Here is a 57,247-nt window from a genome sequence, read left to right on the forward strand (position 1 = left end):
CACAGCTCCTGTAGTAAGCAATGTAGTGGTAACTAATACCGATACTAATACCCCAGCTGATGGCACACCTGATGAGACCAAGGTTAAATTTAAAGTAGATGATCCTACAGCTACCGTAACTGTCACTGGCCCACACGGTGAGACAGCCACAGTGACTGGACCTGATGCTAATGGAGATTACACAGCTACCTTTACTACTCCATTAAGTAAAGATGACACCGTAACGATTAAAGCTACTGATAAAGCAGGTAACGAGGGCCATGGTCAAGGAGTAGTTCCAGATACTACCTACACCGATACCACAGCTCCTGTAGTAACGACCGAGGTCGCGGAGGCCATGGAAGGGGATGCAAACAATAAATACCTAGTCTATAACGTCGAGCTTGATAGTGCTAAAAGCACATTTGGCTTGGACGTAGGCGTCACGGGCGGTACTCCTGGAAGCGACTATAATAGAGTGCCTCAGTACTCATTGGACGGAGGGCGCACTTGGAAGGATGCGGTCAATGGCAAGATCGAAGCTAACGGCCTAGCTACGCCGATCAAGAACATAAAAGTGAGGGTAGAGGTCGTAGATGACGACGGACGCATCCCGGGCAATCAAAACGAAGGCACCAAGACCGGCAACATCGGTGCGGAATTTGGCTCGCCGGATTATGGAATTTACAAAGAGAACATAACCCTTAAAGTATCGTCTAAAAACGGTAAAAGCAGTGAAGCTACTGGACGTATCATAGATAACGACGATATACTTACGGCAAATGCGTTCCTTGATGGTAAACATATCAATACTAAAGACGGAGAGGACACTATAACAATAAATAAGGGTGCTCAAAATTCTACTATAGACGCAGGCTCTGGCGATGATAAGATAATCATCAATAACGGGGCAAGCGGGACAACCATCAAGCAAACCAATATCGAGGCAGCTGAAGGCGACGATCAGATAGACATAAACGCAGGCGTTAAAGTCGAAAATTCTACTATCAACACCTCCGTTGGCTCAGATGTTACAAACATAAACGGCGCTACGATAACAAATAGCGAGATAAACCTTGGTAACAACACAGCCGATCAAAGAGATGTCGTAAATGTAAATTCCGGCAGCACGCTTACGAATACAAATATAAAAGGAACTCAGGCGCTTGGCGATGATGAGATAAATTTAAATGCAGGCTCCGTCTCAAAGGATTTGATGGTTGATACGGGTGCAGGTAATGACACTGTCAATATGAGCGGTAAAGTGATCGTTGATGCTAAGCAAACTCAAATAGCTACCGGCTTAGGTAACGATACCGTAAATATCGATGGTGAGCTTATAGGAAACAAGAGCCGCTTCGAACAAGTTGGGATATACACCGGTGAAGGTAATGATACCGTTAATATCAAAACTGGTGCAAATTTAAACTTTGTCAATATAGTGACCGGTGTGGGCGACGATAATGTAAATGTTATCGGAGATAGTAACGACATAAGCAAAACTAAACTAGAAAACGTCAATGTCAATCTTGAAACAGGTACGGATACCGTAAATGTCAAAAACGCTATACTTAAAAATGTTGCCATAGATACAAATGATAATTCTGTAGATGGCAAGACTGTCGTTAATATAGATAATTCCAGTCTGGATCAAACTAAAATTTATTCGGGCGATGATAATGATGTTATAAGCATCAAAAATACTACGATAATTGACGATACGAATGCTAAATTCGGTAGTACTATCAGAGGTGAAGGCGGAGATGATACGGTAAATATCGAAGGATCTACAATAAAGGGAAATAAAGTTGAGGTATATACCGATTATGAAGGCGAATTTGGTAGACAGGGTAATGATGAGCTAAATATCACAAATTCTACTATCAATGGTATAAAACGTATCTCTACAGGTCTAGGCAATGATACTGTAAATATAAAGGGAAGCGTGATTGAAAATATCAGCGATAATGAGAAAAAAATAGACCTAGGCGGTGGTGACGATACGATGACGATCGAAAATTCCACTGTTCGCAATACTGAAATTTACACCGGTGCAGGTAATGATACACTAAATATCATCGGCGATAGTAACGATAAGAGCAAAACTAGAGTCGAAAACGTCAATGTCGAGCTAGGCACTGGTGGAGAGACTATAAATATCAAAAATGCTACCCTAAATAATGTCGGTATGGATACTGATAACGTTGCAGACGGTAAAACCAAGGTCGATGTGGAGAATTCCGACTTGACGGATACGAAATTCTGGACTGGTAACGATAACGATACTATCACCATAAAAGATACCACAATGAAGACGACTACTTATGATCAAACATTCTCTGCGATAAGAGCCGAAGGTGGAGATGATACGGTAAACATCATAAATTCTACTCTAACAGGAAAGACCAGGATAGAGACGGATAGTTATAGGGACTTTGCCAATACCGGTAACGATACCTTAAACATCATAAATTCTACCATCAAAGACGCACACTTGATCTACACCGGACTGGGCGATGACGTCGTCAATATAAAAGGAGATAAAGCTGATAGGAGCGGTACTCTCATCGAGAATGTCAATAAGATAGATATGGAAGGCGGCGACGATAAGATGACGGTAGAAAACGCCACTTTGCGTAATGTCAAAATTTATGCAGGCGCAGGCGATGACATCATAAATTTAAGAAACGCTACGCTAGAGGGAAGTGGCTCTTTCATACAAGCAGGCGCAGGTAACGATATCATCAATATATCAGGCTCTACTATCACTGATGCCAAAGACGGTAGTAACGGCGGCATAAATGCAGGCGAGGGCAATGACACTATCACGCTTGATGGTGGCACTGTTATGACTAACTCGCTCATAAAAGCAGGGGCTGGCAACGATACCATAAGCGTTACGAATTCTAAGGTAAGTGGCTCCGGCATTTGGGCTGATGACGGCGACGATACGATAACTATCGGTAAAGGCGCCGTACTCGATCATACTATAATAGGCGGCGACGGCGGTAAGGACACTATCACGATAGACGGCGGTGCGAAGCTGACTAATTCTGAAATTTGGGGCGGAAGCAGCGACAGAGCGAGTGACACGATAATCATCGGCAAAGCTACTCTTGAAAATGTAACTATCGGCGGTGACGGCGGCGATGATCTCATCAAGATACAAAAGGGTGCAAGCCTAAAAAATACTCAAATTTTTGGCGGAAGCAACGATGCGGGCAATGATACGATAGTCGTGGAAAGCGGAGCGAGGCTTAAAAATGTGACTATAAGCGGTGAAGATGGCAACGATACCGTCAAGATAGGCAAGGGAGTCGATCTTAGCACTACTACGCTTGATGGCGGAAGAGGCAACGATACTCTACAAATAAGCGAGAATATCGACTTCTCTAAAGTGTCTAACTTTGAGAAGCTAAAACTTGGAGAAAATAACGAAAGCGTGAATCTAAGATTAGACATCAAAGATGTCCTAGATATCACCGATAATAAAAATACGATCTTAAAAGTAGAGGGCGACAGTTCGGATCATTTAAGCCTCAAAGGGTTTAAAAACAATATCATATCAAGCCATGATGGATACGACAGATATCAAGGAGTCGATGCTCACGGCAATACTACCTATATCGATATCAAGCATGAGGTCACGGTAGATTTTCAATGATTTAAAGGAGGTCAAGCCTCCTTTGATGATAGAGCTGATTTAGATTTAGAGAGGACCTACTCCTCCCTAAATTTAAGCATAGTAAGAAATTTTATTCGTATCGTCTAAGATAGTGTCAAATAGCTTTTTAGTCGCTATGAGTAGATTTTTATTTGCTTCGTTTTGAGCGAGGAGCTCGTCAAATAGCTTAAGCATATTGTCGTTTATGAAATTTTTGTGATCTATGTTGTTTGGCTGCGGCAGCTGCGAACGGATAGAATTTGCGAGGTTTGCTATGCTCTCGTTCGTGCCTGCTATCTTGTCGCCGTTTTTCACATTTTTCATAAACTCATATATTTGCGGGCGTATCTGCTTTAGCGCTTCGTCCAGCTCGGCCATATCTTTTTCATCCAGCCCGTTGCCTTTGTAGGAGAAGTTGTAGCCGTATTCGTGCCTCAATGTCAGGCTTTGCGCGCTTGCGTTTGGTGACTTGGCGCTTGAATACTCAAGGCTTTTGTTGTCATACATCGAGAAATTTATCTCATCTCCCGAGCTTGTCTTCATAGAAAAGCTCATGTTGTTGTAGCTTCCTTGCGAATAAAAATTTGTTTGCATTTTGCACTCCTTTGCGAACTAAATCGGCAAAAATTTGATTTTATAAAGCGAAATTTTTGTAAAATCAAGCAAAAAGGACGATAATGTGCTGCTTTGGCGTGCGCGTGTTTTTGCTGATGTTTATCACGGCTTTGAGCTTTATATTGAATAGATTTTACCCCGTTTTTCCGGTGATCGGGTATTACTTGGTGTTTGCAAATTTACTTGCCTTTATCATGTTTGGACTATTTTTTAGCGGACTCTTGCCAAGCTTCGTAAAGCCCGGTGCGGTGCATTATTTTTCACTGATCGGCGGGGTCTTGGGTGCATTTTTGTCGATGCTCTTTTTTAGGCGTCTTGGATGGGATAAATTTAACGCCGTAGAGCTTTGCATATTTTTGTTTTGGCTATTTCTAGTAGCGACGGTCCTACTAAATTTTGACGTGATAAGCATGAAATTTAGGGAGATCTTGATATGAACGAGCTTGATGGACGCATAGTGAAATTTATAAAAAAGATGCATCTGCTCTCTCTGTCCGTCATCGGTGAGGACGGGCTGCCTTATCCTGCGAGCTGTTTTTACGCCTTTGACGAGCGAAATTTAGCTCTCATCGTGGCCGGTAGCAGCGATACGTCGCATATCCGCGCGCTAGATCGCTGCTGTGATGTGGCCGGTACTATCGCGCTTGATACCAAAATAGTCGGTAAGATAGAGGGCGTGCAGTTTCGGGCGAAGATGAGCGCGGCAAATGATCGTGAGCGGGATTTGTATTTCAAGCGATTTTTTTATACGCTTGCGATGAAGCCTGAAATTTGGACACTCGAGCTTAGCTGGATAAAATTTACGAGCAATACGCTTGGCTTTGGCAAGAAAATAGTCTGGACGAGGTGATTTTAGATTTGTAAATTTGAAATTTAGTCTTATTCTAACCGGGACTTGTTTGGGTGTGCTAAGGCGAAGTAAAGGGTGAGTCGGTTGAAATTTCAGAATTTCAACCGAAATTTTAGTGTTTTTTAAGACCTTTTGCATGCAGATCAAGCTTTATGGATTCGTTGTCGATTATCCCGATGCCAGCCTTCAATACGTTATTTGTTATCTCGTGAGCCTCTTTTAGGGAGTGCATTTTATAGCTTCCGCATTGATATTCGTTGAGCTCGGGGATGTCGCTTTGGCTTAGAACGTTTATGATGTCTTTCATCGACGCTTCCCATGCGTTTGCGACCTCTTGGCTGCTTGGCTCGCCTATCACGCTCATGTAAAAGCCCGTCCTGCAGCCCATCGGTGATATATCGATGATCTCGACGCCTTCTCGATTCAAATGATCTCTCATAAATCCGGCAAAAAGGTGCTCTAGCGTATGTGTGCCGCGCTCTGGCATCATGGTTTCGTTCGGTTTGCAAAATCTCAAGTCAAATACGCAAATTTTATCTCCCTTTGGTGTATCCATCGTCTTTGCCAGGCGAACCCCGGGAGCGTTCATGATCGTGTGGTCTACGCAAAAACTATCAAGAAGTGGCATGTTTTCTCCTTTTTTAAAATCTCAAAGTCTAACATAAAATTTTGAAATTTCGGGTAAATGCGTTACATCTTTAGTTGGCATATTGCTTCATATAAACGATTTTTTATCTTAAGTTTAATATAATAAAAAAGATAGTAGTATTCAAAATTATGATGTTAAGAAATTTAATGAAATTTAATCTAGTATTTTGTCTTAGTTTTATCTTTTTATTTTTTGGCTGTGCCGCGTCAAAAATATCACCAGAAAGCCTAAACGAACAAAATTTACGCATAATCAATACGCGCACAAAAGCGGCGCTAAACTACGATAAATTTATAAACGAGCTCATAAAATACGACATCGTCTTGATCGGCGAGCTGCACGAAAACAAAGCCCATCAGGCAGCAGAACTAAAAATCATAAATTCTTTGAAAAAATACAAAAAGCTAGATGTAGTTTTTGAGATGATAAGCTCAGACAAACAAGCCAAAATAGACACCGCAAAGGCTACCGGCGTCAGCAAAAATGCTCTTGAAAACGCAATTGGCTGGAGCAAGCGCTGGGATTATGCCTTTTACCAAGATTTGATCGAGAGCGTTTTTTATTCGGACGCAAATTTGATAGGCGGAAATTTAAGCAAAGGTGAAATAGACACTATCTTTAACGGAGCCTACCCGCTAAACGGGCATCTCTCAATAACCGATGAAGTGAGAAATAATATCAAAAAAATCGTAACGACCATGCACGGCAAGGATGAGATCAAAGACGAGAGACTACTTGAAGCGCTGGTGCAGATACAGCAGTATAAGGATAGGCGAATGGCGGATAAGCTGGTGCATAGTAAAAATTTAGCCGTCCTCATCGCGGGTAAATTTCACACGGATAAAAATATCGGCGTGCCGCTTCACATCATGGATTTTGATACGGATAAAAAATTTATAGTCGTGACTCTTGGATATGAGGGCGAGGAGCCAAATCCGCAGGAAGCGGACTTTATCTTGCTATTTAAGGATGAAAAATGAATAAAATTTGTAAATTTAGTATCATCTGCACGGCTCTTTTGAGCTTATCAAACGCCGCTCAAAACGAGAGTGAGGACCTGACGTTTGACACCCTTGAAGTCAGTGCAAAAAGCGTGAGCAACGCCGAAAAGTCCTTTGCTACGCCAGGAGCCGTAAGCTCAAGAGACGATGTCAAAAGCAAAACTCAAAGTATCGACTCTATCGTTAGAGCGATGCCCGGCAGCTACACGCAAGTCGATCAATCCCAAGGCAGCGTCTCGGTAAATATCCGAGGTCTGACAGGGCTTGGTAGGGTAAATACTATGGTCGATGGTGTCACGCAGACTTACTTTGGCACCTCGGCCGATAGCGGCGGGTTTCACGACTTCACGGGGAATTTAGGCACTTCGGCGTTTGGAGCGCTTATAGATCAAAATTTCCTAGTCGGCATCGACATCGAGCGAGGCACGTTTAGCGGCTCAAATACGGGGCTGATGGGAAGTGCAAATTTTAGAACTATCGGTGTTGATGACGTTATCACGGAGGGCAAACCGTTTGGCTTTTTAGGCAGATATAGCTACGGCTCCAATAAGGTCGGACCAAGCTATATGGGCGCTGTCGCGGCAAGGCATAGATTTGAAAACGGCGCTAGCCTTGGCTTTGTCTTTGGATACAGCGGCAAAAAGACCTCGCAAAACTACACCGTCGGAGGCGGCGGTAAAATATCGGACAAGCACCCCGACCTAAACGGCGACGGAGTGCCTGACGTGCCGCCGTCGCTAGACACCGACGATCTCACGCAAAAGCCAAAAAGCTATCTTTTCAAGACCGAATACACTTACGAAGATAGCAGCGCGATACTCTCTTACAGAAATTTAAACAACTATCTTGCCAAACGAAAGATAAATAACGACAGCTATCAGTTAAATTATAGATATGACCCAAATAGCGGCCTAGTCGATGTAAAATTCCTAGCCGCTTACAATAGATCAAAACAAAACTACGACAAAGGCGCGTCCATCTCGTGGGGCACACTCAAAAACGGTATGAAATTTTATAACAAATCATCACAATTTGACCTAAGCGACACAATGAAATTTAACCCCGTCTCAGAGCTTTTCATCACAACAAGCGCGGGCATAAATTTACTCACGAACAAATACATCAGACAAACCGGCGACAGCGACTACAAGAGCCTTACGACAAACTACGCCGTCCCGCCCGGAGAGCAAAAAGTGATAAGTTATTATCTAAACAATGCATTCAACTACGGCATCTTTGAATTTGACACGAATTTCAACCTGCAAAAATGGCAAACCAAAGGACGAAAAGGACAATGCGCTCTATCAAACCCGCTTTGCAGCCAAAAAGAGGCGGGCGAATTTAAAACGGACGATACATATCTCAACGCTTCATTGATGGCTTCGGCAAAACTGCACGATCTTTTTAGCCCGTTCATAAGCTATTCAAGGACATCAAGACCCCTAAACGTCCAAGAGCTTTTCGCCTCGGGAACAGTCTATGAAGACATAAACACCGCGCTAAGACCAGAAAAAACGCAGACTTGGCAAATCGGCTTTAACTCCTATAAGCACGGGCTTTTTGCGGGCGATGACGTGTTCGGGCTAAAAGCGGTCTATTACCGCTTGAAGGTGAAAGATTTTATTTACGACAGGCTGCTTATGTTTGACACTCCGGATACGACGATGTTTTTGGCCAGACTAAATGACGAGGCTAAATTTAGAGGCTTCGAGCTAGAGCTAACCTACGACATCGGATATTTTTACACAAATCTCAGCTACACCCGTCAAAAGACCACTTATCTGCCTTCTGACAGTAGTGCCCTTGACTGGACGAACGGTCCTGCAAGCGGTCAAAGCCAGTTTAGCGAGCTGCCAAAAGACTACGCTACTCTTGATATCGGCACGCGGCTGTTTGGTGAAAAGCTCACCTTTGGAGGCTTGATAAAATACACCGGCAAGGCAAAAAGGATATATCCGAAGGCGGAATTTGCCCCAAATCCGGATAATCAAAATCCGTTATTTAAAAAGCTACAAACGCAAGAACTGCCAAAGATCCCGACCATCATCGACCTATACGCTTCGTATGAGCCGATCAAAAATTTGACGCTTAAATTTGAAGTACAAAATTTGACCGATAAAAACTATATGGACGCGCTTTATACGTATAACTCGTCGTATTCTTCGCAGGTTTTCAATGACGATGTCGTGCTTTTTAACAACTCCGCTCGCGGCAGGACGTTTCTAATGAGCTTTGAGTATAGATACTGATGAAAACGGTACTGGCGATACTTCTGGCGTTTGGTCTTTGTTTCGGATTTGACGAGAATGCGACCTTGGCGGTAAGCAATCTAAGCCAAAACGTCGAGCTTTCTTTTTATTCGCTTTACTCAAACGCCGATATGGTCGTAAAATGTGTGATCTATATCTTGGTATTTTTCTCGGTTCTTACGTGGAGCGTTTTTATTTGCAAATTTATAGAGTATTTTTTGGCTTTTAGGACGCTAAAAGGCGATGAAAATTCGGTGCGAAATTTATCAAATTTAAATGACCTGTCAAAATTTAAAAAGCAAAGCTTTGCAAAAAGGCTGATAAAGGAGATAAATTTAGAAACCTCAGCCTGCGCGTCATACAATGCAAATGTCCAAAACCGCATAAAAGAACGCCTTGAAATAGAAATTTTAAAAATTCTTTCAAGCCTAAAAAGCTATGTTTGGTTACTTGCGTCTATTGGCTCTAGCTCGCCGTTTATCGGGCTGTTTGGCACGGTCTGGGGGATAATGAATAGCTTCATAGGCATAGCAAACGCAAACAACGCCAGCCTAAATATCGTAGCTCCGGGTATCGCAGAAGCGCTTTTCGCCACGGCATTTGGGCTCATGGCTGCGATCCCTGCGGTGCTGTTTTACAACTATTTTATCCAAAAGAATGCAAAATTTTCAAACAAGCTAAACGAGCTTGCAACGACGATCTACATACTATCGGACAGACTAAACGAAGCGAAAAATGCTGATAAAACAAGATGACAAAGCGCTAAGCGAGATAAACGTGACTCCCTTTATCGACGTTATGCTCGTTTTGCTCATCATTTTTATGGCGGTAGTGCCTATCATCACGGCTTCAATCAAAGTCGAGCTGCCAAGAGCGAGCGAGCAAACCCCGCCCGATCAAAAAAAGCTCGTTATCTTAACGATAGATAAACAAAATGCCATCACGATAAACGACACCGGTGCAAATTTATCAAATTTAGCCGAAGTTTTGGATGCAAAGACGGGGCGAAATTTTGACGAGCCTATATATTTTTACGTCGATAAGAGCGTGAGTTATGAAAATTTGATAAACGTCATCAACCAAGTAAAAGCGATAGGCTACGATAAAATCGCTCTAAGCTCGGAAGTAAAACGATGACAAGGCGGCGCTTCCTTCTGCCGTTTGCCTTTTTGCTCTCTTTGTCGGTGCATATTTTTATCGTTTTTTTGTTTATGCAAAGCGCACCAAGCCAAAATAACGGCGGATATATAGGAGAGAGCGGCGAATTTCAGTCGGTGCGGATCGTCTCGTCTTTACCGATCGGAGAGCTCATGGATACGGCGATAAATTCGCAAAAACAAACACAGCTGCAAACACCGCCAGAGCAAGAAACTAGCGAAGGCTCGCTAAGCGATACGGACGTAAAAAGTCAAATAACGGTCAAAAAAAGTAAAGTGTTTTCTAAAAAGCAGACGGTCAAAAGACTGCCGGAAAAAGAAAAAAAGAGTAACGAAAAGCGCGAAACGACTGAGGATCAAACGCAAAAAGATAAAGACACGGGCGACTCGCAGGTTGATTCTGTGTCCGCAAATAGCGTCGCCAGCGCACCCGTGCAAGGTAGCGGGGATAAGCTCTCGTCGCCAAACGACGGAAATAGCCAAAGCACCGGCGCAAGCTGGCAAGGAGCCGTGATGTCGCACCTAAACAAGCACAAAAAATACCCAAACGAAGCGCTGGCAAAAAAGCAAGAAGGCAAAGTGCTGCTTTTAGTAAAGATCGCAGAGGACGGAGCGGTATTAGAGTGCAAAATCAAAAAAGGCTCGGGTGTGGCTTTACTAGATGAGGAAGCGTTAAATTTATTCAAAAGAGCCTCCCCGCTACCAAAGCCGCCTCAAAGCGTGCTAAAAGGCAAACGCGAGATAACTTTCAGCATCCCGATAGACTATAACATCAAGAAATTTTTGGAGAGGGATTTATTAAGAAATGGTGGTTAGAGGCAGAATCGAACTGCCGACACGCAGATTTTCAGTCTGCTGCTCTACCGACTGAGCTATCCAACCATTTAAAAAAGAAATGTGATTATACAATTTTAAATTTTAAAAATTGTTTAAAAGACGCGAAATTTCCGCCAAATTTGCCACAAAAAGCTAAAACGCCAACCAAAATACAAAGTAAATTTATAAATTTCCTACAAATTCCTTAAATTTATCTCCGCGCTGAGCGTAGCTTTTAAATTGATCCAGACTCGCAGCCGCAGGGCTTAGAAGCGCGATTTCGTCTGCGTCGTTTAAATTTATCGCCGTATTTGCCGTGCCCGAAATATCCAAATTTAACTCAGATTTTTTAAAATTTTCATCTATTTTTTTGACCGCGACTTCTAAAAACTCACAAGCCGTCGCTCGCACGCCAAATTTATCGGCTAGTGCCATGAGCTTTGCCGTATTTGAGCCGATTGCGTAAATTTGCACCTTTACGCCGCTTAAAGCCTCGAAAAGCTCGCTCATCTGCACACCCTTATCGTCGCCACCCAAAATCAGGTGCAAAAATTTACCCTCGTATCGATGTATCGCCTGCACCGCCGCGTCGATGTTCGTCGCCTTCGTGTCATTGACCCAGACGCGACCGTAGCGGTCGGTAAATTCTTCAAGCTTATTCGCCTCAATGACAAACTCGTTAAGCGCGCTCACGTCGCATCTATCGAGCAAGATTTTCTGCACAGAGAGAGCCAAAAGCGCGTCTATCAAAAACGGGGTTTTAAATTTTACCTCGCTCGTGCTGACGCCGCAAAATTTAACCAAATCGCTCTCGTCCTTATAGCTGATGACCTTCGCTAGCGTCGGCGTTTTGGCATAAATTTCAGGCAGGATCGCGACGCCGTTTTCGCTCATCATGCCAAGCGGTTTAAGTTTGGCTTGCTCGTAGGCTTTCATGTCGCCATGCCACGTGAGATGATCGGGCGTGATAGGCAAAAGCACGTAAATATCGGGCTTTGCATGCTTTGTATAGTGTAACGTGAAGGAGCTCGTTTCAAGCACCCAGATCTTCGCATGCGCGTCCAGCTCGCCAAGCGCGATGCCGACATTCCCGCCCATCACAGAGTCAAATTTGGCCAGCAGATGCTGCGTCATCTTTGTCGTCGTCGTCTTGCCGTTCGTGCCGCTAATCCACACGCTAAACGGCATCTTATCCGCGAAATAGTCGTATTCGCTTATCAGATTTCGCGCTTTTTTGATAAGCTCGTGATGCGGCGGGATACCAGGGCTTGGGATCTCAAGCTCGCTTTTACTCGCGTCAAATTTACCGACCGGTAAAAGCTCGTTGCCAAACTCGTCGCGTGCGATTTCGCTAAATTTATCGTCGTAAATTTGCCAGCCGCCGGACTTGGCAAGGGCGCGGGTCGTGCCGCCGTAACCAAATAAACTTTTTTTCATAATTCCCCAGTCTTGACAGATTTTAGATAAATTTTTACAAACCACTGCGGTCACGGACTCCGCCCCCTTGTGGCTCGTAAAAATTTATCCAAACTATACCTATTCCTGTCTTGAATATTTTTAAGATTTTAGATTAAAATTTACCGTTTTTTATCTAATCTTTAACGCCGTCAAAGCGATTAAATTTGCTAGTATCGCAATCAGCCAGAACCTCACGATTATCTTATTTTCCACCCAGCCCTTTATTTCAAAATGATGATGAATAGGCGCCATCAAAAAGATACGCTTTTTAAAAATTTTAAAGCTTCCTACCTGCAAAATCACGCTTAACGTCTCCATAACAAAAACAAAACCGATGATGATGAGTAAAATTTCATTTTTCGTCATCACGCCCATGAGTCCGATATATGCGCCCACACTGAGGCTGCCGCTGTCCCCCATGAAAACCTCTGCCGGATGGCAGTTAAACCACAAAAAGCCCATCAGCGAGCCAATCAGTGCGGCTGCGATGATGACGGTCTCGCCTACGCCCACGATCTTTGGCAAAAGTAAATACGTGCTAAACACCGCGTGTCCGCAGATGTAGGCAAACACACCCAAAGTAAGTAGCGAAAATATTGCGGGAACGCTCGCCAGTCCGTCAAGTCCGTCCGTCAAATTTACCGCATTTGACGCAGCGACGATGACAATCGTCCAAAAAATGATCGCGAATACGCCAAGATCGAGTAGGGCAAATTTATAAAACGGCAGGTAAAATTTGCTCCCAAGCTCGCCGTGAAAATATAGCAGCGTCGAGACGGCAAGCCCGATTAGCGCCTGCACCGCGAGCTTTGCTCTGGGACTTAGCCCATCGTGATTTTTGCCGCCTAAAATTTTATTTAGATCGTCTTTAAAGCCAAGCGCGCTAAATCCGACAAGACAAAGTAAGGACGCCACGACGAAAATGTTGTCAAGCCGCGCGCAAAGCAGGGTCGCAAAGACCGCCGCCCCGATGAAAACGAGACCGCCCATCGTCGGGGTTTTCGCCTTTTTTTGATGCGTCTGCGGAGCTAGCTCGTAGATAGGTTGCGCGGCGTTTTTGGCTTTCGCCCACGCGATAAATTTTGGCATGAGATAGACGGTCAAACAAAACGTGATAAAAAACGAAAAGCCCGCACGGACGGTGATATATTGAAAGATATTGAAATTTAACAGTTCATAAATATAATAAAACAACGCTAGCCTTTATTTTAAAAAAACCTAATTTTAGTATAATGCGGTTAAAAAATATCTAAATTTACGAGATTTGCGATGAAACAAAAGACGATATTAGTGATAACTGACGGCATCGGACACAGTGAAAATGCCCAATTCAACGCCTTTGCCGCGGCGAAAAAACCCACATACGAATGGCTTTTTAAAAACGTGCCAAATGCACTCATCAAGACATCAGGGCTTGCGGTCGGTTTGCCTGAGGGGCAGATGGGAAACAGCGAAGTAGGGCATATGTGTATCGGCAGTGGGCGGGTTTTGTATCAAAATTTGGTCAAAATTTCGCTCGGGTTTGAAAACGGCTCGCTGGCAAAGAGCGAAAAGCTTTTAAATCTGTTTAAAAAATGCAAAACTATCCACGTTATCGGGCTTTACAGCGATGGCGGCGTGCATTCGCACCTTAGCCATTTTGATGGCATGTGCGAGCTGGCGAGCGCGAACGGATGCGAAATTTACGCTCACGCGATCACCGACGGACGCGACGTGAGCCCAAAAAGCGGGCTAAATTTCATCAAAGCCTTGCAGGCTAAATTTAAGATCGCGAGCATCAGCGGGCGTTTTTACGCGATGGATCGCGACAAGCGCTGGGAGCGCGTGAAGCTCGCTTACGAGGCGATGATGGGCGAAAATCCGCAAGAGATCGAACCCTTTGAATATGTCATGCAAAGCTACGAACATGATGTGACGGACGAGTTTATCGTGCCTGCTAGCTTTGGCGGCTTTCGCGGCATCGGCGAAAATGACGGCGTGATATTTATAAATTTTAGAAACGACCGAGCGCGTGAAATTTGCGCGGCTTTGGGAGCGAAAAATTTTAGCGAATTCGCTCGCCCTTTTGCGGTGAAAAATTTGCTAACGATGACCGAATACGACGCGAATTTCGCCTTTCCTGTGCTTTTTGAAAACGAGCGACTGCAAAACACTTTGGCGCAAGTCATCGCAAACGCGGGACTAACGCAGCTGCATACCGCCGAGACCGAGAAATACGCGCATGTGACGTTTTTCTTTAACGGCGGTGTCGAGGAGCTAGTGCCAAACGAAACGCGGATCTTGATCCCAAGTCCGAAGGTCAAAACTTACGACGAAAAGCCCGAGATGAGCGCGCCTGCCGTATGCGACGCGGTGATAAAAGGTATGGATGACGGACAGGACTTTATCGTGGTAAATTTTGCAAATGGCGATATGGTCGGGCATACGGGCGATTTTGACGCGGCGGTAAAGGCGGTCGAGGCGGTGGATACGGCGCTGGGGCGGATCGTGGCAAAGGCAAAGGAGCGAAACTACGCGCTCATCATCACGAGCGATCACGGCAACTGCGAGGAAATGCGCGACGCGGAGGGTAAAATCCTCACAAATCACACGACCTACGACGTGCCGTGCTTTATCATGGGCGAGGGCGTGCGAGCGGTGAGAAGCGGCGGGCTGAATAATATCGCCGCGTCGGTGTTGAAGTTGATGGGGTTAGAAAAACCCGCCGAAATGGACGAAGCTTTGTTTTAAAATGCTTTGTCTTTTTAGTGTCTTTAAATGAGCTTGAAATTTTCTCGGTCGATAGGCTACATGCCTTATCTCCGTCGAAAATTTCTTCGCAACATTTAAATCCATCTAAAAATACTTTGCATTTTATAATTTTAAGAAAATACTTCGCTTTGTGATTATTAATTTTTTAATTATTAAAATTTAAATTTACTTTTAAAAGGAAAAACATGAAATTTAGCGGGAAAAATGTGCTCATCACGGGTGCGAGTCGCGGTATCGGAGCCGATACGGCAAGGGTTTTGGCAAAAATGGGCTTAAAGGTGTGGATAAACTACCGCTCAAAGCCCGAGGTCGCAGACGCGCTCAAAAGCGAGATCGAGTCGGCTGGTGGAGTGGCTGCGGTCGTTAAATTTGATGCGACGGATGAGGACGAGTTCATCAAAGGCATAAATTTGATCGTTGATAGCGACGGCGAGCTAAGCTACCTCGTAAATAACGCGGGTATCACGAATGACAAGCTGGCGCTTCGCATGAAGACCGATGAATTTACGGGTGTGATAAATGCAAATTTGACATCAGCGTTCATCGGCTCGCGCGAGGCGCTCAAAGTGATGAGTAAAAAACGCTTCGGCGCGGTCGTGAATATCGCCTCGATCGTGGGCGAGATGGGCAACGCGGGGCAGGTCAATTACGCTGCGAGCAAAGGTGGCATGATAGCGATGACAAAGAGCTTCGCCAAAGAGGCTGCGAGCAGAAACGTGCGCTTTAACGCCGTAACTCCGGGCTTTATTGCGACGGATATGACGGATGCGCTAAGTGACGAGGTGAAAGCCGCATACGAGGCGAACATCCCGCTAAAACGCCTTGGTAAGGGCGAAGAGGTCGCAAATGCAGTGGCGTTTTTGCTCAGCGATCACGCTAGCTACGTCACGGGCGACGTGCTTAAAGTCAATGGCGGACTTTATATGTAGATAAATTTAATTTTGCGTTAATTTATGAGTTTAAAATAAATAAAAGCGTAAATATTATAAAATGACAGACATTTTTTATAAGGAGACCTGAAATGGCAGTTTTTGATGATGTTAGAGATGTTGTTGTTGAGCAACTAAGTGTAGATCCTGAGGCAGTGAAAATGGAGTCGAAGATCATCGAGGATCTTGGTGCTGATTCACTCGACGTAGTCGAGCTTGTGATGGCACTTGAGGAGAAATTCGAAGTCGAAATTCCAGACACTGAGGCCGAGAAGCTCATAAGCATCGCTGACGTTGTAAATTATATAGAAAAGCTTGGCAAATAATTTAAAATTTGCTTTATAGTTTGATTTAAGGAGATGTATTGAAACGAGTCGTTATAACAGGCATTGGCATGGTCAATGCGCTCGGGCTTGATAAAGAGAGCTCTTTTAAGGCTATTTGTGATGGCAAAAGCGGTGTAAAGCATATCACATCGTTTGATGTCAGCGAGTTTCCTGTTCAGATCGCCGCTGAGATAACGGACTTTGATCCAAGTAGCGTTCTTGACGGAAAAGAGGTCAAAAAGGTCGATCGTTTCATACAACTTGGCATAAAAGCATCTAACGAGGCGATGGCCGATGCAAATTTTAAAGAATTTGACGGCTCTAAATTTGGCGTCAGCTCAGCCGCAGGTATCGGTGGTTTGCCAAATATCGAGAAAAATTCGATCACATTTTTTGAAAAAGGTGTCAAGAGAATTTCCCCGTTTTTCATACCTTCTGCTCTCGTAAATATGCTTGGCGGTATCGTGTCGATAAACCACGGCTTAAAAGGACCTAACCTCTCTAGCGTGACCGCATGTGCGGCCAGTACGCACGCTATCTCACAAGCGGCAAAATGTATAATGATAGGCCAGGCGCAAAAGATGCTAGTCGTCGGTGCAGAGTCGACCATTTGCGGTATAGGTATAGGCGGTTTTGCTGCGATGAAGGCGCTTTCTACCAGAAATGACGACCCGCAAAAAGCTTCGCGACCATTTGACGCAGATCGTGACGGTTTTGTCATGGGAGAGGGGGCTGGAGCGCTTGTACTCGAAGAGTACGAGTCGGCAAAGACAAGAGGGGCTAAAATTTACGCTGAAGTCATAGGCTTTGGCGAAAGCGGCGATGCTTATCACATCACATCTCCGACGCTTGAGGGGCCGCTTAGCGCGATGAAGCAAGCGTGGGATATGGCCGGTAATGTCAAGATCGACTACGTAAACGCACACGGCACATCGACGCCAGTAAATGACAAGAACGAAACGGCCGCTTTAAAAACACTTTTTGGTAAAGATTGTCCGCCTGTCAGCTCGACTAAAGGTCAGATCGGACATTGCTTAGGCGGAGCGGGCGCGATCGAGGCTGTGATATCTGTAATGGCCATGAGAGACGGGATCATCCCGCCGACTATAAACTACACTACTCCCGATCCTGACTGTGATCTAGACTACGTTCCAAATACAGCTAGAAAGGCTGAGCTCAAAGTCGTTATGAGCAACTCGTTTGGCTTTGGCGGCACGAACGGCTGTGTGATATTTAAGAAGTTGGACTAAGATGTCAAGCTACTTAGACTTTGAAAAGAGCATCAAACAAATAGACGACGATATAGCAAACGCCAGGATAAAAGGCGATGAGCATGCCGTCGAAATTTTAAATAAAAATTTAGAAAAAGAGGTCGCAAAGGTTTATAAAAACCTAAACGAGTATCAGCGGTTACAGCTGGCGCGCCATCCTGATCGCCCTTACGCGATAGATTATATCAGGTCGTTTTTGATGGATGCGTATGAAATTCACGGAGATAGAGCGTTTCGCGACGACCCGGCCATAGTCTGCTACGTCGGTTACATCGGCGGTAAAAAGGCGATGGTGATAGGCGAGCAAAAGGGTCGAGGAACGAAAAATAAACTTAGGCGAAATTTTGGTATGCCTCATCCTGAGGGCTACCGCAAGGCTTTGAGAGTCGCTAAATTGGCTGAAAAATTTAACCTTCCTATTTTATTTCTTATAGACACCCCGGGCGCATATCCTGGCGTTGGCGCAGAGGAGCGCGGTCAGAGCGAGGCTATCGCACGTAACCTTTTCGAGTTTGCAAATTTAAAAGTCCCTACAATAGCAGTAGTCATCGGCGAGGGTGGAAGCGGCGGAGCGCTAGCCATCGGAGTAGCGGATAAGCTAGCGATGATGAAAAATTCCGTATTTTCAGTGATCTCTCCTGAAGGCTGTGCCGCGATACTTTGGAACGATCCCTCCAAACAAGAGCAAGCTACGAAAGTCATGAAGATCACGGCTGACGATCTTAAAAATCTAAAGCTCATCGACGATGTCATAAAAGAGCCGATAAACGGAGCTCACAGAGACAAAGACGGTGCGGCAAAAGAGCTGGCGAGCTATTTCGTATCAAAGCTCGAGAAGCTTGAAAAGCTTAGCATCGATGAGCTCGTCGCAAAGAGGATCGATAAAATTTTATCCGTCGGCGCATACGAAGAATAAATTAAGATGACCGCGCTAGCGGCGTCTGCTCTTTTAAATTTATAGCCTTTTTACCTTTAGTCGCTATAATTTCTACAAAAAATAACAAAGAGAAACAATGTTTAACGGACTCATACGAGAGATCGCGCAGGTCGCGAACTATTCGCAAAATTTGCTGCGTTTGAAAGCGAGCTACAAGCCAAATTTAGGCGATAGCATCGCGGTAAATGGCGCGTGCCTTAGCGTAGTCGGGCTTCATGATGACGGATTTAGCGTGGAGCTAAGTGCCGAGACAAGGGCTCACATCGCGACGGAAAATCTAAAAGGACGCGTGCACATCGAGCCGGCCATGCGACTAAATGGCAGGCTTGATGGTCATCTCGTGCAAGGGCACATCGACGCTATCGGCGAGGTCGTGCGCATCGTGAAAAACGAAAACGGCGTTGATTTTTTCATAAATTTACCCGCCAGCGTGATGCACCTCATGGCAAACAAGGGCAGCATCGCAGTCGAGGGCGTGAGCCTGACGATAAACGAGGTGCTGGAAAACGGCGTGCGCCTAACGATCATCCCGATCACCTTTCGCGAGAGCCTATTTTGCGAGTTCAAAGTGGGACGCCGCGTCAATGTTGAGAGTGATATGCTCGCCCGCTACGTCGCGCGTCAGCTGGGCTTTAAGCCCGTGACGTGGGAGCAGATCGATCACATCGTGAGCCTTTATTGATGTTAAATTTAGACGTTGCGTTTGAAGACGAGCGCGTGCTGGCAGGCTTTACCACGCGTTTTGGCGGAGTTAGCGTCGGGGCGTATGCGGGGCTAAATTTAGGGGATCACGTGGGTGATCTGCCGCAAAACGTCGCGAAAAATCGTGAAATTTTAGCTTCAAATTTAGGCTTGCCGTTGCAAAATTTAAAATTTATGAAGCAGATCCACTCAAACGAGGTGCGAATTTTGCGCGATTTAAATGATGAGCTGCCGCCTTGCGACGGGCTCGTCACGGATCTAAAAGGCGCCATGCTTTGCGTTTTGGTCGCGGACTGCTCGCCCGTTCTCATTGTAGATAGCGTGCGTGGCGTCGTGGCTGCCGTGCATGCAGGCAGAGCGGGCGTGGTGGGGCAAATCTGCACGAACGCGGTCAAGCTAATGAAAAGCGAATTTGGCTGTCAGAGCCACGATCTGTGCGCATTTGTCGGAGCAAATATAAAAAGGGACTGCTACGAGGTGGGCGAGCTAAATTTAGGCAAATTTGAGCGCTACAAAAACGGCGGCAAATTTGACATGAACGCCGCGCTCAAAGATGAATTTGCCGCGCTTAGCGTGAGGGTTAAATTTAGCGAAATTTGTACGCACTGTGACGAGCGGTATTTTTCATACCGAAGAGACGGCGTGACGGGGCGATTTTGCGGATTTGCGATGCTAAAATGATAAAAAGATCGGTTAAAGGCAGTAAATTTGGCTTATGAAAATTTTAAAAATCAAGACCCTAGAGCTTTGAAAATAGTTCAAAATGCCAGAAAATTTGACGTTGAAATTTTACAAAACGAAGCTATCGTAAAGAGCTTTCTAAACTCTGATAAAATGGAGCTAAACGAGAGCGAGCGCCTAAAGATCGAGGAAATTTTTAAAATTTTAATGAAAATAGAAGAAGATACCCAGCTTAGTAAATAATGTGCAACTTAGTTGCATTTAATAAAATTTACGCTACTATTTTGACTTCCAAATTCAAAATAGGAGAGTGTTATGAAAATTAGTAAGAGCGCTTTTGCATTGATCGTTGGCGGTATTTTGACCTCGGCCGGTGCGCATGACTTTTGGCTAAATGCCGCAAACGACAAGGTTTTAAACATCCAAATAGGCTACGGGCATGAATTCCCGGGCGTAGAGCCTATCTCACAAAAGCGTGTCCAACTTTTCCAGACACCATATCTTTTAAAAAATGGCGAGAAATTCGAAGTCGAACAAAAGGGCGAGAATTTCAACTTCGAGGGCAAAAAGGTAGCCAAGGGCTCGTATATCGTCGTTGGCGAGTATAAGCCTACATTTTGGAGCCAAATGGCTGATGGCAAGTGGCAGATGCAAACGAACAGGAAAAACGGGCAAGGCGTGAAATACTGCGAGCTGGCTAAAATGAGTGCTAAAGCGGTGCTAAACGTCGGAGTAGCCGATGAAAGCGTCGTAAAGCCGATAGGTCAGACGCTAGAGATCGTTCCGCTTAGCAACCCTGCGAATTTCGCCGTAGACGAGTTTTTTGGCATGCAGGTGCTGTTTGAGGGCAAGCCGCTTGCAGGCGTGGATGTGGGCGTCATATCGCCATATCTTGAAAATACGCATGATAACGAGCAGCGCGCATTTTGGGGCAAGACCGATAAAAACGGGCGCATAAACATCAAGCTTTTCAAGGCCGGCGAATATGCGGTGAGCGTGCTTTATAAAACTGCGTATAAAGATAGCGCCGAGTGCGACGAAAACGTCTATGAGAGCACTTTTAAATTTGCTTTGAAGTAAATTTGCGCTAAATTTCGCCTGAAATTTAAAGGAAAAAAATGAGAAAAATCGTGTTTAGTTTGCTGATATTATCGGCCTTTTTGCAGGCTTTGGTCCACGGCTCGCAGGACGTAGGGCTATCGTCACAAACAAAACACGAGCAAACCTCGCCCGATACGAAGCAGCCTCAAACCGAGCATAAACAACAAAACCCACCGGTAAGGATAATTTACAAAGGCGTGAGCAAAACGCCTATTTATCTATGCGAAAGAGGCGATATGCTCGGGTGCTTCAGGGCGGCAGAGATATATTACAGCGGAAGCGGAGTCAAGCGAAACGTTAGGACGGCGGTGATTTATTTCAAGCGCTCTTGCCTAGGCGGATACGGGCCTGCTTGCACGAGTTTGGGCGATCTTTACCGACTAGAAGGTGGCTTTAATTCGCGCAAAAAAGCGATCGGTCTTTATGAGGAAGGGTGTAAAAAGAACGACGGTGCGGCGTGTTTCGTGCTGGGGACTTACTACAAGAGCGGAGATATGGTAAAAAAGAACGAAGTAAAATCCGTAAAATTTCTAAAACGCGCCTGCGAGCTGAAATATGAAAAAGCGTGCGAACGCTAGCCTAAATTTACGCCCTTAAATTTAGTTTAATTTTAGGAAAATTTCAGTATAATCCAAACCTTATTTCACACACACCAGTCCTAAAATTTGGTTGCAAAATTTCAAAATTTTGTTAATGGGTGTGGAGGATAAACCTAAATTTCGGGCAAAGCCCATAAGGAGCAAACTCATGGTCACAATGAGAGATTTACTAGAGTGCGGCGTTCACTTCGGACACCAAACACGCAGATGGAACCCAAAGATGAAAAAATTTATCTTTGGCGAGAGAAAAGGTATCTATATCATAGATCTACAAAAGACGATCCGTTATTTCCGCTATACTTATAACATCGTTCGCGACGCGGCTGCCGAGGGCAAGACTATCCTTTTTGTGGGTACTAAAAAGCAAGCGGTCGAAGCGATCAAAGAGTATGCAGAAAAATGCGGCATGCCATATGTCAATCATCGCTGGCTAGGCGGTATGATGACAAATTTCGGCACTATCCGCCAGTCTATCCGCAAGCTTGAGGTTATCGAGACGATGGAAGAAGACGGCTCTATAAATTTACTGACTAAAAAAGAAGCGCTAATGCTTCGCCGCAAAAAAGAGAAGCTGATCGCTACGCTTGGCGGTATCCGCAATATGAAAAATTTACCTGATATGGTGTTTATCGTCGATACCGTTAAAGAAAAGATCGCCGTTCAAGAGGCAAACCGCCTAAAAATGCCAGTCGTCGCACCGATAGATACAAACTGCGATCCTGACGTGGTAGACTATCCGATCCCTGGTAACGACGATGCTATACGCTCAGTCCAGCTTTTCTGCCAAGAGATGGCCGAGGCGATAAACGAGGGCAAATCACTTCTTGAGCAAGATAGCGACGCAAATGCAGATGAGGCCGAAGTGAGCCAAGAGGAAAAAGATGCGGTCGTTGCAGAGGCGATGAGCGAGGAAGATTTCGCCAGCGAGGATGATGAATAATGGAAATCACTGCACAAATGGTAAAAGAGCTCCGTGAAAGCACTGGGGCTGGTATGATGGACTGCAAAAAGGCTTTGAGCGAGGCTGATGGCGACATGCAAAAGGCCGTAGATATACTTCGCGAAAAGGGTCTTGGTCAGGCTGCGAAAAAGGCGGACCGCTTAGCTAGCGAGGGTCTAGTAAGCGTCGAAGTTTGCGAGCACTGCAAGAGAGCGACTATAAGCGAGATAAATTCCGAAACCGACTTCGTCGCTAGAAATCCGCAGTTTCAAGCGCTCACAAAAGATACTACGGCTCATATCCAAGCAAAAGGTATCACAAGCGTTGAAGAGCTAAACGAAAGCACGCTAAACGGCGTGAAATTTGAAGAATATTTCAAAACTCAGATCGCAACTATCGGTGAAAATTTGGTCGTTCGCAGGTTTGAAACCATAAGCGCCGATGAAAAAGGCGTAGTAAACGGCTACGTGCATTCAAACGGACGCGTGGGCGTGCTCATAGGCGCAGCGTGCCAGAGTGAAGAGGTCGCGCAAAAAGCGGCTGAATTTATCAGAAATCTATGCATGCATGCAGCTGCGATGAAGCCAACCGTGATAAGCTACAAAGATCTTGAGAAGGACTTTGTCGAAAAAGAATTCATCGCGTTAAAAGCAGAGCTGGAAAAGGAAAACGAGGAGCTAAAGCGCCTTGGCAAGCCGCTTCATCATATACCTCGTTTTGCTAGCAGGTCTCAGATCACTCCTGAAATTCTAGCCGGCGTTGAAAATGAGATTAAAGAGGAGCTAAAAGCCGAGGGCAAGCCTGAGAAAATTTGGGATAAGATAATCCCTGGCAAGATCGAGAGATTTTACGCTGACAATACGATCTTGGATCAGCGCTTAACGCTTCTAGGCCAGTTTTACGTCATGGACGATAAAAAAACGATCGAACAGGTGCTTGCTGAAAAGAGCAAAGAGCTTGGTGGCAAGATCGAGATCGTAAAATACGTCCGCTTCGAGCTTGGCGAGGGACTAGAGAAAAAAGTCGATGACTTTGCGGCTGAAGTAGCGGCGCAAATCGGCTAAATGGAAATTTTAAGAGCGTCTAATCTAGGCTTTGCGTATGATTATACGCTCTTTGAAAATGTGAATTTTACACTTGATAGCAGCGAGAGCGCCGCTATACTAGGCGTTAGTGGCTGCGGTAAATCGACGCTACTGCATATACTTTCGACTCTTTTAAAGCCAAAAACCGGTGAAGTCATTTATGACGCCAAATCTCTTTATTCGCTTTCTCAAAACGAGCTTATAAAGATCCGCCGACTAGAATTTGGCATCATATTTCAGGCGCACTATCTTTTTAAAGGCTTTAACGCACATGAAAATATCGAGCTTGCAAGCATCTTGGCAAAAGAGCCTATCGATAAAAGACAGCTTGAAGCGCTAAAAATTTCAGATGTGCTAAATCAAAAGGTCGGCGAGCTTAGCGGCGGACAACAACAGCGCGTTTCGATCGCCAGGGTGCTGACTAAAAAGCCTCGTGTCATCTTTGCCGATGAGCCGACTGGAAATTTAGACAAGCAGACCGCCCTTGAAGTGATGCGGACGCTGTTTAACTATATCAAAGCAAACGACGCTGCGCTCGTATTAGTCACGCACGATAACGAGCTCGCGCTTAAATGCGACAATGTCTACAAACTGGAAAACAAAGAATTATCCAAAATTTCATCCTAAATTTTGACGCCAAATTTCTGTAAGATATCGCTTTATTTGCTCGTGACGAAGCCTCGTTACAAGATCAAAAATAAATTTATCTATATGAAATTCAAAACGGGCTAAAATTCCATCAAAAAACAAAAGAGAGATATGGAGCTAGTTTCGTTTTTTGGCGCTGATAGAGCGATCACCTTCATGCTTTTGTTCGCCCGTCTTAGCGGTCTCATCGTCTTTTTCCCATTTTATTCGCACAACCAGATCCCGCTCACGGCGCGGACTTTGCTGGTTTTTATGCTTTGTATCGTCTTTTTTCCGATGTCACATGCGCACGAACATGCCATAAATTTTTTATTCGTCGAAATTTTGAGCGAGGCGATGCTGGGTCTTTGCGCGGGACTAATGCTTACGATCGTGTTTGCTACGCTTCAGATGGCCGGAGAGCAAATTTCCATGGTTATGGGATTTTCGATGGCGACGGTGCTAGATCCACAAACGGGAGCAAGCTCGCCGGTCATTGCAAATATGATAAATTTCCTCGCCCTTCTTACGTTTTTGATGTTTGACGGTCATCATTTGCTGCTACAGTTTTACGCCGCTTCCCTTGCACATGTACCTTTAGGCGATTTTTATCCAAGTGCTGGGGTGATGAGCTACGCTTTAAAAATTTTTGCGAATTTGTTTATGTTCGGTTTTATTTTATCTTTTCCGATCATCGCGCTCTCTTTGCTCTCGGACTCGATATTTGGGATGCTTATGAAAACGATGCCGCAGTTTAACCTGCTAGTCGTGGGCTATCCGATAAAGATCACGATCGGATTTGCCGTTTTGATCGCGATTTTAGCGGGTATGATGAAAATAGTCGGCGATATGCTGTTACAAATTATTAACGATTTGCCGAATTTGTTTTTCTAAATTAAGAAAAGCGCAATGAAATTTATCATAAAATAAGTCTTTCAGGCAAAGGAGAGATAATGAAAGTTGCACTCGTAAATAAAAACCCCGCCGTTTCGCGTTTGATAACTTTGAGCCTAAACAAGATCGGCGCACAATATACGGAATTTGACGATATCAGCGGTCTTGATCATAGCTTTGATTACGTTATCGTCGATAGCGACATCGATACGGGCGATTTTGACTTTAGCGGTTTTGATAGTGTCATGTATCTCGTGCCTCGTGGCGGACAAAAGCCGGAATTTGCAACGACTTCGCTTGAAAAGCCGTTTTTGCCGACGGAATTTATAAATATTTTTGAACAAAGCAAGCCTAATACTGCAAATTTTGCCAAAGACGATGCGATGAGCGATTTTAGCGACTTTGACGATACGCATGCAGCGCAACTTGAAGATGAGAATTTCGAGCTTCCAAAGATCGATGAAGAGCTACAAGAAGAGACCGATCTAAACATAGACGATATCGATCTTGAGGATATAAAGCTTGATGAGCTTGATCTTGGCGAAGAGGATGAGGTCGCTACGGATGGCGCCGAGGATGCGGACAAGCTGGCCGATGAGATCGAGCTTGACGAGACTGACTTTGAAGAAAAGGTCTTGGACGCGGGTGAGGCGGAGCAAAATTTAGCCTCGCAAGATAGCTTTGACGATGATGATCTCGCAAAAGATCTACTGCCTCAAAATGACGATAACAGCGATATGAATGAGCTAAGCTCGCTAGTAGATGAGATAGAAAATATGGACGATACGCCAAAACATAGCGATCAAGATGAAATTTCAGCCGAGCCAAAGTCTGATGATGAGACGAAATTTGATACTATGAATGACGTGTCAGATGAGCCTAAAGATGAGTTTGTAAGCGATATAGACGCTACGAAAAACGCTCTAAACGAGATCGAAGCGCTAGATGATTTAAACGAAGAGGAAAATTTACAAAATTTAGACGAGAGCGCTGCTGCCGAGGAGAGCGACTTTGACGAGCCCGAAGAGAGCGAGGCGAAAGACAATCTAGTCGATACGCTTGCCGATGACTTTGACGGCAGCGATGAGGAATTTAGCACCGAGGTCGCTCAAACGATAGATGAAAATACTTTGGATGCCAAGCTCGAGGAGGCGTCAGATCTAAATTTAGACGAGCAGATCGATGATGCGCAGCTTAATGACGAGCTGATAAATTCCGCCTTGAGTGATGAAAATTTAGACCAAGACGAGCCTAAGATACAAATCGTCGATGAAACGAACGAGGCCACTGATGAGCCGCAGCAAGAAATTTTACAAGATGTAGCGATAGATGAAAGCGATCTGGACGCAAAGCTTGAACAAGCGGTCGATCTAAATTCAGACGAACCAAGCGAAAATACGCAGCCAAACAGCATAGACGAGATAGATGAGGCGGATATGCTAAAGGCTTTTGGGCTAAAGGGCGAAGCGCCTACCGCAAAAGAGGAGAAAAGCGGTAAAAATCCACAGGATATCAAAGCGGAGCTTACTAAAAAGATAACCGAGCATATAACGAGCTCACTTGATGAAAGCTCGATCAAAGAAGCGCTGAAAGATATGAATATCAAGATAAACATAAGCTTTGAGGAAAAGTAATTGCAGGGGCAAATTTTAGTCGTTTCAGGGCCTAGTGGTAGCGGCAAGAGCACACTTTTAAGCAGGCTTTTGAAAGAAGAAAGTGATCTGTGCTTTTCTATCTCAAGTACGACAAGAGCGATCAGAGACGGCGAAAAAGAGGGCGTGGATTATTATTTTATAAGCGAGGATGAGTTTAAAAAAGGCATAGAAAACGGAGAATTCCTAGAATGGGCGCAGGTGCATAAAAATTTTTACGGCACTAGCCTAAAGCCCGTTTTGAGCGCGCTAAATGAGGGCAAGATCGTGATCTTTGACATCGATGTGCAGGGCTTTCATATAGCGCTTGAAAAGTTTAAAAGTTATATCACGTCGATTTTCATCACGACTACAAATAAAAAAGAGCTTAAAAAACGTTTGCAAAATCGTGGCACAGACAATGCTGAAACGATAGAAAACCGCCTAATGAACGCAGTCGGTGAGATGGAGCATATCTTAGAGTATGATTATTTTTTGATAAATGACGACATAGAAAAGAGCTATCGCGGGCTAAAATCTGTGGTGCACGCGATGAGGCTAAAGAGTGCAAATATAAATTTACGTCAAACCGTTGATAGCTGGATAGACTGCTAGAAAATTCAGAATTTTATGCTAAGATTTCGTAAAAATTTTAAATGAGGAGAAAAAATGGCTATCGGAGTCAATCAATTACTTATTATTCTTGTGATTATCGTATTGCTTTTCGGGGCTAAAAAGATACCTGAGCTCGCAAAAGGACTTGGCAAAGGCATCAAGAGCTTCAAAGCCGAGATGGAGGACGACAAGCCTATCGAGAAGGTCGAGAAAAAGGGCGATGACGTCGTCGATGCAAAAGTAGAAGAAACCACTAAAAACGCCTAGGCTTTTGAGTTGAAAGAGATCATAAAGTCTGAAATTTTTAAAATTTTAGGGCGTGACTTCGTCCTGGAAAAGCCAAAAGACAAAAGCCTGGCTCACTACGCCACTCCGCTTGCATTTAGCCTTGCTAAGGAGCTAAAAAAGTCGCCCGTAGCGATAGCAAACGAGCTTGCCTGTAAGTTTGAAAATAGCAAAATTTTTGAGGTAAGCGCCGTGAACGGCTATCTAAATTTCAAACTAAAGGGCGAATTTTTAGATGAAATTTCAAAAGACGCTCTGAAAAACGGCGATAAATTTGCAAGCGGCAAAGCAAGGCAAGATGGCAGTACTTTCATAGAGTATATCAGCGCAAACCCGACCGGCCCGCTTCATATCGGACACGTAAGGGGTGCGGTTTATGGCGATACTTTGGCCCGTATCGGCACGCATTTGGGCTATAAAATTTTTACAGAATACTACATAAACGACGCGGGCAATCAAATCGACCTGCTTGGCACGTCCATTTCTCTTGCCGCTCGCGACGTGCTTTTTCATGAAAACGTAGAGTATCCGCAGAAATACTACCGCGGCGAATACATCGTAGATATCGCTAACGAAGCGCTTAAAAAATTTGGAAAAGAGATATTTTACGACGAGGCTAGAAACCTCGAGTTGGCCGAATTTGGCAAAGATATAGTGCTTGATATCATCAAAAAAGATCTGGCTGGTGTGGGGATAAGCATCCAAGGCTGGGCGAGTGAGAAGGCGCTTTACAAAGAGCTAGAGCCCACTATCGAAAAGCTAAAGCGCTCAAATCAAATGTATGAAAAAGAGGGTGCGACATATATCGCCTCGACTACGCTTGGCGACGATAACGATCGCGTCGTCGTGCGAAACGACGGCAGACCGACATACTTAGCCGGCGACATCATCTATCACAACGATAAATTCGGGCGAGATTACGATCACTACATAAATATCTGGGGCGCGGATCACCATGGATACATCGCACGCCTAAAAGCTGCGATAAATTTTTTAGGATATGACGAGAACCGTTTGGAGATCATCTTGATGCAAATGGTGAGCCTACTAAAAGACGACAAGCCCTATAAGATGAGTAAACGCGCGGGAAATGCCGTACTTATGAGCGACATAGTAGAGGAGATCGGCTCTGACGCGCTTAGATTCATCTTTATAAGCAAGGCCAACACGAGCAGCCTTGAGTTTGACATCGACGAGCTCAAAAAAGAGGACAGCTCAAACCCTATATTTTACATAAACTACGCCCATGCGCGCGTGAATCAAATTTTCATCAAAGCCGGTAAAAGCGTGTCTGATGTGCTTGATGCGAGCCTTGAAAATTTAGACGATAACGCTAAAAATTTACTATTTGAGGCCCTTACTCTTCCTGAAATTTTAGAGGACGCCTTTACTTCAAGGCAGCTTCAAAAGGTAAGCGACTATCTAAAATCGCTAGCTGCCAGCTTTCATAAATTTTACAACGAAAACCGCGTCATAGGCAGTGCGAACGAAGATAGCTTACTAAAGCTTTTTGCCGTAGTCGCACTTAGCTTGCGAACTGCACTATCGCTCATTGGCATAACGGCAAAAGATCGTATGTGAATCTGGCTAAATTTTACTCTTGGGGAGCGCTCGCCGCACTCTCCTTGCTCTCTATTTTTTTATCTCAAGCTTTACTCGAAAATTTTCACCTAAGCCCGCTCATCATCGCTATTTTACTCGGTACGTTTTTTGGAAACGCTTTTTCAAGCGCCGTCAAAAAGCTGAAAGATAACGGTGTTTTAGCTGTCGCGACCAAGCAAATTTTAAGGCTTGGCATAGTTCTTTTTGGCTTTCGACTGACATTTGCTGATATCTCTAGTGTGGGTACGAGCGGAATTTTGTTTGCATTTTTCATCGTTTTTAGCACTTTTGGCGTGGGCTATTTGATCGGTAGACTCTTGGGACTTGATGCCAAAAGCTTTATGCTGATATCCTCGGGCTCTTGTGTGTGCGGCGCGGCTGCCGTGATGGCTAGTCAAAGCGTGCTAAAGGCAAGCCCACAGGCGGTCGCCGTAGCCATTTGCACGGTCGTGGTGTTTGGGACGATCGGTATGTTTTTGTATCCGCTGGCGATCCAGTTTCTTTCGCTTACTCCCGTTCAGGCTGGGTTTTTGACGGGTGGATCGCTACACGAGGTGGCGCATGTCGTCGCTGCCGGTGCAGCGATAAACGAGGAGACTCAAAGCGTCGCCGTGGTGATCAAGATGCTGCGAGTCATGATGCTAGTGCCCTTTCTCATAATGCTTTGCATCTTAAATTTAAAATTTTCAGGCGATCTTAGCATGGCTAATGTAAAGGCCAATGTGCCCTATTTTGCGATATGGTTTTTGGTCGCTATCGCCGTAGGTTCGTTGCCATTTTTCCCGCGTGAGGCGCTTGGAAGCATAAATTTCATAGATACGTTCCTGCTTTCGCTTGCTATGTGTGCGCTTGGCATGGGGATAAACAAAAACGTCTTGAAAGATAGCGGCAAAAAGCTGTTTTTGCTGGCGATCGTCATGTTTATTTGGCTTTTTGCAGCGTCTTTAGCGTTTGTTAAAATTTTCGTTTGAGGGGGCTATATGAGCTTAAAAGATATGATGGAAAAATTTATATCAAAACCATGTGAGGTGAACGAAAAAGCTCTTTTAAAAGAGCTTAAAAAGGCTGAATTCCTAACTCCGGTGATAATGGCCGCCCCTCTTGCAAAGCCTGATGGCGGCGTAGTTTATGAGGAAGAGGGCTCGAATATAAAATTTGTCTTGCTCGAGGACGAGAGCGATAAAAAGAGTTATTTTCCTGCATTTACTAGTCGCGAGGAGATGATGAAGTGGCGAAACGACAGCGAGCAGGAGGTCTTAAATTTACGTTTGAAAGACTACGCAGCCATGCTTGCCAGCTCACATGATAAATACGCCGGTGTCGTGATAGACGCATTTTCTCACTCTTTTATTTTGGATATAACAAAGCTCGAAGCGATCTTCGGTAAGGAAATTTAGCTCAAATCCATCGTTTGCCTCACACCTTTTGACGGCGCGGCATTAAATTTTAAATGATAAAATTAGCCAAAATAAAAAAGGACAAAAATGAAATGGCAAGACAGCAGACAAAGCAACAACGTCGAAGATAAGCGTCAAGACAACACTACTAGCATGGGAAGTATGGGCAACTTGGGCGCGCTCATACCTATTATTAGATTTTTGCTGGGTTCAAACATAGGGCGTGTGATCTTGGTCATGGGAGTGGTGGCGTATTTTATGGGTTACAATCCGCTTGCCTTGATCGAGGGTGGCTCGACGGCGAGCGCGCAAAAGTCGGTCGATAGCCCCGAAGAAAAGCAAAAAGTAGCCTTCGTCTCGGCCGTGCTGGCTCAGACTGAAGATGTCTGGTGTAAAATTTTTAGCGAGCAGGGCGCGAGATATAAAGAGCCAAATTTAGTCCTTTTTAGAAACGCAGTCTCGAGCAAATGCGGCTTTGCCAGCTCACAGACTGGGCCGTTTTACTGCCCGGTAGATCAAAAGGTCTATCTTGATCTTGGCTTTTTTGACGAGCTAGCGAACAGATACAAAGCCGCCGGCGACTTCGCACAAGCCTACGTCATCGCCCACGAAGTCGGACATCACGTGCAAAATCTCCTCGGCACGCTAGAAAATATCCAAACCCTAAAATCGCGCACGAAAAGCCAGGTTGAGCAAAACGCACTGCAAGTCAAAGTCGAGCTACAAGCCGACTGCTACGCGGGCGTGTGGGCGCACTACATGGGGCAGTATAAGGTGCTAGAAGATGGCGACATCGAGGAGGCGCTAAACGCTGCCAGCGCAATAGGTGACGATACGCTACAAAAGCATTATCAAGGGCGTGTCACGCCCGATTCATTCACGCACGGTTCGTCAAAACAGCGTATGAGTTGGTTTAAAAAGGGCTTTGAGGGCGGCAAACTTAGTTCGTGTGCGTTTGAAATTTAGCTAAATTTACGCTTGGGCTTTAAGCTTGCTCAAAAACTCTTCGATGTTGTATTTTGCGCGGTATTGCGGGCTTAGCAGATGTATCAGCATATCACCAAGATCAAGCACGATCCAATCAGGCGAGCTCTCAATGGCTAAAAATCGCTCGCCAAGCGGCTTTAGGCCTTCTTTCAGATCATCACTCAAAGAGTAGGCATGCCGCTCGCCCATCGTTGTTGCTATGATGACGAATTTCACGAAATAATCGCGGTCTGACATATCAAAGACTTGTATCTCCTCGGCCTTTTTCTCGTCCAAAATTTTGACTATATTTTCTATTCTTTCGTTCATCGAAATTTCTTGCATATTTTTCCCTTGGTAAAATTTTATGACCTCGTCTTTGATAGAGCTTGGCAGCTCGTCAAGCCCCTTTGAGTGCCTGATCTGCGAGGAGCTAATATTAACATTTACGTCCATTTTTTGCAAATTTTCAGGTATCAAGATATGATTTCGCTCGGCGATCACGAATTTCACCAGCGAGCACAAGCGCTTGAAGTCGTGCCATTTGTTCAAAGTCGCTAAATGATCGGCGCCGATGATCAGATAAAAGCTGTCTATGTCGTAAATTTCATATAGATGCTCGACCGTCTCGATAGTAGGAACCGGCCGAGTCAGGGCTATCTCGTAGTCTGAAATTTCGACCTTTTGCAAATGTTCCCAAATCTGTCTTATCCATTTTAGCCTAAGCTCGGGCGGGGCTGAAAACTCACTTTTAAACGGGCTGATGTATGTTGGCATGATGATGAGCTTGTCGATATCTAGGCTATCAAGAGCCATCTTTACGATACTGTCATGCCCCAAATGCGGCGGGTCGAAGCTGCCGCCAAAGAGTGCTAGGTTCATTCGCTTAAATTCGCCTTATTTATAGTTGTTTTAAATATGTTTTCTGTAAAATTAGTCGTATTATATCAAAAGGAGCTAAGATGTCAGTTAAAGTAGCTATCAACGGCTTTGGGCGTATCGGCAGGTGTGCGGCGCGCATCATTTTGGGGCGCGATGACGTGGAGCTTGTCGCTATAAACGATACCGCAAAGCGCGATATGACGAGGTATCTTTTGAAATATGACACGGTGCATGGCGAGTTTAAGCAAGACGTCAATGTGCTAAACGACGAATTTATCGAGGTGGGCGGCAAAAAGATCCGCGTTTTTTCTACGCGCGATTTAAACGAGCTTGACTACGCAGCTTACGGCGCGGACGTGGCGCTTGAATGCACGGGTAAATTCCTCACGACCGAGGGCTGCCAGCCATATCTCGCAAAGGGCGTGAAAAAGGTCGTCATGAGTGCGCCCGCAAAGGACGACACGCCTACTTATGTCATCGGCGTGAATTCAGACCTTTACAAGGGCGAAGCCATCGTCTCAAACGCAAGCTGCACGACAAACGGACTCGCACCGGTCGCCAAGGTGCTTGATGAAAATTTTGGCATCGTAAAGGGGCTTATGACCACGATCCACGCCTACACGCACGGACAAAGCCTCGTCGATGTCAAGGCAAAGGACTTCCGCCGCAGCCGCGCAGCCGCGCTAAATATCGCGCCGACCACGACAGGAGCGGCAAAAGCGATCGCAAAGGTGCTCCCGCAGCTTAGCGGCAAGATGCATGGTCAAAGCGTGCGCGTGCCGGTCGCTAACGTCTCGATGGTCGATCTCACCGCCGTTTTGGCGAAAAAAACGAGCGTAGATGAGGTAAATGACGCCTTTCGCGCGGCGGCAAAGGGCGCGATGAATGGCACCTTGCTAGTCGATGACGACGCACGCGTTAGCAGCGACTTTTGCACGAGCTCTTACAGCTCCATCGTCGCCAGCGACACGACGCAGGTCATTTGCGATGATATGGTCAAAATTTTTGCCTGGTACGACAACGAGTGGGGCTACTCCGAGCGCCTCGTAGATCTCGCGGTTTTAGCCGCAAGGGGCTAAAATGAGCGATATTTTATCTATCAGCGAGCTAAATTTAGCCAAAAAGCGCGTGTTTATCAGGTGCGATTTTAACGTGCCGATGGATGAGTTTTTAAACATCACCGACGACCGCCGTATCCGCTCGGCGATCCCTACGATCCGCTATTGCCTCGATAACGGGTGCAGTGTCGTTTTGGCAAGCCACCTTGGACGCCCAAAGAGCGGCTTTGAAGAGAAATTTTCGCTAAAAGGCGTGGCAAAACGCCTCTCGCGGTTGCTTGACAGGGACGTCATCTTTGCAAACGACGTCATCGGCTCTGACGCGCAAAATAAGGCGAGCGCGCTAAAAAGCGGCGAAATTTTGATGCTTGAAAATTTACGCTTTGAAAAGGGCGAGACCAAAAACGATGAAATTTTAGCCGGCGAGCTGGCTAAATTCGGCGAAATTTACATCAATGACGCATTTGGCGTCTGCCACCGCGCGCACGCATCGGTCGAGGCTATCACGAAATTTTACGACGACGAGCACAAGGCGGCGGGATTTTTACTGCAAAAGGAGATAAATTTCGCCCAAAATCTCATCAAAAAGCCGACTAGGCCTTTCGTCGCGGTCGTGGGTGGCAGCAAGGTCAGTGGAAAGCTGCAAGCCCTGCACAACCTGCTTCCGCGCGTGGATAAGCTTGTTATCGGCGGCGGCATGGCATTTACTTTTCTAAAATCTCTTGGCGAAAATATCGGAAATTCGCTGCTTGAAGAGGAGCTCATAGACGACGCAAGAGAAATTTTGAGAAAAGGCAAGGAGCTGGGGGTCAAAATTTACCTTCCCGTCGATGTCGTCGCAGCGCAGAACTTTTCTGCCGAGAGTGCGGTCAAATACGTCACGGTGCAAGAGATCCCAAGCGGCTGGATGGGGCTTGACATCGGGCCTGCGTCGGTGCGGCTGTTTAAAGAGGTGCTTGCCGACGCACAGACCGTGTGGTGGAACGGGCCGATGGGCGTTTTTGAGATGGATAAATTTAGCAAAGGTAGCATCAAGATGAGCCACGCTATCGTCGAGACGCACGCTACCACGGTCGTTGGCGGCGGAGATACAGCGGACGTGGTCGAGCGTGCGGGAGACGCGGACGAGATGACCTTTATCTCGACCGGCGGCGGGGCGAGCTTGGAGCTCATCGAGGGCAAGGAGCTGCCCGGTATAAAGCCGCTTAGAAAGGCTGGCGAGTGAAATTTCTAGCGAATTTAAAGTGCAACCATACCCGAGCGAGCTTTGCCGAGTATGCGAAAATTTTAGACGCAAATTTAAGCGCAAATGACGATGTGAGCGTGTTTGCGCCATTTACTGCATTTGATGCGAAGGAGCATAAATTTAAGCTTGGAGCGCAGAATTTTTATCCTTGCGTTAGCGGGGCATTTACCGGCGAGATCGGTAAGGCGCAGCTGGATGAATTTGGCATTTCAAGCGTGCTTATCGGGCACTCCGAAAGGCGCGAAATTTTGGGCGAGAGCGAGCGGCTTTTGCGCACTAAATTTGACTTTGCAGCTAAAAACGGCTGGCAGATCATCTACTGTGTGGGCGAAAATTTAAGCGTAAATGAAGTCGGTGGTACGAAAGAATTTTTACGCGCGCAGCTTGGAAACATCGATACCGGCTACGCAAATTTGATCGTCGCATATGAGCCTATTTGGGCTATCGGCGCGGGCAAAAGCGCAAGCGCGGAGCAAATCGCTGAAATTTTAGGATTTCTTTGCACTTTAACTCTAGCACCGCTACTTTACGGCGGCAGCGTAAATGCCGCAAATATCGCTGAGATCGCGCGTATAAGGGAGTGTGGCGGAGTGCTGGTGGGGACTGCGAGCTGGGATGCAACAAATTTTTTAAATCTCATCGCGTCGTCTCGTGAGCGTCTTTAAATGATTTCGTAAATTTCACTCTGCGATGAACTATGCGTTCTATCTTGGGGTGAAATTTACTTCAAAACATTTAAACCCAGCTTGCGATACTTGCGCTTGTTATTAACTAGTTGGTGCGTCGTCTTTTGTGCGCTTTTTGCGGAGCTAGAAATTTTCGCCCTGTGATAGGCTATGCGCCTTATCTTGGGACGAAATTTTCGTCGCAATCCCAAAAATTATCACAAAATACTTGCGCTTGTCCTTAATTGCTCAAATTTGAGTGTTAAATTTAAAATTTAAAACGACAAATCGCGAAGGATTTTTGCGTTTAGGCAAGGCGCACCGAGCACGCGAATGGGAGCAAGGCGCAAAGTCGCCCACTGCTGGGCGATGAGCCACAGCGAGTAGGCGGAACATATCGCGTAAGCGCGCGCAGGAGCAACGAAGCATAAACCAAAAAAGCCAAGCAAAATAGAAAAGGATTTTTCGCTTAATCAAGGCGAATTTAAATTTAACGATGAGTAAGTAAAAAAAGTCAAACAACTTTAAAGGAGAACAAAATGATAATGAAAGGCAAAAAAGGTCTAATAGTCGGCGTCGCAAACGCCAAATCTATCGCTTACGGTATCGCCGAGGCGTGTCACAAAGCCGGTGCGCAGATGGCTTTTACATACCTAAATGACGCGCTCAAAAAGCGTGTAGAGCCGATAGCTGCGGAGTTTGGGAGTAAATTTGTATATGAGCTTGATGTAAATAACCCCGCTCACTTGGACGGTCTAGCCGATAGGCTAAAAGCTGATCTTGGCGAGATAGACTTCCTCGTGCATGCCGTCGCCTACGCGCCAAAAGAGGCGTTAGAGGGCGCGTTCATCGACACGAGCAAGGAGGCATTTGATATCGCGATGGGCACGTCCGTTTATTCGCTGCTTAGCCTCACGCGCGCGGTCGCTCCTGTGCTAAAAGAGGGCGGCTCCGTGCTCACTCTCACATACCTTGGCGGGCCAAAATTCGTCCCACACTACAACGTCATGGGCGTGGCAAAGGCTGCGCTTGAAAGCTCGGTACGCTACCTAGCTCACGATCTTGGCGCGAAAAATATCCGCGTAAATGCCATCTCGGCAGGCCCGATAAAGACGCTCGCGGCTAGCGGGATAGGCGATTTTAGGATGATCCTGCGCTACAACGAAGTGAACGCCCCGCTAAAACGCAACGTTACGACCGAGGATGTGGGCAAAAGCGCGATGTATCTGCTTAGCGACCTTGCTAGCGGCGTGACCGGCGAGATACACTACGTTGATTGCGGTTACAGCATAATGGGCATGGGCGACGTGGCGACGGACGCTGATGGTAACACGATCCTAGCGTGGGACGCCGGAAAATAAAATCATTATGGTAGTTGCATTTTTGCGCTACCATATCTACCGGATAAATTCTATCCGAATACTTACCTTTTGATTTCAATAAAATTTTTGATAAATTTTGATAAATTCTAAAAAATGGCTCTATTTTAGTGTAGCTTGAATTAGCATTTAGCAAATTTTATTCGCCTCAAAAGCGACCTGGCTTGGGGCTAGATAGCGTTTGATTTGTGATAGGGTCAAGATAAATTTAAAGGAGATTAAATGCAAAATTCCGCTTTACTTTTCACGCCGCTGAATATCGGCGATGTCCGCGTCAAAAATCGTATCGTGATGCCGCCGATGTGCATGTATAAGGTCAAAAACGATAGCGGTCTGCCGCGCTGCTTTCATAAGTTGCATTACGGTGCTCGCGCACTAGGCGGCGTAGGGCTCATCATCGTCGAGGCCACGGCGGTCGAGCCTCGAGGGCGTATCACGCACAAAGACCTGGGGCTTTGGAGCGACGAGCAGACGGCGGCGCACAAGGAGCTAGTAAAAGAGTGCGCCAAATACGGCGCCGTGATGGCTATCCAGCTAGCTCACGCAGGGCGAAAAAGTGAGTGTGATAGCGAACCTATCGCGCCAAGTGCGGTGAAATTTAACAGCGCCTATAAGACGCCAAAGCAAATGAGCGCGCAGGACATCGAGGAGGTGAAAGAGGCGTTCGTGAGTGCGGCGGTGCGCGCGCAGGAGGCTGGATACGAGATCATCGAGCTGCACGCGGCGCACGGGTATTTGCTGAATGAATTTCTCTCACCCGGCATAAACAAGCGAGAGGACGGATACGGCGGTAGCTTTGAAAATCGAACGAGGCTTTTAAGGGAAATTTTACTCGCCGTGAAGCAGGCAACCAGCGTGCCGGTGGGCGTTCGCATCAGTGCGGACAGCTGGGTCGCGGGAGACTGGGACGTGGCGGACAGCGTGCGGCTGGCTAAGCAGCTAGAGGAGCTCGGGGCCGCATTTATCCATGTTTCGGCGGGCGGGCTTTTTGAGAGTGTGGATAACGCGCCTAAATTTGCGCCGCTTTATCAGGCTGGCTACGCAAAGGCGGTCAAAGAGGCGGTAAATATCCCTGTCATCGCCGTGGGACTAATAACAAGAGCGAGCGAGGGCGAGGCACTGCTACTAGGCGGCGCGTGCGATCTGGTCGCATACGGCAAGGAGCTACTGAGAAATCCCAATTTCGCCCTTAGTGCGATGTCGATTTTTAAGGAAAAAGAGCTGATAGAGGATGCGTATTTGCGCGCTTTTTAGTTTAATATAGTATGATTTAACGTAAATTTACTTTGGGGGAAGCGATGAGTCAAAATCATTTCGATGTGGTGATAGTAGGTGCCGGCATAAGTGGAACGGCACTATTTTACGAGCTTGCAGCGTTTTCAGATATTTCGCGCGTGGCGTTGTTGGAAAAATATGACAGCGTAGCCGGGCTAAATTCTAACGGCAGGTGTAACTCGCAGACGATTCATTGCGGCGACATCGAGACCAATTATACGCCGCAAAAAGCCAAGAAGGTCGCCAAGATCGCAAAGATGCCGGTTAGATACGCCCTAAAACACGGTTATGATGAAAAATTCATGTTTTCTCATCAAAAAATGGTGCTAGGCGTCGGAGATGAGGAGGTTGCGAGGCTTGTTGCAAGATACGAGACATTTAAGGAAATTTACCCGTATCTTGAGCTTTATACGATGGAGGATTTAAAAAGTATCGAGCCAAACGTAGTTTTTGATGAAAATGGTGGCGAGAGGCCGGAAAATATCATAGCTATGGGCGCTAGAAACGGACAATACACGACTATGGACTTTGGCGCGATAGCTGACTCTCTTGTGAAAAATGCCCTAAATTTAGCCCCGGAGTATGAGCTCGCGCTAAACTGCGAGGTGCTTGATATAAAAAAGGCGGGCGACGTCTTTTATCTAAAAACGAGCGATGCACGTGATATCAGTGCTGATTACGTAGTGGTCGATGCCGGAGCGCACTCGTTATATTTTGCGCATAAAATGGGCTACGGGCTAAATTTCAGCACTCTTCCCGTGGCAGGCAGCTTTTACTTTGCAAAAAAGCGCTTTTTAAACGGCAAGGTCTATATGATGCAAAATGACAAACTCCCCTTTGCCGCGCTACACGGCGATCCTGATATACTAGCAGACGGCAACACTCGCTTTGGCCCTACGGCGCTGGTGATACCAAAGCTGGAGAGATATCGCGGAAATTCCAGCGTCCTTGACTTTTTAGCCTGTTTGAAATTTGATAAAAATGTCTTTGAGGTATTTAAAAATTTGCTCAAAGACGATGATATCCGCTCGTATATCCTGAGGAATTTCTTATTTGAAGTGCCGTTTATAAATAAAATAGAATTTGCAAAAGATGCCCGTAAGATCGTGCCTAGCTTGAGAGATGACGACCTTGTTTATGCTAAAAATTTTGGCGGTGTGAGACCTCAGGTGATAGATAGGGCAAACAAAAAGCTAGAGCTTGGCGAGGGACGCATAGATACAAATGAGGGTGTAGTATTTAATATGACGCCAAGTCCAGGGGCGACTAGCTGTTTTGAGACGGCGCGGGCGGATCTTGAGAAAATTTGCGAATTCTTAGGCAAGAATTTTGATAAAGACAAATTTAACGATGAATTTTTTGATTAGATTTTAAGGTGCCTTTGACACCTTAAAATCATCTAAGCTTAAACGATATAGGGATACTTACGTAGTAGCTGTTGTTTAGAGTCGGGAAGTCTTGGCTCGCGCGCTCTACGTTTTCGATCGCTCCGTCATCAAGGCTCGAGTAGCCTGAGCTTTTTATGACTTTTATATCTTCTACGGAGCCGTTTTGTTTTAGTAAAAATCTAACTTCTACGACCCCTTGATGACGCATCTTTTGAGCGTTTTTAGGGTATTTTTGATGCTTTTTGATGGCATTTACTATCTTGGCGAAATTCTCATCTCCTGCAGAATTTGCCAAATTCAGCTCGCCTATCTTAGAGACCGGAGCCGCTGCCCTATCTGCGCCGTTTGGTGGTAGGTTGTGCATAGATGAAGAAGCACTTGATGTCTGCGCTGTAGTCGCAGGTTGAGCTGGCTGAGGCGCTTGAATCGGTGGAGTAGGCTGTGGCTGAGCTACTTCTTCTTGTTTCTTAGGCTCGGGCTTTGGCCTTGGTTTAGGTTTTGGCTCGGGTTTTGGCTCTTTTTTGGGTTCTGGTTTTGGTTTAGGCTCAGGCTTTGGCTCCGGAGGGATAGGCTTAGGCTCGGGCGGTTTTACTTCCGGTGGTGGCGGAGGAGGTGGGGCCGGTGGAGTAGGCTCTGGTATCATGAGCGTTTCGGCGATTTCTGGTGCCGTCGAGACCTCGGCTTTAGCCTGAGGCATATCAAATGACTCAAGCGCCATTTTTATGGATTTGTTCTCCGCAGGCTTTATCTCCTCAAACGGATGGTGCAAAATAAATATCAAAGCGGCCGCATGCAGTAAAATAGATACAAACAGCCCGCTGTAATTTGAAACTTTATTCAGTGAGTGTTGAGATAGCAAAGTTTTCGTGGCCTTTTTCTTTTAAAATATCAACGACTTTGACAAAGCTGTCAAATTTAGAATTTTTATCGCTTCTAAGCTCGACAAGAGTTTTTTGATCTATATCGTTTAGTTTTTGCTTGAGCTCGTCTTCGTTCATCTCTACGTCATCTATGAAAAATCTATTGTCTTTATCGATGGCTACGCTGACCTTCTTTTCTTCTTTATCTTGCTGGGCGCTTTCTGAGCTTGGCAAGTCAATGGGAATGTTCCCTTGTGCGATAAATGTCGAAATGCTAAGCACGATGGCTAGCAAAACGAGCATGACATCGATAAAAGGAACGATATTTAGCCCGTCTTTTCTATTTAGTCGCATCATATACCTTGTAGCGGTTTATCAAAACATCGACTTTACGCATGAAAGCGTTATAAAGCATAAGCGTAGGGATGGCGACTAAAAGACCAAATGCCGTCGCTTTGAGCGCAAGAGAAAGGCCTATCATGATGCTTTTTGGATCTAAGCCGCCGGACATACCCATGTCGTAAAACGTTATCATAACGCCTGCAACAGTGCCCAAAAGCCCTATATACGGGGCGTTGGAGTATATTATGTAAAGCGTCGTCAAATTTTTAGTCAGCGCCTCTTCAAGCACTTCTATGCTTGAAAATTTCCTGATATCCACGCGTGAATAGTATATGATACGCTCTATGCTATACCAAACGACGAAAAAACTCATTATGCCTAGAATACCGATGATGATGTAATCTATATGACCTTTTAAAAGTTCCATGATCCCTCTTGAATAAAAAAATTGTGCAATTATAGCCATTTTGATAACTAATGTCAAATTATTATCAAAATAGACTAGAATTTGAAATTTAGGGACTTGAATTCTTAAAATGTAATTTTGTAATTTAAGATTTATTTAAAGATTGTTTAGATATTATCCCGATTTAGATATGATAATCGTATTCAATAAAATAACATAGGGAGTAAAAATGAAATTAGATAGTCATGCTATTAAAATTTCTTTAGTTGCCGCAGTGCTAATGGGGGGGGGTAGCGCGAATTTATCGGCTGCACAAAACGTTTCACTAGATACCATCGAGGTGACCAGTAGTAGTGGCGGATATGCAAATGTCGATGAGGCAAAGGTCACGACTAGAAATGCGACTTTGATTAAAGACGTTTTTAGAGATATACCAGGCGTTTATGTGAGTGGTACGAGTGGATTTCACCAGAAAATTTATATGCGTGGTGTAAGTGATAGAGGTTTAAATATCTCGATAGACGGTGCTAAACAGACTGGATATAACTTCCACCACAACTCAGACTTGTTGATCGATCCAGACCTGATAAAGGCTGTTGATATAGAAGTCGGTGCTAGATCGGTCGTAAATGGCTCAGGTGCGCTTGGTGGCTCGGTAGCGTTTAAAACTGTCGATGCTAGCGATCTACTTGAAGATGGACAAGACATCGGTGCTAAGCTAAAAATGGGCTACACTTCAAATAACAAAGGCTACTCTCAAAGCGCGATGGTCTATGGTAGAGCCTTGGATAGCCTAGACTTACTCGCTGCATTTAAACACTACGGATATAACTTTGGTAAAAGTGGAAATAATCATAGAGTAGGTGGCGATGGCAATGATATAAACTATTTATTTAAAGCCAGCTACAGCTTCCTTGATGCACACAAGATCAGCCTTTCGACCGAGCACATGCAGTAATAAAGGGCTTTATCCTTTCCGTGCAAATTTTGGTATCGACTACTCAAGTGGTAACGTGATCGCCGATAGAAAATATGAGCGCGATACGCACACTATCAAATATACTTACAATCCAAGTGATCTACTTGAACTTGACGTGACAGGATACTATACAGATCATACCTTGCATTCAAAAATTGGTAGTGCCGACAAAATCGGTGTAGAAACTGTCGGGTCAAAAATAGGAGCAAAAACTAAATTTAATACTGGAGACTTTGCTCATACTTTAAGATATGGCTTTGACTTTTATCGCTCAGAAAGCTATGCAAAACCAACCAATTTAACTCCTGAAAAATTAAATAACTATGCGCTTTATTTAGAAGATGCTATCAAATTTGGCGATCTAACGGTAACGCCTGGTGTAAGATATGAGAGACACGAGCTAAAAACATACAATGGCACAGCTGGAAATTTAAAAACTTACAAATATAAATTTGATGCAGTAAGTCCAGCTATCGCGCTTGATTATGAGATAGGCAAAGGGTTTGGGGCATTTGCTAGCTATGCGAGGGTATTTAAAGGACCTGACCTAATGGAAGGTATGCTAGCTAGCGGAACCTATATCACAGGTAGAGGAACTCAATATACAGACTGGGTCGGCAATGACAATCTTAAAAAGACGACTGGCAACGCCTATGAGATCGGCGGACGATACAAGGGTGAATTTGCAGAAAGATCGTCAATTAGCCTTATTGCTAAATATTTTAGAACCGAGTATAAAAATCTAATAATGGACACTAACGCTGCGCGCGGAGCGATAAATTCTACCGTAATTAGAAGAAACGCAGGAAATGTCGATATAGACGGCGTAGAGATATTTTCTAGGCTAAATTTAGATACATTAAGCCTAGCAGCTGGCTACACTCACCAAAAAGTAAAATATAAAGATAGAGTAGCTAGCAATGCAGCAGGAACGTCATTTTATAGCTCTACTTACTTAGGCTACCGTGATCTGGGTGATAAATATACATTCAATGCCGAATACACTATCCCGCAGGCTGATTTGTTACTCGGATATAATCTGATCTATTTTGCTAAGAAAAATGCAATGTCAGCTAGCAGCAATAGTATCGTCAAGCTACCAAGCTATGCAGTGAGCGATGTGTATGTGACTTATATGCCAGATAGCGGTAGATTTAAGGGATTGGAGATAAACGCAGGTCTTTACAATGTGTTTAATAAAGCTTACGCTTCTCAAACTCAACAATCAGAAGACTTTGCAACAGGCAATGCAGAGTGGGAGCCGGGTAGAAATTTCAAAGTCAGCGTATCTTATAAATTCTAAAACTAAACCCCAAGGGCCTGAGGGTATGAGCTCTTGGGGGTTGATGTATGATTTTTTATAATCATTTAAAAGCTTATGTTTTATAATACACCTAAATTTAAAGGATTTATGGTGTTAAAATATCCTGTATATGTTATATCTTTGCAAAAAGACGAGTGGCGCAGAGATAGGCTGAGAGAAAATTTTAAAAGCTATGACGAATTTGAAATGATCGATGCTTTTGATGCTAAAAATTTAAGCGCTACTAAATATTATGAAATTTTGTTAGACTCGTTACTTAAATCCATAAACATGCCGGCAGTAGAAACCATATTATTATCTCCTACTGAGGTGGCATGTGCGATCTCGCATACCTGTGCTTATGAGCGGTTTTTAGACAGTGGGGCGAAATTTGGTCTGATTTTTGAAGATGACATTGTCGGGAACGATGATGATATCAAAAGAGCTTTTGAGCTTTGCGAAAAGATAAGTGAGGATAGTATCTTTGTGTGTGGCGCTCAAGACGGACTAAGTAGCCGTTTTCGTGCTTTTGGGAAAAGGCTAAATAACGATTTATTTTTGATTTCTCCATATTCTTATGCCAGTATTTATAGAGGCGCTGCATATATCGTAACAAGACAAAGCGCAAAAGCTCTACTGGACTTTCATAAAAGCGGGCTTTACGTGGTTGATAGGTGGGCGACGCTATTAAATAATGTGAATCTTAAAATGTATTTTAGCAATATCTTCACTCACCCGGTAGATATACAAAATTCAAATCTTCAAGCCCAAAGAGATCGTAAAAACCTAGTAGATACGCTTTTTATACGAAAGAAAAGTAGCCTCAAAGACAAAATTTCAAGGTTTTACGATAAACATCTTAGCGGCAATCAAATGATCTTTAAATAAATTTAAGCCAAAATTTCTTCTATCGTTTTTATGACTAAATTTGGCGTCAAGCCTTTCATACACGCATGCGTACCTAGTGGACAGACACGCTTCATGCACGGCATACACTCTAAATTTAGGTGCAAGATCCGCGCGTTTTCGTTTTGCCACGGGCTGGTCTCGCTAAATTTCGTCGGCCCAAAAAGCGCGATGGTAGGCACATGAAACGCCGCCGCGATATGCATAGGACCGCTGTCGTTTGTGACGAATATCCCGCCGCTTCGCCCTACGCCGCCGATCTTTTCGCACAGCTCTTTTATACTGGTTTTGCCCGCTAGGTTGTCGCATTTTACGCCATTTGCGGCTAAAATTTGCTCGATCTTGCTACAAATTTCAAGCTCGCCGCTACCGCCAAAGATGACAATGCTAAATCTATCCTTAAATTTTAATGCAACCTGCGCAAAATACTCGGGATACCAGCGTTTTGCGCTACCGTAGCTCGCACCAGGATTCAGCCCGAGCACGGGCGCGTCAAATTTGCACGGAGTAAAATTTAGGCTCAAATTTTGTGTAACGTGGCTTAAATTTAGCGAGCTTTGCACGAAATTTAGGTATTTTTGCACCTGATGGAGGCTAGCGGCGGTCTTTTGAAACTGAAATTTACGTTCCGCACGCAGGCAAAAAAGCAAAAATTTACTCGCAAGTCCGCTTCTAAAACTAAACGCCGCGTCAAATTTACTAAGTCTGCGCGCGTTTTTAAACAGCCACCAAACCCTAAATTTAGCCTTTTTGCTCTCATCGATGATCGCCGTTTCGCATTTTGGATGCGCCTTAAAAAGCTCACAGGCGGCAAACGAGCCAAAAAATGTGAGCTTTGCTTGTGTGAAATTTGCCGCGATATTTTCGACCGCCGCACTCGCCATCACTGCATCGCCCAGCCAAGTCGGAAGCTCGATGAAAACCCTCATTTTAGTGCATCTTCGATGACTTCAAGCGTGAGTCTGGCGTTTTTTTCGATAGTGAAATTTTGCGCGAGACGGGCGGCCTCGTCCTGAAATTTTAGCAAAAGCTCGTGGCCGTTTAAGATTTGTTCGATCAGCGTTAAAACACTCTCGTCGTTCGCGTCTTTCATCACGAATTTTTCGTCCAAAATCTCGCTCGCTCCGTTTTGAGCGGTCGTAAAAACGACGTTTTTGTAACTAAGCGCCTCTAAAACGACGTTTGAAAACGGCTCGTAGCGTGTCGGAAAGATAAAGATGTCGCTCGCCTCGTAAAATTTAGCCGTACTTCGTTGCTCACCCGTAAATAGCGCACTCACGCCCAATTTTTTAGCTAAATTTTTATACGAATTTAGCTTTTTGTCCTTGCCGACGATTATCAAATTTACGCTCGTTTTGAGTTTAGAAACAAGCGTCAAAAGCTCGCTGACGCCTTTTCGCTTAAAGCCGCTTCCGACAAACAAAACGATCGGTAAATGATAGTCTAGCCCGAACTCCTCGCAAAGTGCCATTTTCGCGCTGCCTTTTTCGACTTTTTGCGGTAAATTTATGCCGTTATATATCGTGACGATTTTTTCTGGCAAGACGCCGTAAGCAGCGACGATCTGCGCTTTGATAAAATTTGAGTTTGCAATGATTTTACGGGCGTTTGCGAAGCATCGCTTCTCCAAAAACGGATAGACGAAATTTAGCGGATTTGCCCACCAAAAGAGCTTAGTTTTCATATAAATTTTATGCACCCCGTCGCCTGCGCGGTAGATGTCTGCGCTCGTGATGCGCTCTAAGCTAAAATAAAGCTCGTCCGCCGCCTTTTGCCGCTTTGCCTGCGCGTTAAATTTTAGGGCTTTTAGCCACGAGCTTAGCCTTTTGCTGCCCGTAAATGCGCACACTTCGCACTCTATGCCGTCGTTTTTCAGGGCTTTTATGAGACGCGACAGATAGCGCTGCGCCCCGCCCACGGCGTTTGGATTAAGCCGTAAAAATACGATTTTTTTCATATTTACCTTTTTAAGTCTTAGGTCAGTATAATATTAATTTTATCTTTACAAAGCAATAAAAAATTTAAAGGCTTAAAAATATGAATTTTAGTTTATGCAAACACCAAAAGGTCATCCTATGTATGATAAAAAAGTAAGCTTTGTCGTTCCTGCGTATAATGCTTCAAAATATATAAAAATTTGTGTAGATAGCTTGCTAAATCAAAGCCTAGAAGATATAGAAGTCATCGTGGTGGATGATGGTAGTACCGATGATACGCTTAAAATTTTAAATAATTTTAATGATGATAGACTAAGAGTCATCTCAAAACAAAACGAAGGAGCGAGCTCGGCTAGAAATATTGGCATAGGTTTAGCTAGGGGTGAATTTATCATAAATATAGATAGTGATGATTTTGTAGAGTGCGACTATGCAAAAGATGCTTATGAAATGGCTGTTAAATTTGATGCTGACGTTGTAGTGACAGATATGATTAGAGATTATAAAACCCATCAAAAATATATAACGGACTTTAAAATAGATGATGGAATAATCGATAAAAATGAGTATTTTAAGAGACTTATCGTCTCAAAAGGAGTTTGTCACAACGCTGTAAATAAACTGGTTCGATCATCTCTTTTAAAGGCAATTCCTTTTCCAAACGGTATATTTTTAGGCGATGATCTTGATACGACGCTAAAATTTGTCTATAAAGCCCGAAAAATAGCTAAGCTAAATAAGGCATACTATCATTACCGTATGGGAGAAAATAACACAAGTGCCTTTGAAAGCTTAAAAGGCATAAAAGATCATAAATTTGTCTATGATGATTTGATAAAATTTTGTAATGATAACGGTGTAAATGACGATAAAATCATCTCCATGTTGGAGTTTAGAAAGATAAAGGGTGTTTATCTGTCGCTTATTTTTTGCAAGGCAGATTTAAGCAATAAAAATTATATAATAGGGCTCAAAATTTTAAAAGATGATATAGGTAAAATTTTGAGAAGCAGTGGGTTTAAAAAGCTAAGGATGAAGTATAAATTTTTGCTTTACCTGGTTAGCAAGATAAAAAATGATCAAAAAATTTGTAAAATCTTCAATACTTTTAATAAAATAAATAATATTTTTTCTGGTAGAAAAATAAGTGAATTTAAGGCCTAGAATATGAATAAAAGTATAAAATTTCTAAAAAAAGAGACTTTTTTTGATAACTGTGTTTTAGTTTTTGTTTGTATTTATCTAATAAGTGAATTTCGTGGCCATCTAACGGCAATAAAAAGTATATCTTTTATAGGAGCATATCTATTTTTTATTTTGGACTATTTAATAAATAAGGAAAATATCTTTTTAAATTTTAGAAGGAATTTTAAAAAATATAAGCTTATAATAATAATTGCTCTCGTTTTTTGCATTATTATGCTTATAATTTCGCTTTTTCCTTATTCTAATAATGTAAAAGTATCATCCTTTACGCTTACCTTGCGTTACATAAAGCGTCCATTATTTTTTATGCTTCTTATGTTGTTTTGGTTTGACGGAGCTAAAATTAAGTCTTATATTATTTTTTATAGCGTTATTTTTTCATTTTTATGGCTTAGTTTAGATTATTCCATAAACTTATGGAACCCACAAAATTTTACTACCATGCTTGATATAAATAATGGAGACGATAGGATGGTAAGTAGAGAATATGCAGGAGAATTTGATTTATATTTTCCTTTTTTATTTCTGGGTGCAATAATTTGTGCTAATAAAATTTTAAAATCATTTTTTATTGTTTGTATATTTGTTACATTATTTATGATTTTACTAACTGGAGCTAGGGGTTCTTGGCTTGCTGTGGTTAGTATGTTTTTAGTTGTAGGAATTATTTTATTTAAATGTAACAAATCGTTTTTGACAGCTATAAAAAATAAAAAAACTATTTTTATTTGCATTATGATTTTTATTTGTATTTCTATTTTTGCGATTTTTAATTCCGACATGCTCAAAGGTAGATTTAAACAAGGGCTCGACGGTTCGGGTCGTATGCAGATACTTGAGCTTAGATTGCCCCTTATAATAAATTCTAATAGAGCATTTTGGGGGCTTGGATACGGTAAAGAGCAGTATATAAATTTTTTACATGATCATAGTCAAAAAATAGGAGAGCTTGGCGTAAACGGAGGTAAAGATGAGCTTGGTAGATATAGATATTTTCATGACGAGCCTCTTATTATAGGGCAATATTATCATAGTGGTGTTCTTGGAGCATTTATGCTGGCTATTTTGATATTATATATGTTTTTTAAAAGTATCAAAATGTATATTGGCACTTCAAATTTATTGTTTCTAGCGCTTTGTGGTAGCATAGTGTCATCATTTATCGTACGAGGATTCTTTGAGAATTATTTAACACCTCAAATTATCCTATTCGTATCTTTTTTTATAGCTTTTGATTTTCAAAATAGACAAAAAACGACTCAAAATGAGTAGATGGATTTATTTGAATTTTTTATTTCTAAATTTTGAATAAAGATTACCTATGATAGGCATACTATAAAACAAAAGCTTCTTTTTGATCCTAAATAGATAAGCTTTATCATTTTTTGCGTTGTTTGATATGTCTATTCGGTGTATTTTAAACATATCGTCGCCATCACAAAAACCACCGTCTATCACGCTAAAAGCAAAGGCATAGTTTGTATTTTTGATGACTTTCATCGCCGTATTGTTAAAATGTCCTTTTGGCCAACAAAATCCAAATTCTTGTTTATTAGGGAAAATTTCCTTTATCTTTTCATAGGAACGATCGAATTCATCTTTTAGTCTTATTTCATCGTCGCTTTTACAAGAGAAATGTGTTGCCGTATGGCTATCAAATTCAACTAAACCGCTTTTATAAAGCTCTCTTATCTCATCTAAATTTAGAAAATATTCTATATTTTCTTTATAATCAAGCTCGCTGTGAGGTTTTGGCTCAAGATTAAAATTTTTTCTTTTAAAATCATTTATTTTATCTGTTATCAAAAACACAACTGCAGGGGTTTGAAGCTCGGTTAATATAGGGTATGCGTATCTATAAAAGTCGAAATATCCATCATCAAATGTCAATAAAACGCTTTTTGGCTCTCTTTTTATACGTCCAAAAGCCATATCTTTAAATTTAGCGTATGAGATAAATTTATAGCCTTGATCTTTTACGCTTTGAAGAGCTTTTTTTACCAGCTCCGGATGTATCGTTATGCTGTCTTTTTGTGGTGAAACGTGATGAAGTGTTAATATCAAAATAGGTATATTCATAGGCTCTCCAAAAGAATTTTTATATTATTTTTTAAGCTTGTTATATCGTAATTTTCTTTTGCAAATTTTGAAGCATTTGATGAGTGTAAAATTCTTAAATTTTTATCATTAATATATAAATTCAAAGCATTTGCCAGAGCTTCATCATCTAAAAATGGCACACAAATTCCCCTCTCATTTGCCAAAAGTTCGTTCATTGGCGGTATATCAAATGCAACAATTGGTCTAGACAAAGCCATAGCTTCAAGTAAAGCGTTTGGCATGCCCTCAGTATGGGAAGGAAAAGCAAAAATATCAATGCCTTTTATTATGTTTGCATTATCTTTTCTAAAGCCAGTAAAAATGAGTTTATTATGCAAATTTACATCAAATATTTGCAATATCTCATTTTTTGTATTTTCATTTATATTGCCACCAAAAACTGCTATTATATTATCATTATTGTTAATTATTTTTTTAATAGCGTTTGCAAATTCGAAAACCCCTTTTTTGCGATATAAATTTGAAAACATACCGATCGTTATGCTTTGTGAAGAGAGACCAAATTCATCTTTGAAGTCACTTGTTGTACTATTTAGTTTATTAAAATTTATTGATGTAGGCATAAAAAAAATATTTTCTACTCCAATATTTTGTAAATTTTCCTGCACATCTTTGCTTACGGCAATTATTTTATCAAACATCTTTTTGTGCATAAATTTCGACACAATGCCTTTTATAGGAAACATGTTGTGTCTTTCCCTTAGAAATTTAACTCCTCTTTTGCGCCATAAAAGCCCGGCTATCGCACCGACCCAGCTATCTGTTGATGCATGAGTTATTACGACATTTATACTATTTTCTTTTATTGTTTTGCAAAGCGCGGGGATCGATTTGTGAAAATTTTTCTTATTCATCTCACATTCTATCGTGTTAAAATTTTCACTTTTTGCGGCCTTTAAAATTTCGGAATTCGGATTGCAAAAAAGATAGACCTCATGCCCAAGCTCGCGCATAAATCCCATCTCGTTCATTACCTTGTTTTGCTCTCCACCCCAGTTGTAAAGCGTTTCTGTATGAAGTATGTTCATTGTATTTTTTCTCTTATTTTTTGTTTTATTTTATCTATCTCGTCTTTACTAAATTCTATCAAGCACCTACTTATGCGAGTATCGTTACAGCCGGCTTTCTCACATGAAACACACTCCCAGTCTTTTTGAAAAACCGTATGCCTACCCATGTTTTGATTTCCACTTTTTCTAGTATAGCCGCTTTCGTTTAGCGCATTATCCCATGCTCCCCACTCTTGCGCGTTACTAGGTCCAAACAGCGCTACTACAGGCACGTCGTTTGCCGCGGCTATGTGCATGATCGCCGTATCCACTCCGACAAACATTAGTGATCGTTTTGATAACGCTACGGTTTGCTTTAGGCTGAGTCTGCCGGCAAGATTTAGTGGTTTGCTTTTACAAAGCGCCAAAACTGCGCTGACTTTTCTCATTTCTTCTTCGTTTTTGTCCGCGGTTATGACGGCTTTTACCCCAAGCTTGTCTTCGCAAAAGTCTATAAGTTCCGCCATGACTTCGTCGCTCGTGCATTTAAACATCCAGCGACTAGTCATATGAAAATGGACGAATTTCTCGGGTAAATTTACACCGTCCAGGCATTTTTCATCAAAATAAACGCTGACTTTTTTACTCGCAGGCTTAAGGCCTAAGGCTCTGAGCGTGTCTAAATTTAGCTCGACTGTATGTCTAGTGCCCCCTATTTTAGGCACTTTATGCGTTATAAATTTACTGACAGCCTTGTTTTTGCTGTCAAAGCCTACGATCGTTTTTATTTTGGCGTATTTTGCGATGATGATGCCACGATCGCCGGTCGTCGTTTGTATCGCGATATCATATTTTTCATTTTTGATCATTCGGATAAATTTAAATTCCGTCATTATCCGCCACCAAAGCCCACCACTACGAGCTAAAGCGCGGTCGTAGATGTGGATCTTTCGCACGTTTGGGTTGCCCTCTATCATCGCCTCGGTGCCTTTATTTAGTGCAAAATCGATGATCGCGTCAGGAAAATAGTGTCTTAAATTTTCTAAAAGTGGTGTCGTCAGCAGCACATCGCCGATATTTCTAAATTTCATGACTAAAATTTTCATTTTATGTATTTCCAGAACGTATACTGTGCGTAAAGCCTTGCTATCACGTAGCCGCGCCACCCTTCGCGCCACCCGCCTTTTAAAAAAAACAGCTTGAAAAACGTCCACGCGGGATTTAAAACGGCTTTAAATTTATTTCGCCTAGCGCCAAGACTAGAATATCGATTTTGCTTATCAATAAACTGCTCGATACTCTCGTATGCGTGGTGTAAAAATGGATTTTTTAGCTCGCTAGTTTCGCCGTTTACTACGACCTTTTCGTGGATCTCGCGTCCATCGAATTTTGCGTATGTCCTATCAAAAAGTCGCACGCTAAAATCAGGGTAAAGCCCCATGTTTCGCACCTCTTTGCCAAAAAATAAATTTAGCCTAGGGACGCGGTAAGCCATAAATTTCGGCTCTTTTAAAATTTCATTTATCTCATCGCGAAGTGGCGGGAGTATGATCTCGTCGCTATCTAGCACAAAGACCCAGTCATTACCGGCTAAATTTACGCCAAATTGCTTTTGCTTGCCAAAGCCAAGCCATGCTTGGTAGTGAAATTTCACATTTTTAAATTCGCTGCAAATCTTAACCGTATCGTCGCTAGAGCCACTGTCTATGACGATGACCTCGTTTGCGAACTCTACGCTTTTTAGCACCTCGCGCAAGTATCTTTGGCTGTTGAACGTTAGTATCACGACGCTTAGCATTTATACGCGTCCTCGTAAAAGTGCTTAAAGCGCCTATGAAACCAAAAATACTCGTCTGCTTTGGCGCGTATCATAGCCTCGCACGCGCTTGCTTGCGCCTGAGTGGCTTCTAAGATAGCATTTTGTTTATCCAGTTTGTTTATATCAAGCGGCGGGAAAAAGCAAATTTCGCTCGTTTCGTCGTCTATTTGGCGGATAAAGGCTGAGACGATGAGCGCGTTCGTCTTTTGTGCGAATATACTGGCAGCCGGCGTGTGAAGCACGCGTTTGCCAAAAAATTTCACCTCTATGCCGTCGCTTTTTGATGTGTTTTGATCGACTAGGATGCCGACTAAGCGGCGTGATTTCAGGGCTTTTATCATCTGCTTTGCAGCCCCGCTTTTATCGATGAGCTCGATGTCAAACTGCGTTCTGTTCGCGCTTAAAATTTTATCTATGCTCTTGCTATCAAGCTTTCGCCCCAGGATGCTCACGGCCCCAAAGCGTGCTGCCATCGCTAGACTAAAAAGCTCCCACTGCCCGTAATGCGCGGTCGTTACGATGATCGGGCGATCCTCTTTTAGGGCTTGCAGCAGATACTCCTCATCTTTAAATTTCACTCGCTCGAGCACCTTTTGCTTTGTCGTGTGTTGGTTTAGGATGAAATTCACACCCAAAAATTTAGCGAAATTTTGATACGTTTTTTTGGCTATCTCGAGCTTTTGCTCGTGTGTTTTGCTCTCGCCAAAGGCTAGGTTTAAATTTGTCATCACTATGTTAAAGCGCTTTTTGCCAAGCCTCATGTAAATGGCGGCTAAAGCGTTTACGATAGCGGTATAGACGCATTTTGGAGTCGCAGCTATCAAAAATTTCAGAGCGTAAAAGCCAAAAAGATAAATTTTATCCATTTAGTATCTTTCTGGCGAAATTTGCGACCGTCTCGGGAAAGATCTCGCGTATGCAAAAGTCGTTTTTATCGATACTCCTGGCGTCTATTTGCCTGCCCATATCGATCAGTAAATTTATCGGCGTCTCGTAGGCGTTCCTGTGGCTTGGACGGTTGCCAAAAAGTGTGAGAGATGGCGCATTTATCGCCCATGCGATGTGCGTGAGCCCGCTGTCGTTGCCTATGGTCAGATCGCAGCTTGCTATAAAGTCTATCATCTGCTTTATGCTCATCTTTTCAAGTAGCATGGCATGCGTGCCCTGAACTAGAATTTTAGCCTTTTCAAGCTCTGCGGCATTGCCGTGACAGACGTAGATCTCATACTCTTTTAGTAGATTTATCACGGCTTTAAATTTATCGTAGCACTTGCTCTCTTCACTAGCAAACGGTGCGATCAGGATGCGTTTTTTGCCTGCATTTTGCGGCTTTTTACCATGCACTTCAAAGCACGGCTCTTTATTTAAAATTTCATCTTTGCTAAATTTAAAATCCATCGCAAACACGGCTAGACCGAGGTTTCTAACGATGATATTTTCGTTGTAATCGATACTGAATTTATGTTTATAAAATTTACTGGCGATCTTTTCCTTGGCGCTTTCTTTGCTGAAGCCGTAGGTGTTTTTGCCCAATAAACGCGTGACTATCGCTGATTTTAAGAGGCCTTGCAGGTCGATCACCACGTCAAATTTATCAAGGTGTTTTAAAATTTTAAAGCTCTCTTTAAAGCTTTTTTTCAAAGGCACGACGACGAGCTCGTCGATCAGCGGGTGATCTTTTAAAATTTCAGCGAATCTCACGTCCACGATCCACGTTATATGCGCATCCGGGGCATGCTTTTTGATAAATTGTAAAACGATGACGGCATGGACGATATCGCCAAGCGCCGAGAGCTTTACGATAGCGATTTTAAGCGGTTTTTTACTTTGCATTATCAACTTTAAATTTTAAATTTGGTATGATTTTATAAAATTTTGCTTAAAAAAGGGCTAAAATGGCAAAGAGTTATATCTGCGTGTTTGACTGTGAGACGATACCTGATACAAATTTGATACGTAAAATTTACGGCCTTGAGGGCGATGATATGTCCGTTTCGCTCGAAGCCATGGCTGTGCAAAAGGACGCTAGCGGCAGCGAGTTTTTACCCGTGATGTTTCATAAAGTCGTGGCGATCTCTGCGGTGATGGCTGATGAATACGGCAAATTCCTGCGTGTCAGCACGCTAGAGGGTGCAAACGAGCAAGAGATCCTTGCTAAATTCATCAAATTTATAAACGAATACAATCCGCGTTTAGTCAGCTTTAACGGGCGGGGCTTTGATCTACCGATGATAATGGTGCGAGCCATGCGTTACAATCTAAGTGTGGAAGCCTATTTTGAGACCGAAAACAGAGAGCTGAATAAAAATAAGTGGGAAAACTACCGCAGCCGTTACAGCGGGCGTTTTCACCTTGATTTGCTCGATCATATCAGCGACTTTGGCTCTGTTAGAGGGCTAAAGCTCGATACTCTGTGCGCAAGCCTAAATTTGCCCGGCAAATACGACATCCACGGCGATCAGGTGCTGGAGCTTTACTACAACGACGAGCTTGAAAAGATCAACGAATACTGCGAAAGCGACGTGCTGAATACCTACTGGCTTTTCCTAAAATACGAGCTTTTACAAGGCAACATCACTCAGCAAGACTACGCAAGCTGCATAAATTCTATGAGCGAATTTTTAGCTAAAAACTGCGATCACAGGGGCTATACGAGCGTATTTTGCGAGGCGGTCGAGCTTGAGCTTGGTAGGCTTGAGGGCAAGGTGGATTATGAAATTTCAGGAGATTTCAAAGATCAAAACGACTATGAAAAGGACGAGACCTACGAGATTAGCGAGCGTATCACGCCTGAGGAGCTGCAAAATCACTTGGCAAAACAAGGGCTAGGCAGCTTACTGAAAAAGGCGAGCGATCTAAGCCCAAAGAGCAAGACCAAGCCGCTAAACGAGCCTAGCTTGCCAGAGATCGATCTTGATAACGAGTGATTTATAAAATTTAGATAAAATTGCGAGAAATTTATGAAGGAAAAACGATGAAAATTTTAGTGACGGGAACGGCCGGTTTTATCGGCTTTCATCTGGCAAATGCGCTGGCTGCGCGTGGCGATGAGGTCGTGGGGTTTGACAATATCAATGATTATTACGATGTAAATTTAAAATTCGCGCGGCTAAAAACGGCCGGCTTTGATACGGATGAGATCGCGGCGGGCAAGCAGATCCGCTCCAAAACGAAGCCAAATTTAAGCTTCGTAAAAGGCGATCTGCAAGAGGCGGGGCTGCTAAAAAGGCTATTTAGCGAGCATAAATTTGACGTCGTGGTAAATCTCGCCGCGCAAGCTGGCGTTCGCTACTCGCTAATCAATCCGCAAGCCTATATCGACGCTAACGTCACGGGCTTTTTAAATATTTTGGAGTGCTGCCGCCATAACGCGACACCAAATCTTGTCTATGCGAGCTCAAGCTCGGTGTATGGACTCAACGAAAATATGCCATTTTCCACGCATGAGGGCGTAAATCACCCGATCAGCCTCTACGCCGCGACCAAAAAGAGCAACGAGATGATGGCGCACACTTACAGCCATCTTTTTGGCGTGCCGACGACGGGGCTGCGATTTTTCACGGTCTATGGCCCGTGGGGTCGCCCAGATATGGCGCTGTTTTTGTTCGTTAAAGCCGCGCTTAGTGGCGGGACGATCGATGTTTTCAACTACGGCAAGATGAAGCGCGACTTCACCTATATCGACGACATCGTAAAGGGCGTGATGAAGTGCGTGGATAACCCGGCCCGCGCAAACGCCGCGTGGGACGCGAAAGCACCTGATCCGGCAAGCTCGTCCGCGCCATTTAAAATTTACAATATCGGCAACAATAGCCCCGTCGAGCTAATGGACTACATCAAGGCGATCGAGCTAAAAATCGGACGCGAGATAAATAAAAATTTCCTTCCGCTGCAAGCTGGCGACGTGCCTGCGACGTATGCGGACGTGAGCGATTTGATCGCTGATTTTGACTACAAGCCAAACACCAGCGTAAATGAGGGTGTAGCGCGCTTTATCGAGTGGTATAGTGAGTTTTACGGAGCTAAAATTTGAGGCTAATGCTCGCTAAAACAAGGGAAGCCCTGATGAGGTTACCTGGCGCAAAAATTAGGCGGTTTTGATGAGAATTTTACTCGCATTTTTGACGGTCTTAAATTTTGCCTTTGCATTGTCCGAACTGCCCTCTTGCGAACCGGATAAAGAGAGGGTAAGCACCTGCTACGACGAGGCTAGCGGGCGGATAAAGGAGCCCTTTAAATTTGAGCTTTTAAAGCTTAGCGAATTTAAAGGGCAAAACGTGAGCGGCTGGCTAGCTAGCGAGAAGCTTGACGGCGTGCGCGCCTACTGGGACGGGCAAAATTTACGCTCTCGCAAGGGCAAAATTTTAAGCGCACCGGCAGAATTTACTGCGCTCATGCCACCATTTGCGATCGACGGCGAGCTTTACACGAAGCGGGGCGAATTTGAAAATATCCAGTCCGTCGTGATGGATAAAACGCCTGACGCCCTGGCGTGGAGCGAGATAAAATTTCACATTTTTGACGTGCCTGACGCGCAGGGCGGACTGCTCGCGCGGCTAGAAAATTTGCAAAAATTTTTAGATAAAAACCCAAAGAGTAGCGAGAAAATCGTCATAATCAAGCAAACTGCGCTAAAAGATAACGCGCAGTTAGAAAAGATTTTAGATGAGATCATCGCAGCTGGCGGCGAAGGCGTCGTCCTGCGCGAG

At 44.0% G+C, this 57,247-nt stretch carries 58 protein-coding genes, 1 tRNA gene and 1 pseudogene (1 of these 60 cut by a window edge); 43 read left to right on the top strand and 17 right to left on the bottom strand.

The features are described 5' to 3' along the window. Positions 1-25 precede the first annotated feature (25 nt). A complete protein-coding gene (locus HMPREF1139_RS08275; RefSeq protein ID WP_232209618.1) occupies positions 26-3,643 on the top strand; it encodes a beta strand repeat-containing protein in 3,618 nt (1,205 codons plus the stop codon). Positions 3,644-3,715: 72 nt separating this feature from the next. Here the strand turns inward: HMPREF1139_RS08275 and HMPREF1139_RS08280 are convergent, their stop codons facing one another. Next, entirely contained in the window at positions 3,716-4,237 is a 522-nt protein-coding gene (locus HMPREF1139_RS08280) for a hypothetical protein (protein ID WP_009651088.1), read from the bottom strand. Between the two features lie 83 nt (positions 4,238-4,320). Here HMPREF1139_RS08280 and HMPREF1139_RS08285 point away from each other — a divergent pair, with 83 nt between their 5' ends. Both HMPREF1139_RS08285 and HMPREF1139_RS08290 read left to right on the top strand, forming a co-directional pair. Next, entirely contained in the window at positions 4,321-4,695 is a 375-nt protein-coding gene (locus HMPREF1139_RS08285; protein WP_009651010.1) for a hypothetical protein, read from the top strand. Then, entirely contained in the window at positions 4,692-5,108 is a 417-nt protein-coding gene (locus tag HMPREF1139_RS08290; protein WP_009651071.1) for a hypothetical protein, read from the top strand. The genes HMPREF1139_RS08285 and HMPREF1139_RS08290 overlap by 4 nt, the downstream gene beginning before the upstream one ends. A gap of 112 nt (positions 5,109-5,220) precedes the next feature. Here HMPREF1139_RS08290 and luxS read toward each other — a convergent pair whose 3' ends face one another. After that, positions 5,221-5,736 carry an S-ribosylhomocysteine lyase gene (gene luxS, locus HMPREF1139_RS08295; RefSeq protein WP_009651004.1) on the bottom strand — a complete coding sequence of 172 codons (516 nt, stop codon included), beginning with the start codon at positions 5,734-5,736 and terminating at the stop codon, positions 5,221-5,223. Positions 5,737-5,903: 167 nt separating this feature from the next. On the opposite strand from luxS, the gene HMPREF1139_RS08300 reads away from it, so the two are divergent. Genes HMPREF1139_RS08300 through HMPREF1139_RS11390 form a run of 5 tightly spaced genes read left to right on the top strand, consistent with a single transcriptional unit; the run spans position 5,904 to position 10,980 of the window. Next, a complete protein-coding gene (locus HMPREF1139_RS08300; RefSeq protein ID WP_232209619.1) occupies positions 5,904-6,737 on the top strand; it encodes a ChaN family lipoprotein in 834 nt (277 codons plus the stop codon). 5 nt (positions 6,738-6,742) lie between these two features. Beyond that, positions 6,743-9,007, top strand: a complete 2,265-nt coding sequence (locus HMPREF1139_RS08305; protein WP_432431984.1) for a TonB-dependent receptor domain-containing protein — start codon at positions 6,743-6,745, stop codon at positions 9,005-9,007. Further along, positions 9,007-9,762, top strand: a complete 756-nt coding sequence (locus HMPREF1139_RS08310) for a MotA/TolQ/ExbB proton channel family protein (RefSeq protein ID WP_009651021.1) — start codon at positions 9,007-9,009, stop codon at positions 9,760-9,762. The genes HMPREF1139_RS08305 and HMPREF1139_RS08310 overlap by 1 nt, the downstream gene beginning before the upstream one ends. After that, positions 9,743-10,144: an ExbD/TolR family protein gene (locus tag HMPREF1139_RS08315; protein WP_009651058.1), complete on the top strand. Its 402-nt coding sequence runs from the start codon at positions 9,743-9,745 to the stop codon at positions 10,142-10,144. Before HMPREF1139_RS08310 ends, HMPREF1139_RS08315 begins: the two co-directional genes overlap by 20 nt. Beyond that, positions 10,141-10,980 (top strand): energy transducer TonB, encoded by an 840-nt coding sequence (locus tag HMPREF1139_RS11390; protein WP_011991860.1) that lies wholly within the window; start codon positions 10,141-10,143, stop codon positions 10,978-10,980. The genes HMPREF1139_RS08315 and HMPREF1139_RS11390 overlap by 4 nt, the downstream gene beginning before the upstream one ends. Here the strand turns inward: HMPREF1139_RS11390 and HMPREF1139_RS08325 are convergent. The 3 genes from HMPREF1139_RS08325 to mraY all read right to left on the bottom strand — a co-directional run bounded on the left by HMPREF1139_RS08325 (position 10,971) and on the right by mraY (position 13,632). Then, positions 10,971-11,046 (bottom strand) — tRNA-Phe (locus HMPREF1139_RS08325). The two genes, HMPREF1139_RS11390 and HMPREF1139_RS08325, sit on opposite strands and share 10 nt — an antisense overlap. A 117-nt stretch (positions 11,047-11,163) precedes the next feature. Further along, positions 11,164-12,417 (bottom strand): UDP-N-acetylmuramoyl-L-alanine--D-glutamate ligase, encoded by a 1,254-nt coding sequence (gene murD, locus HMPREF1139_RS08330; protein WP_034966409.1) that lies wholly within the window; start codon positions 12,415-12,417, stop codon positions 11,164-11,166. 150 nt (positions 12,418-12,567) lie between these two features. After that, complete coding sequence (gene mraY, locus HMPREF1139_RS08335; RefSeq protein WP_009650973.1) at positions 12,568-13,632, bottom strand: phospho-N-acetylmuramoyl-pentapeptide-transferase; 1,065 nt, start codon at positions 13,630-13,632, stop codon at positions 12,568-12,570. 75 nt (positions 13,633-13,707) lie between these two features. Here mraY and gpmI point away from each other — a divergent pair, with 75 nt between their 5' ends. The 21 genes from gpmI to ypfJ all read left to right on the top strand — a co-directional run bounded on the left by gpmI (position 13,708) and on the right by ypfJ (position 31,777). After that, entirely contained in the window at positions 13,708-15,168 is a 1,461-nt protein-coding gene (gpmI, locus tag HMPREF1139_RS08340; protein WP_009651069.1) for a 2,3-bisphosphoglycerate-independent phosphoglycerate mutase, read from the top strand. A 206-nt stretch (positions 15,169-15,374) separates the two neighbouring features. After that, positions 15,375-16,118 (top strand): 3-oxoacyl-ACP reductase FabG, encoded by a 744-nt coding sequence (fabG, locus tag HMPREF1139_RS08345; RefSeq protein ID WP_009651009.1) that lies wholly within the window; start codon positions 15,375-15,377, stop codon positions 16,116-16,118. Between the two features lie 92 nt (positions 16,119-16,210). Continuing rightward, on the top strand, positions 16,211-16,444 hold the full coding sequence (gene acpP / locus HMPREF1139_RS08350) for an acyl carrier protein (RefSeq protein ID WP_011991865.1): 234 nt from the start codon (positions 16,211-16,213) through the stop codon (positions 16,442-16,444). A gap of 38 nt (positions 16,445-16,482) precedes the next feature. Further along, positions 16,483-17,694: a beta-ketoacyl-ACP synthase II gene (locus tag HMPREF1139_RS08355; protein WP_009651016.1), complete on the top strand. Its 1,212-nt coding sequence runs from the start codon at positions 16,483-16,485 to the stop codon at positions 17,692-17,694. Position 17,695: 1 nt separating this feature from the next. Further along, on the top strand, positions 17,696-18,631 hold the full coding sequence (accA, locus tag HMPREF1139_RS08360) for an acetyl-CoA carboxylase carboxyl transferase subunit alpha (protein WP_009651087.1): 936 nt from the start codon (positions 17,696-17,698) through the stop codon (positions 18,629-18,631). Positions 18,632-18,728: 97 nt separating this feature from the next. Beyond that, complete coding sequence (locus tag HMPREF1139_RS08365) at positions 18,729-19,334, top strand: riboflavin synthase (protein WP_009651017.1); 606 nt, start codon at positions 18,729-18,731, stop codon at positions 19,332-19,334. Next, positions 19,334-20,035, top strand: a complete 702-nt coding sequence (locus HMPREF1139_RS08370; protein WP_009651085.1) for a polyphenol oxidase family protein — start codon at positions 19,334-19,336, stop codon at positions 20,033-20,035. The genes HMPREF1139_RS08365 and HMPREF1139_RS08370 overlap by 1 nt, the downstream gene beginning before the upstream one ends. Positions 20,036-20,062: 27 nt before the next feature. Then, entirely contained in the window at positions 20,063-20,278 is a 216-nt protein-coding gene (locus HMPREF1139_RS08375; RefSeq protein ID WP_009651025.1) for a hypothetical protein, read from the top strand. 72 nt (positions 20,279-20,350) lie between these two features. Next, positions 20,351-21,115, top strand: coding sequence for a DUF4198 domain-containing protein (locus HMPREF1139_RS08380; protein WP_009651082.1), 765 nt, complete (start codon positions 20,351-20,353; stop codon positions 21,113-21,115). A 38-nt stretch (positions 21,116-21,153) separates the two neighbouring features. Next, positions 21,154-21,714, top strand: coding sequence for a tetratricopeptide repeat protein (locus HMPREF1139_RS08385; RefSeq protein ID WP_009651045.1), 561 nt, complete (start codon positions 21,154-21,156; stop codon positions 21,712-21,714). A gap of 169 nt (positions 21,715-21,883) precedes the next feature. Beyond that, the gene (gene rpsB, locus HMPREF1139_RS08390) at positions 21,884-22,675 is read left to right on the top strand and encodes a 30S ribosomal protein S2 (RefSeq protein ID WP_034966413.1); all 792 of its coding nucleotides are present in this window, start codon (positions 21,884-21,886) and stop codon (positions 22,673-22,675) included. Further along, positions 22,675-23,739, top strand: a complete 1,065-nt coding sequence (gene tsf, locus HMPREF1139_RS08395) for a translation elongation factor Ts (RefSeq protein ID WP_009651037.1) — start codon at positions 22,675-22,677, stop codon at positions 23,737-23,739. Before rpsB ends, tsf begins: the two co-directional genes overlap by 1 nt. Further along, positions 23,740-24,387, top strand: coding sequence for an ABC transporter ATP-binding protein (locus tag HMPREF1139_RS08400; RefSeq protein ID WP_009651033.1), 648 nt, complete (start codon positions 23,740-23,742; stop codon positions 24,385-24,387). A 132-nt stretch (positions 24,388-24,519) separates the two neighbouring features. Beyond that, on the top strand, positions 24,520-25,281 hold the full coding sequence (fliR, locus tag HMPREF1139_RS08405) for a flagellar biosynthetic protein FliR (RefSeq protein ID WP_009650972.1): 762 nt from the start codon (positions 24,520-24,522) through the stop codon (positions 25,279-25,281). Between the two features lie 59 nt (positions 25,282-25,340). Next, positions 25,341-26,915, top strand: coding sequence for a hypothetical protein (locus tag HMPREF1139_RS08410; RefSeq protein ID WP_009651020.1), 1,575 nt, complete (start codon positions 25,341-25,343; stop codon positions 26,913-26,915). Then, positions 26,916-27,527, top strand: coding sequence for a guanylate kinase (gene gmk, locus HMPREF1139_RS08415; RefSeq protein WP_009651075.1), 612 nt, complete (start codon positions 26,916-26,918; stop codon positions 27,525-27,527). Positions 27,528-27,581: 54 nt separating this feature from the next. Continuing rightward, positions 27,582-27,794 carry a twin-arginine translocase TatA/TatE family subunit gene (gene tatA / locus HMPREF1139_RS08420; protein ID WP_009651014.1) on the top strand — a complete coding sequence of 71 codons (213 nt, stop codon included), beginning with the start codon at positions 27,582-27,584 and terminating at the stop codon, positions 27,792-27,794. A gap of 9 nt (positions 27,795-27,803) precedes the next feature. Continuing rightward, positions 27,804-29,393: an arginine--tRNA ligase gene (gene argS / locus HMPREF1139_RS08425; RefSeq protein ID WP_009651101.1), complete on the top strand. Its 1,590-nt coding sequence runs from the start codon at positions 27,804-27,806 to the stop codon at positions 29,391-29,393. Next, entirely contained in the window at positions 29,390-30,385 is a 996-nt protein-coding gene (locus HMPREF1139_RS08430; protein ID WP_009651047.1) for a YeiH family protein, read from the top strand. The genes argS and HMPREF1139_RS08430 overlap by 4 nt, the downstream gene beginning before the upstream one ends. Positions 30,386-30,394: 9 nt before the next feature. Beyond that, positions 30,395-30,811: an SseB family protein gene (locus HMPREF1139_RS08435; protein WP_009651029.1), complete on the top strand. Its 417-nt coding sequence runs from the start codon at positions 30,395-30,397 to the stop codon at positions 30,809-30,811. A gap of 87 nt (positions 30,812-30,898) precedes the next feature. Next, the gene (gene ypfJ, locus HMPREF1139_RS08440) at positions 30,899-31,777 is read left to right on the top strand and encodes a KPN_02809 family neutral zinc metallopeptidase (RefSeq protein WP_009651057.1); all 879 of its coding nucleotides are present in this window, start codon (positions 30,899-30,901) and stop codon (positions 31,775-31,777) included. A 6-nt stretch (positions 31,778-31,783) separates the two neighbouring features. Here the strand turns inward: ypfJ and nadD are convergent, their stop codons facing one another. Next, positions 31,784-32,659 (bottom strand): nicotinate (nicotinamide) nucleotide adenylyltransferase, encoded by an 876-nt coding sequence (gene nadD, locus HMPREF1139_RS08445; protein WP_009651038.1) that lies wholly within the window; start codon positions 32,657-32,659, stop codon positions 31,784-31,786. Between the two features lie 80 nt (positions 32,660-32,739). Between nadD and gap the strand changes: the two genes are divergently transcribed. The 6 genes from gap to HMPREF1139_RS08475 all read left to right on the top strand — a co-directional run bounded on the left by gap (position 32,740) and on the right by HMPREF1139_RS08475 (position 39,649). Continuing rightward, positions 32,740-33,738, top strand: coding sequence for a type I glyceraldehyde-3-phosphate dehydrogenase (gene gap / locus HMPREF1139_RS08450; protein ID WP_009651007.1), 999 nt, complete (start codon positions 32,740-32,742; stop codon positions 33,736-33,738). A gap of 1 nt (position 33,739) precedes the next feature. Continuing rightward, entirely contained in the window at positions 33,740-34,942 is a 1,203-nt protein-coding gene (locus HMPREF1139_RS08455; protein WP_009651052.1) for a phosphoglycerate kinase, read from the top strand. Next, positions 34,939-35,628 carry a triose-phosphate isomerase gene (locus HMPREF1139_RS08460; RefSeq protein WP_009650977.1) on the top strand — a complete coding sequence of 230 codons (690 nt, stop codon included), beginning with the start codon at positions 34,939-34,941 and terminating at the stop codon, positions 35,626-35,628. Before HMPREF1139_RS08455 ends, HMPREF1139_RS08460 begins: the two co-directional genes overlap by 4 nt. A 539-nt stretch (positions 35,629-36,167) precedes the next feature. Continuing rightward, positions 36,168-36,989 (top strand): enoyl-ACP reductase FabI, encoded by an 822-nt coding sequence (fabI, locus tag HMPREF1139_RS08465; protein ID WP_009651067.1) that lies wholly within the window; start codon positions 36,168-36,170, stop codon positions 36,987-36,989. Positions 36,990-37,229: 240 nt separating this feature from the next. Beyond that, positions 37,230-38,261 carry an NADH:flavin oxidoreductase/NADH oxidase gene (locus tag HMPREF1139_RS08470; protein ID WP_009651036.1) on the top strand — a complete coding sequence of 344 codons (1,032 nt, stop codon included), beginning with the start codon at positions 37,230-37,232 and terminating at the stop codon, positions 38,259-38,261. Positions 38,262-38,305: 44 nt separating this feature from the next. Continuing rightward, entirely contained in the window at positions 38,306-39,649 is a 1,344-nt protein-coding gene (locus HMPREF1139_RS08475; RefSeq protein WP_009651090.1) for an FAD-dependent oxidoreductase, read from the top strand. 28 nt (positions 39,650-39,677) lie between these two features. On the opposite strand, the gene HMPREF1139_RS08480 is transcribed toward HMPREF1139_RS08475, so the two are convergent. From HMPREF1139_RS08480 to exbB, 3 genes are read right to left on the bottom strand one after another with little or no spacing between them, the layout of a single operon-like run. Then, entirely contained in the window at positions 39,678-40,529 is an 852-nt protein-coding gene (locus HMPREF1139_RS08480; protein ID WP_009651032.1) for an energy transducer TonB, read from the bottom strand. Then, positions 40,504-40,884 carry a TonB system transport protein ExbD gene (gene exbD / locus HMPREF1139_RS08485; protein WP_009650980.1) on the bottom strand — a complete coding sequence of 127 codons (381 nt, stop codon included), beginning with the start codon at positions 40,882-40,884 and terminating at the stop codon, positions 40,504-40,506. The genes HMPREF1139_RS08480 and exbD overlap by 26 nt, the downstream gene beginning before the upstream one ends. Further along, positions 40,871-41,299, bottom strand: a complete 429-nt coding sequence (gene exbB / locus HMPREF1139_RS08490) for a TonB-system energizer ExbB (RefSeq protein ID WP_009651000.1) — start codon at positions 41,297-41,299, stop codon at positions 40,871-40,873. The genes exbD and exbB overlap by 14 nt, the downstream gene beginning before the upstream one ends. Before the next feature lie 208 nt (positions 41,300-41,507). Between exbB and HMPREF1139_RS11900 the strand changes: the two genes are divergently transcribed. The 3 genes from HMPREF1139_RS11900 to HMPREF1139_RS08500 all read left to right on the top strand — a co-directional run bounded on the left by HMPREF1139_RS11900 (position 41,508) and on the right by HMPREF1139_RS08500 (position 44,448). Beyond that, complete coding sequence (locus tag HMPREF1139_RS11900) at positions 41,508-42,236, top strand: TonB-dependent receptor plug domain-containing protein (RefSeq protein WP_009651027.1); 729 nt, start codon at positions 41,508-41,510, stop codon at positions 42,234-42,236. Next, positions 42,196-43,560, top strand: coding sequence for a TonB-dependent receptor domain-containing protein (locus tag HMPREF1139_RS08495; RefSeq protein ID WP_009651096.1), 1,365 nt, complete (start codon positions 42,196-42,198; stop codon positions 43,558-43,560). The genes HMPREF1139_RS11900 and HMPREF1139_RS08495 overlap by 41 nt, the downstream gene beginning before the upstream one ends. Positions 43,561-43,671: 111 nt before the next feature. Then, positions 43,672-44,448: a glycosyltransferase family 25 protein gene (locus HMPREF1139_RS08500; protein WP_231931863.1), complete on the top strand. Its 777-nt coding sequence runs from the start codon at positions 43,672-43,674 to the stop codon at positions 44,446-44,448. 2 nt (positions 44,449-44,450) lie between these two features. Here the strand turns inward: HMPREF1139_RS08500 and waaF are convergent, their stop codons facing one another. Continuing rightward, positions 44,451-45,395, bottom strand: coding sequence for a lipopolysaccharide heptosyltransferase II (gene waaF, locus HMPREF1139_RS08505; RefSeq protein WP_009651074.1), 945 nt, complete (start codon positions 45,393-45,395; stop codon positions 44,451-44,453). Beyond that, positions 45,392-46,423 (bottom strand): glycosyltransferase family 4 protein, encoded by a 1,032-nt coding sequence (locus tag HMPREF1139_RS08510; protein WP_009651034.1) that lies wholly within the window; start codon positions 46,421-46,423, stop codon positions 45,392-45,394. The genes waaF and HMPREF1139_RS08510 overlap by 4 nt, the downstream gene beginning before the upstream one ends. Before the next feature lie 118 nt (positions 46,424-46,541). Here HMPREF1139_RS08510 and HMPREF1139_RS08515 point away from each other — a divergent pair, with 118 nt between their 5' ends. Both HMPREF1139_RS08515 and HMPREF1139_RS08520 read left to right on the top strand, forming a co-directional pair. Then, the gene (locus tag HMPREF1139_RS08515) at positions 46,542-47,567 is read left to right on the top strand and encodes a glycosyltransferase family 2 protein (protein ID WP_009651050.1); all 1,026 of its coding nucleotides are present in this window, start codon (positions 46,542-46,544) and stop codon (positions 47,565-47,567) included. A gap of 3 nt (positions 47,568-47,570) precedes the next feature. Further along, positions 47,571-48,881: an O-antigen ligase family protein gene (locus tag HMPREF1139_RS08520; RefSeq protein ID WP_009650975.1), complete on the top strand. Its 1,311-nt coding sequence runs from the start codon at positions 47,571-47,573 to the stop codon at positions 48,879-48,881. A gap of 6 nt (positions 48,882-48,887) precedes the next feature. On the opposite strand, the gene HMPREF1139_RS08525 is transcribed toward HMPREF1139_RS08520, so the two are convergent. The 6 genes from HMPREF1139_RS08525 to waaC are packed head-to-tail and all read right to left on the bottom strand — an operon-like array spanning position 48,888 to position 54,371. After that, positions 48,888-49,688 (bottom strand): polysaccharide deacetylase family protein, encoded by an 801-nt coding sequence (locus HMPREF1139_RS08525; RefSeq protein ID WP_009651086.1) that lies wholly within the window; start codon positions 49,686-49,688, stop codon positions 48,888-48,890. After that, on the bottom strand, positions 49,685-50,758 hold the full coding sequence (locus tag HMPREF1139_RS08530) for a glycosyltransferase family 4 protein (protein WP_009651026.1): 1,074 nt from the start codon (positions 50,756-50,758) through the stop codon (positions 49,685-49,687). Before HMPREF1139_RS08530 ends, HMPREF1139_RS08525 begins: the two co-directional genes overlap by 4 nt. Beyond that, positions 50,755-51,825, bottom strand: coding sequence for a putative lipopolysaccharide heptosyltransferase III (gene rfaQ / locus HMPREF1139_RS08535; protein ID WP_009651028.1), 1,071 nt, complete (start codon positions 51,823-51,825; stop codon positions 50,755-50,757). Before rfaQ ends, HMPREF1139_RS08530 begins: the two co-directional genes overlap by 4 nt. Continuing rightward, entirely contained in the window at positions 51,822-52,517 is a 696-nt protein-coding gene (locus tag HMPREF1139_RS08540) for a glycosyltransferase family 2 protein (protein ID WP_009651095.1), read from the bottom strand. Before HMPREF1139_RS08540 ends, rfaQ begins: the two co-directional genes overlap by 4 nt. Next, complete coding sequence (locus tag HMPREF1139_RS08545) at positions 52,511-53,404, bottom strand: lipid A biosynthesis lauroyl acyltransferase (protein WP_009650983.1); 894 nt, start codon at positions 53,402-53,404, stop codon at positions 52,511-52,513. Before HMPREF1139_RS08545 ends, HMPREF1139_RS08540 begins: the two co-directional genes overlap by 7 nt. Further along, positions 53,397-54,371 carry a lipopolysaccharide heptosyltransferase I gene (waaC, locus tag HMPREF1139_RS08550; RefSeq protein ID WP_009651070.1) on the bottom strand — a complete coding sequence of 325 codons (975 nt, stop codon included), beginning with the start codon at positions 54,369-54,371 and terminating at the stop codon, positions 53,397-53,399. The genes HMPREF1139_RS08545 and waaC overlap by 8 nt, the downstream gene beginning before the upstream one ends. A 62-nt stretch (positions 54,372-54,433) precedes the next feature. Between waaC and HMPREF1139_RS08555 the strand changes: the two are divergent. The 3 genes and pseudogenes from HMPREF1139_RS08555 to HMPREF1139_RS08565 all read left to right on the top strand — a co-directional run. Next, positions 54,434-55,237: pseudogene (locus HMPREF1139_RS08555) on the top strand (3'-5' exonuclease); the annotation flags it as partial. A 275-nt stretch (positions 55,238-55,512) separates the two neighbouring features. Then, complete coding sequence (locus HMPREF1139_RS08560; protein ID WP_009651092.1) at positions 55,513-56,571, top strand: NAD-dependent epimerase; 1,059 nt, start codon at positions 55,513-55,515, stop codon at positions 56,569-56,571. 67 nt (positions 56,572-56,638) lie between these two features. Beyond that, positions 56,639-57,247, top strand: partial view of a DNA ligase gene (locus HMPREF1139_RS08565; RefSeq protein ID WP_009650991.1) — the 5' portion only. It continues 300 nt past the right edge of the window; only the first 609 of its 909 coding nucleotides appear in the window; it begins with the start codon at positions 56,639-56,641; its stop codon lies beyond the right edge, outside the window.

The sequence above is a fragment of the Campylobacter sp. FOBRC14 genome, from assembly GCF_000287855.1.
Taxonomy (GTDB): Bacteria; Campylobacterota; Campylobacteria; order Campylobacterales; family Campylobacteraceae; genus Campylobacter_A; species Campylobacter_A curvus.

Excerpts from the sequence above, each read along its gene's own strand:
- HMPREF1139_RS08280 (WP_009651088.1), bottom strand. The coding sequence starts at position 4,237 with ATGCAAACAAATTTTTATTCGCAAGGAAGCTACAACAACATGAGCTTT.
- HMPREF1139_RS08285 (WP_009651010.1), top strand. The coding sequence starts at position 4,321 with ATGTGCTGCTTTGGCGTGCGCGTGTTTTTGCTGATGTTTATCACGGCT.
- HMPREF1139_RS08290 (WP_009651071.1), top strand. The coding sequence starts at position 4,692 with ATGAACGAGCTTGATGGACGCATAGTGAAATTTATAAAAAAGATGCAT.
- luxS (WP_009651004.1), bottom strand. The coding sequence starts at position 5,736 with ATGCCACTTCTTGATAGTTTTTGCGTAGACCACACGATCATGAACGCT.
- HMPREF1139_RS08300 (WP_232209619.1), top strand. The coding sequence starts at position 5,904 with ATGAAATTTAATCTAGTATTTTGTCTTAGTTTTATCTTTTTATTTTTT.
- HMPREF1139_RS08310 (WP_009651021.1), top strand. The coding sequence starts at position 9,007 with ATGAAAACGGTACTGGCGATACTTCTGGCGTTTGGTCTTTGTTTCGGA.
- HMPREF1139_RS08315 (WP_009651058.1), top strand. The coding sequence starts at position 9,743 with ATGCTGATAAAACAAGATGACAAAGCGCTAAGCGAGATAAACGTGACT.
- HMPREF1139_RS11390 (WP_011991860.1), top strand. The coding sequence starts at position 10,141 with ATGACAAGGCGGCGCTTCCTTCTGCCGTTTGCCTTTTTGCTCTCTTTG.
- murD (WP_034966409.1), bottom strand. The coding sequence starts at position 12,417 with ATGAAAAAAAGTTTATTTGGTTACGGCGGCACGACCCGCGCCCTTGCC.
- gpmI (WP_009651069.1), top strand. The coding sequence starts at position 13,708 with ATGAAACAAAAGACGATATTAGTGATAACTGACGGCATCGGACACAGT.
- fabG (WP_009651009.1), top strand. The coding sequence starts at position 15,375 with ATGAAATTTAGCGGGAAAAATGTGCTCATCACGGGTGCGAGTCGCGGT.
- acpP (WP_011991865.1), top strand. The coding sequence starts at position 16,211 with ATGGCAGTTTTTGATGATGTTAGAGATGTTGTTGTTGAGCAACTAAGT.
- accA (WP_009651087.1), top strand. The coding sequence starts at position 17,696 with ATGTCAAGCTACTTAGACTTTGAAAAGAGCATCAAACAAATAGACGAC.
- HMPREF1139_RS08365 (WP_009651017.1), top strand. The coding sequence starts at position 18,729 with ATGTTTAACGGACTCATACGAGAGATCGCGCAGGTCGCGAACTATTCG.
- HMPREF1139_RS08370 (WP_009651085.1), top strand. The coding sequence starts at position 19,334 with ATGTTAAATTTAGACGTTGCGTTTGAAGACGAGCGCGTGCTGGCAGGC.
- HMPREF1139_RS08380 (WP_009651082.1), top strand. The coding sequence starts at position 20,351 with ATGAAAATTAGTAAGAGCGCTTTTGCATTGATCGTTGGCGGTATTTTG.
- HMPREF1139_RS08385 (WP_009651045.1), top strand. The coding sequence starts at position 21,154 with ATGAGAAAAATCGTGTTTAGTTTGCTGATATTATCGGCCTTTTTGCAG.
- rpsB (WP_034966413.1), top strand. The coding sequence starts at position 21,884 with ATGGTCACAATGAGAGATTTACTAGAGTGCGGCGTTCACTTCGGACAC.
- tsf (WP_009651037.1), top strand. The coding sequence starts at position 22,675 with ATGGAAATCACTGCACAAATGGTAAAAGAGCTCCGTGAAAGCACTGGG.
- HMPREF1139_RS08400 (WP_009651033.1), top strand. The coding sequence starts at position 23,740 with ATGGAAATTTTAAGAGCGTCTAATCTAGGCTTTGCGTATGATTATACG.
- fliR (WP_009650972.1), top strand. The coding sequence starts at position 24,520 with ATGGAGCTAGTTTCGTTTTTTGGCGCTGATAGAGCGATCACCTTCATG.
- HMPREF1139_RS08410 (WP_009651020.1), top strand. The coding sequence starts at position 25,341 with ATGAAAGTTGCACTCGTAAATAAAAACCCCGCCGTTTCGCGTTTGATA.
- tatA (WP_009651014.1), top strand. The coding sequence starts at position 27,582 with ATGGCTATCGGAGTCAATCAATTACTTATTATTCTTGTGATTATCGTA.
- HMPREF1139_RS08435 (WP_009651029.1), top strand. The coding sequence starts at position 30,395 with ATGAGCTTAAAAGATATGATGGAAAAATTTATATCAAAACCATGTGAG.
- ypfJ (WP_009651057.1), top strand. The coding sequence starts at position 30,899 with ATGAAATGGCAAGACAGCAGACAAAGCAACAACGTCGAAGATAAGCGT.
- nadD (WP_009651038.1), bottom strand. The coding sequence starts at position 32,659 with ATGAACCTAGCACTCTTTGGCGGCAGCTTCGACCCGCCGCATTTGGGG.
- gap (WP_009651007.1), top strand. The coding sequence starts at position 32,740 with ATGTCAGTTAAAGTAGCTATCAACGGCTTTGGGCGTATCGGCAGGTGT.
- HMPREF1139_RS08455 (WP_009651052.1), top strand. The coding sequence starts at position 33,740 with ATGAGCGATATTTTATCTATCAGCGAGCTAAATTTAGCCAAAAAGCGC.
- fabI (WP_009651067.1), top strand. The coding sequence starts at position 36,168 with ATGATAATGAAAGGCAAAAAAGGTCTAATAGTCGGCGTCGCAAACGCC.
- HMPREF1139_RS08470 (WP_009651036.1), top strand. The coding sequence starts at position 37,230 with ATGCAAAATTCCGCTTTACTTTTCACGCCGCTGAATATCGGCGATGTC.
- HMPREF1139_RS08475 (WP_009651090.1), top strand. The coding sequence starts at position 38,306 with ATGAGTCAAAATCATTTCGATGTGGTGATAGTAGGTGCCGGCATAAGT.
- exbD (WP_009650980.1), bottom strand. The coding sequence starts at position 40,884 with ATGCGACTAAATAGAAAAGACGGGCTAAATATCGTTCCTTTTATCGAT.
- exbB (WP_009651000.1), bottom strand. The coding sequence starts at position 41,299 with ATGGAACTTTTAAAAGGTCATATAGATTACATCATCATCGGTATTCTA.
- HMPREF1139_RS11900 (WP_009651027.1), top strand. The coding sequence starts at position 41,508 with ATGAAATTAGATAGTCATGCTATTAAAATTTCTTTAGTTGCCGCAGTG.
- HMPREF1139_RS08495 (WP_009651096.1), top strand. The coding sequence starts at position 42,196 with ATGCACACAAGATCAGCCTTTCGACCGAGCACATGCAGTAATAAAGGG.
- waaF (WP_009651074.1), bottom strand. The coding sequence starts at position 45,395 with ATGAGGGTTTTCATCGAGCTTCCGACTTGGCTGGGCGATGCAGTGATG.
- HMPREF1139_RS08510 (WP_009651034.1), bottom strand. The coding sequence starts at position 46,423 with ATGAAAAAAATCGTATTTTTACGGCTTAATCCAAACGCCGTGGGCGGG.
- HMPREF1139_RS08515 (WP_009651050.1), top strand. The coding sequence starts at position 46,542 with ATGTATGATAAAAAAGTAAGCTTTGTCGTTCCTGCGTATAATGCTTCA.
- HMPREF1139_RS08520 (WP_009650975.1), top strand. The coding sequence starts at position 47,571 with ATGAATAAAAGTATAAAATTTCTAAAAAAAGAGACTTTTTTTGATAAC.
- HMPREF1139_RS08525 (WP_009651086.1), bottom strand. The coding sequence starts at position 49,688 with ATGAATATACCTATTTTGATATTAACACTTCATCACGTTTCACCACAA.
- HMPREF1139_RS08530 (WP_009651026.1), bottom strand. The coding sequence starts at position 50,758 with ATGAACATACTTCATACAGAAACGCTTTACAACTGGGGTGGAGAGCAA.
- rfaQ (WP_009651028.1), bottom strand. The coding sequence starts at position 51,825 with ATGAAAATTTTAGTCATGAAATTTAGAAATATCGGCGATGTGCTGCTG.
- HMPREF1139_RS08540 (WP_009651095.1), bottom strand. The coding sequence starts at position 52,517 with ATGCTAAGCGTCGTGATACTAACGTTCAACAGCCAAAGATACTTGCGC.
- HMPREF1139_RS08545 (WP_009650983.1), bottom strand. The coding sequence starts at position 53,404 with ATGGATAAAATTTATCTTTTTGGCTTTTACGCTCTGAAATTTTTGATA.
- waaC (WP_009651070.1), bottom strand. The coding sequence starts at position 54,371 with ATGCAAAGTAAAAAACCGCTTAAAATCGCTATCGTAAAGCTCTCGGCG.
- HMPREF1139_RS08560 (WP_009651092.1), top strand. The coding sequence starts at position 55,513 with ATGAAAATTTTAGTGACGGGAACGGCCGGTTTTATCGGCTTTCATCTG.